The 57671-nt window shown below is 33.9% G+C and carries 53 protein-coding genes, 1 other RNA gene and 1 pseudogene (1 of these 55 running past the window's edge); 27 read left to right on the top strand and 28 right to left on the bottom strand.

Features of this window, described 5'->3' with window-relative positions; all coding sequences use genetic code 11:
* The 5 genes from IRZ78_RS24210 to IRZ78_RS24190 form a co-directional block, all read left to right on the top strand.
* Positions 1–496 carry the 3' portion of an exopolyphosphatase gene (locus IRZ78_RS24210; RefSeq protein WP_194619812.1) on the top strand. 395 nt of this gene lie to the left of the window's left edge, so only the last 496 of its 891 coding nucleotides appear in the window; its start codon lies off the left edge, out of view; its stop codon occupies positions 494–496.
* A 164-nt stretch (positions 497–660) separates the two neighbouring features.
* On the top strand, positions 661–1242 hold the full coding sequence (locus IRZ78_RS24205) for a TMEM175 family protein (protein ID WP_194619810.1): 582 nt from the start codon (positions 661–663) through the stop codon (positions 1240–1242).
* A gap of 17 nt (positions 1243–1259) precedes the next feature.
* Positions 1260–1820, top strand: a complete 561-nt coding sequence (locus IRZ78_RS24200; RefSeq protein WP_194619809.1) for a Crp/Fnr family transcriptional regulator — start codon at positions 1260–1262, stop codon at positions 1818–1820.
* A gap of 59 nt (positions 1821–1879) precedes the next feature.
* Positions 1880–2914 (top strand): saccharopine dehydrogenase, encoded by a 1035-nt coding sequence (locus IRZ78_RS24195; protein ID WP_228520605.1) that lies wholly within the window; start codon positions 1880–1882, stop codon positions 2912–2914.
* A gap of 3 nt (positions 2915–2917) precedes the next feature.
* On the top strand, positions 2918–3496 hold the full coding sequence (locus IRZ78_RS24190; protein WP_194619807.1) for an NAD(P)H-dependent oxidoreductase: 579 nt from the start codon (positions 2918–2920) through the stop codon (positions 3494–3496).
* 228 nt (positions 3497–3724) lie between these two features.
* Here the strand turns inward: IRZ78_RS24190 and IRZ78_RS24185 are convergent.
* From IRZ78_RS24185 to dnaX, 3 genes and pseudogenes are all read right to left on the bottom strand, one after another.
* Positions 3725–4104 (bottom strand): annotated as a pseudogene (locus IRZ78_RS24185) (acetate uptake transporter).
* A 160-nt stretch (positions 4105–4264) separates the two neighbouring features.
* A complete protein-coding gene (locus tag IRZ78_RS24180) occupies positions 4265–4666 on the bottom strand; it encodes a hypothetical protein (RefSeq protein ID WP_065449429.1) in 402 nt (133 codons plus the stop codon).
* A gap of 257 nt (positions 4667–4923) precedes the next feature.
* Positions 4924–6009, bottom strand: coding sequence for a DNA polymerase III subunit gamma/tau (dnaX, locus tag IRZ78_RS24175; RefSeq protein ID WP_194619805.1), 1086 nt, complete (start codon positions 6007–6009; stop codon positions 4924–4926).
* A 369-nt stretch (positions 6010–6378) separates the two neighbouring features.
* On the opposite strand from dnaX, the gene IRZ78_RS26385 reads away from it, so the two are divergent.
* From IRZ78_RS26385 to IRZ78_RS24150, 6 genes are all read left to right on the top strand, one after another.
* Positions 6379–6513: a hypothetical protein gene (locus IRZ78_RS26385; protein ID WP_255474360.1), complete on the top strand. Its 135-nt coding sequence runs from the start codon at positions 6379–6381 to the stop codon at positions 6511–6513.
* Positions 6514–6551: 38 nt separating this feature from the next.
* Positions 6552–6929 (top strand): hypothetical protein, encoded by a 378-nt coding sequence (locus IRZ78_RS24170; protein ID WP_194619803.1) that lies wholly within the window; start codon positions 6552–6554, stop codon positions 6927–6929.
* Between the two features lie 7 nt (positions 6930–6936).
* The gene (locus IRZ78_RS24165; protein WP_194619801.1) at positions 6937–7386 is read left to right on the top strand and encodes a nuclear transport factor 2 family protein; all 450 of its coding nucleotides are present in this window, start codon (positions 6937–6939) and stop codon (positions 7384–7386) included.
* 102 nt (positions 7387–7488) lie between these two features.
* Positions 7489–8181, top strand: a complete 693-nt coding sequence (locus IRZ78_RS24160) for a hypothetical protein (RefSeq protein ID WP_194619799.1) — start codon at positions 7489–7491, stop codon at positions 8179–8181.
* A gap of 198 nt (positions 8182–8379) precedes the next feature.
* On the top strand, positions 8380–8859 hold the full coding sequence (locus IRZ78_RS24155) for a BON domain-containing protein (protein WP_194619797.1): 480 nt from the start codon (positions 8380–8382) through the stop codon (positions 8857–8859).
* Positions 8860–8867: 8 nt separating this feature from the next.
* Positions 8868–9239, top strand: coding sequence for a LysM peptidoglycan-binding domain-containing protein (locus IRZ78_RS24150; protein WP_194619795.1), 372 nt, complete (start codon positions 8868–8870; stop codon positions 9237–9239).
* Between the two features lie 552 nt (positions 9240–9791).
* Here IRZ78_RS24150 and IRZ78_RS24145 read toward each other — a convergent pair.
* Entirely contained in the window at positions 9792–10163 is a 372-nt protein-coding gene (locus tag IRZ78_RS24145; RefSeq protein WP_194619792.1) for a helix-turn-helix domain-containing protein, read from the bottom strand.
* 128 nt (positions 10164–10291) lie between these two features.
* On the opposite strand from IRZ78_RS24145, the gene IRZ78_RS24140 reads away from it, so the two are divergent.
* Positions 10292–11086 carry an SDR family oxidoreductase gene (locus IRZ78_RS24140; protein WP_194619790.1) on the top strand — a complete coding sequence of 265 codons (795 nt, stop codon included), beginning with the start codon at positions 10292–10294 and terminating at the stop codon, positions 11084–11086.
* Between the two features lie 19 nt (positions 11087–11105).
* Positions 11106–11429, top strand: a complete 324-nt coding sequence (locus IRZ78_RS24135; RefSeq protein ID WP_194619788.1) for a nuclear transport factor 2 family protein — start codon at positions 11106–11108, stop codon at positions 11427–11429.
* Positions 11430–11479: 50 nt separating this feature from the next.
* Here IRZ78_RS24135 and IRZ78_RS24130 read toward each other — a convergent pair whose 3' ends face one another.
* A complete protein-coding gene (locus IRZ78_RS24130) occupies positions 11480–11773 on the bottom strand; it encodes a hypothetical protein (protein ID WP_194619786.1) in 294 nt (97 codons plus the stop codon).
* Positions 11774–11896: 123 nt separating this feature from the next.
* On the opposite strand from IRZ78_RS24130, the gene rnpB reads away from it, so the two are divergent.
* From rnpB to IRZ78_RS24115, 3 genes are all read left to right on the top strand, one after another.
* An RNA gene (rnpB, locus tag IRZ78_RS24125) (RNase P RNA component class A) lies at positions 11897–12214 on the top strand.
* Positions 12215–12245: 31 nt separating this feature from the next.
* A complete protein-coding gene (locus tag IRZ78_RS24120; RefSeq protein ID WP_194619784.1) occupies positions 12246–13496 on the top strand; it encodes a cation:dicarboxylase symporter family transporter in 1251 nt (416 codons plus the stop codon).
* Positions 13497–13706: 210 nt separating this feature from the next.
* Positions 13707–14624 carry a 2-dehydropantoate 2-reductase gene (locus IRZ78_RS24115; protein ID WP_194619782.1) on the top strand — a complete coding sequence of 306 codons (918 nt, stop codon included), beginning with the start codon at positions 13707–13709 and terminating at the stop codon, positions 14622–14624.
* A gap of 5 nt (positions 14625–14629) precedes the next feature.
* On the opposite strand, the gene IRZ78_RS24110 is transcribed toward IRZ78_RS24115, so the two are convergent.
* Entirely contained in the window at positions 14630–14824 is a 195-nt protein-coding gene (locus IRZ78_RS24110; protein ID WP_055096600.1) for a hypothetical protein, read from the bottom strand.
* 224 nt (positions 14825–15048) lie between these two features.
* On the opposite strand from IRZ78_RS24110, the gene IRZ78_RS24105 reads away from it, so the two are divergent.
* Positions 15049–15603: a hypothetical protein gene (locus tag IRZ78_RS24105; protein ID WP_194619780.1), complete on the top strand. Its 555-nt coding sequence runs from the start codon at positions 15049–15051 to the stop codon at positions 15601–15603.
* Positions 15604–15636: 33 nt separating this feature from the next.
* Here the strand turns inward: IRZ78_RS24105 and IRZ78_RS24100 are convergent, their stop codons facing one another.
* Positions 15637–16326 carry a response regulator transcription factor gene (locus tag IRZ78_RS24100; RefSeq protein WP_194619778.1) on the bottom strand — a complete coding sequence of 230 codons (690 nt, stop codon included), beginning with the start codon at positions 16324–16326 and terminating at the stop codon, positions 15637–15639.
* Positions 16327–16338: 12 nt separating this feature from the next.
* Complete coding sequence (locus IRZ78_RS24095) at positions 16339–17697, bottom strand: HAMP domain-containing sensor histidine kinase (protein WP_194619776.1); 1359 nt, start codon at positions 17695–17697, stop codon at positions 16339–16341.
* A 375-nt stretch (positions 17698–18072) separates the two neighbouring features.
* On the opposite strand from IRZ78_RS24095, the gene IRZ78_RS24090 reads away from it, so the two are divergent.
* Positions 18073–20187 (top strand): outer membrane beta-barrel family protein, encoded by a 2115-nt coding sequence (locus tag IRZ78_RS24090; RefSeq protein WP_194619773.1) that lies wholly within the window; start codon positions 18073–18075, stop codon positions 20185–20187.
* Between the two features lie 57 nt (positions 20188–20244).
* Here IRZ78_RS24090 and IRZ78_RS24085 read toward each other — a convergent pair whose 3' ends face one another.
* Both IRZ78_RS24085 and IRZ78_RS24080 read right to left on the bottom strand, forming a co-directional pair.
* Complete coding sequence (locus IRZ78_RS24085) at positions 20245–20847, bottom strand: RsmD family RNA methyltransferase (protein WP_194619772.1); 603 nt, start codon at positions 20845–20847, stop codon at positions 20245–20247.
* Complete coding sequence (locus IRZ78_RS24080; RefSeq protein ID WP_194619770.1) at positions 20844–21665, bottom strand: DUF3822 family protein; 822 nt, start codon at positions 21663–21665, stop codon at positions 20844–20846. The genes IRZ78_RS24085 and IRZ78_RS24080 overlap by 4 nt, the downstream gene beginning before the upstream one ends.
* 322 nt (positions 21666–21987) lie before the next feature.
* Between IRZ78_RS24080 and IRZ78_RS24075 the strand changes: the two genes are divergently transcribed.
* Positions 21988–23412: an AAA family ATPase gene (locus IRZ78_RS24075; protein ID WP_194619768.1), complete on the top strand. Its 1425-nt coding sequence runs from the start codon at positions 21988–21990 to the stop codon at positions 23410–23412.
* Positions 23413–23497: 85 nt separating this feature from the next.
* A complete protein-coding gene (gene ygiD, locus IRZ78_RS24070) occupies positions 23498–24328 on the top strand; it encodes a 4,5-DOPA dioxygenase extradiol (protein WP_194619766.1) in 831 nt (276 codons plus the stop codon).
* Between the two features lie 104 nt (positions 24329–24432).
* On the opposite strand, the gene IRZ78_RS24065 is transcribed toward ygiD, so the two are convergent.
* Complete coding sequence (locus IRZ78_RS24065; protein ID WP_194619764.1) at positions 24433–25773, bottom strand: PQQ-binding-like beta-propeller repeat protein; 1341 nt, start codon at positions 25771–25773, stop codon at positions 24433–24435.
* 114 nt (positions 25774–25887) lie between these two features.
* On the opposite strand from IRZ78_RS24065, the gene IRZ78_RS24060 reads away from it, so the two are divergent.
* Both IRZ78_RS24060 and kdsB read left to right on the top strand, forming a co-directional pair.
* Positions 25888–26358: a hypothetical protein gene (locus tag IRZ78_RS24060; protein WP_194619763.1), complete on the top strand. Its 471-nt coding sequence runs from the start codon at positions 25888–25890 to the stop codon at positions 26356–26358.
* 20 nt (positions 26359–26378) lie between these two features.
* A complete protein-coding gene (gene kdsB, locus IRZ78_RS24055; protein ID WP_194619761.1) occupies positions 26379–27110 on the top strand; it encodes a 3-deoxy-manno-octulosonate cytidylyltransferase in 732 nt (243 codons plus the stop codon).
* A gap of 328 nt (positions 27111–27438) precedes the next feature.
* Here the strand turns inward: kdsB and IRZ78_RS24050 are convergent, their stop codons facing one another.
* From IRZ78_RS24050 to IRZ78_RS24020, 7 genes are all read right to left on the bottom strand, one after another.
* A complete protein-coding gene (locus IRZ78_RS24050; protein WP_194619759.1) occupies positions 27439–29853 on the bottom strand; it encodes an alpha-ketoacid dehydrogenase subunit alpha/beta in 2415 nt (804 codons plus the stop codon).
* Positions 29854–30040: 187 nt separating this feature from the next.
* Positions 30041–32791, bottom strand: a complete 2751-nt coding sequence (locus IRZ78_RS24045) for an aminopeptidase (RefSeq protein WP_194619757.1) — start codon at positions 32789–32791, stop codon at positions 30041–30043.
* Positions 32792–33094: 303 nt separating this feature from the next.
* The gene (locus IRZ78_RS24040) at positions 33095–33823 is read right to left on the bottom strand and encodes a TIGR00730 family Rossman fold protein (protein WP_065448388.1); all 729 of its coding nucleotides are present in this window, start codon (positions 33821–33823) and stop codon (positions 33095–33097) included.
* Positions 33824–33849: 26 nt separating this feature from the next.
* Positions 33850–34050 (bottom strand): hypothetical protein, encoded by a 201-nt coding sequence (locus tag IRZ78_RS24035; RefSeq protein ID WP_194619754.1) that lies wholly within the window; start codon positions 34048–34050, stop codon positions 33850–33852.
* Between the two features lie 357 nt (positions 34051–34407).
* Entirely contained in the window at positions 34408–37239 is a 2832-nt protein-coding gene (uvrA, locus tag IRZ78_RS24030) for an excinuclease ABC subunit UvrA (protein WP_194619753.1), read from the bottom strand.
* A 137-nt stretch (positions 37240–37376) separates the two neighbouring features.
* The gene (locus tag IRZ78_RS24025; RefSeq protein WP_173970598.1) at positions 37377–37631 is read right to left on the bottom strand and encodes a hypothetical protein; all 255 of its coding nucleotides are present in this window, start codon (positions 37629–37631) and stop codon (positions 37377–37379) included.
* Between the two features lie 65 nt (positions 37632–37696).
* On the bottom strand, positions 37697–37912 hold the full coding sequence (locus IRZ78_RS24020; RefSeq protein ID WP_194619751.1) for a hypothetical protein: 216 nt from the start codon (positions 37910–37912) through the stop codon (positions 37697–37699).
* A gap of 125 nt (positions 37913–38037) precedes the next feature.
* Between IRZ78_RS24020 and IRZ78_RS24015 the strand changes: the two genes are divergently transcribed.
* The gene (locus tag IRZ78_RS24015) at positions 38038–38964 is read left to right on the top strand and encodes a WYL domain-containing protein (RefSeq protein WP_194619749.1); all 927 of its coding nucleotides are present in this window, start codon (positions 38038–38040) and stop codon (positions 38962–38964) included.
* Between the two features lie 66 nt (positions 38965–39030).
* Here the strand turns inward: IRZ78_RS24015 and IRZ78_RS24010 are convergent, their stop codons facing one another.
* From IRZ78_RS24010 to IRZ78_RS23975, 8 genes are all read right to left on the bottom strand, one after another.
* Positions 39031–40104 carry a GTPase domain-containing protein gene (locus IRZ78_RS24010; protein WP_194619747.1) on the bottom strand — a complete coding sequence of 358 codons (1074 nt, stop codon included), beginning with the start codon at positions 40102–40104 and terminating at the stop codon, positions 39031–39033.
* Positions 40104–41234, bottom strand: a complete 1131-nt coding sequence (locus IRZ78_RS24005; protein ID WP_194619745.1) for a GTPase — start codon at positions 41232–41234, stop codon at positions 40104–40106. Before IRZ78_RS24005 ends, IRZ78_RS24010 begins: the two co-directional genes overlap by 1 nt.
* A gap of 86 nt (positions 41235–41320) precedes the next feature.
* Positions 41321–41572, bottom strand: a complete 252-nt coding sequence (locus IRZ78_RS24000; RefSeq protein WP_194619736.1) for a hypothetical protein — start codon at positions 41570–41572, stop codon at positions 41321–41323.
* 169 nt (positions 41573–41741) lie between these two features.
* On the bottom strand, positions 41742–44738 hold the full coding sequence (locus IRZ78_RS23995; RefSeq protein WP_194619734.1) for a histidine kinase: 2997 nt from the start codon (positions 44736–44738) through the stop codon (positions 41742–41744).
* Positions 44722–45477 carry a LytTR family DNA-binding domain-containing protein gene (locus tag IRZ78_RS23990; protein WP_194619732.1) on the bottom strand — a complete coding sequence of 252 codons (756 nt, stop codon included), beginning with the start codon at positions 45475–45477 and terminating at the stop codon, positions 44722–44724. Before IRZ78_RS23990 ends, IRZ78_RS23995 begins: the two co-directional genes overlap by 17 nt.
* Positions 45478–45548: 71 nt before the next feature.
* Complete coding sequence (locus IRZ78_RS23985; protein WP_194619730.1) at positions 45549–47333, bottom strand: chloride channel protein; 1785 nt, start codon at positions 47331–47333, stop codon at positions 45549–45551.
* Positions 47334–47409: 76 nt separating this feature from the next.
* The gene (gene ggt, locus IRZ78_RS23980) at positions 47410–49092 is read right to left on the bottom strand and encodes a gamma-glutamyltransferase (protein WP_194619728.1); all 1683 of its coding nucleotides are present in this window, start codon (positions 49090–49092) and stop codon (positions 47410–47412) included.
* A gap of 41 nt (positions 49093–49133) precedes the next feature.
* The gene (locus IRZ78_RS23975) at positions 49134–49718 is read right to left on the bottom strand and encodes an acyl carrier protein phosphodiesterase (RefSeq protein WP_194619726.1); all 585 of its coding nucleotides are present in this window, start codon (positions 49716–49718) and stop codon (positions 49134–49136) included.
* Positions 49719–50043: 325 nt separating this feature from the next.
* Between IRZ78_RS23975 and glmM the strand changes: the two genes are divergently transcribed.
* Positions 50044–51432: a phosphoglucosamine mutase gene (gene glmM / locus IRZ78_RS23970; protein WP_194619724.1), complete on the top strand. Its 1389-nt coding sequence runs from the start codon at positions 50044–50046 to the stop codon at positions 51430–51432.
* A 277-nt stretch (positions 51433–51709) separates the two neighbouring features.
* On the opposite strand, the gene IRZ78_RS23965 is transcribed toward glmM, so the two are convergent.
* The gene (locus tag IRZ78_RS23965) at positions 51710–53200 is read right to left on the bottom strand and encodes a glycosyl hydrolase (protein ID WP_194619722.1); all 1491 of its coding nucleotides are present in this window, start codon (positions 53198–53200) and stop codon (positions 51710–51712) included.
* Between the two features lie 221 nt (positions 53201–53421).
* Positions 53422–54294: a lysophospholipid acyltransferase family protein gene (locus IRZ78_RS23960; protein WP_194619713.1), complete on the bottom strand. Its 873-nt coding sequence runs from the start codon at positions 54292–54294 to the stop codon at positions 53422–53424.
* 112 nt (positions 54295–54406) lie between these two features.
* On the opposite strand from IRZ78_RS23960, the gene IRZ78_RS23955 reads away from it, so the two are divergent.
* The 3 genes from IRZ78_RS23955 to IRZ78_RS23945 all read left to right on the top strand — a co-directional run bounded on the left by IRZ78_RS23955 (position 54407) and on the right by IRZ78_RS23945 (position 57195).
* The gene (locus tag IRZ78_RS23955; RefSeq protein ID WP_194619711.1) at positions 54407–55045 is read left to right on the top strand and encodes a rhomboid family intramembrane serine protease; all 639 of its coding nucleotides are present in this window, start codon (positions 54407–54409) and stop codon (positions 55043–55045) included.
* A gap of 52 nt (positions 55046–55097) precedes the next feature.
* Positions 55098–55787: an SIMPL domain-containing protein gene (locus IRZ78_RS23950; protein ID WP_194619709.1), complete on the top strand. Its 690-nt coding sequence runs from the start codon at positions 55098–55100 to the stop codon at positions 55785–55787.
* Positions 55788–55995: 208 nt separating this feature from the next.
* Entirely contained in the window at positions 55996–57195 is a 1200-nt protein-coding gene (locus IRZ78_RS23945; protein ID WP_194619707.1) for an MFS transporter, read from the top strand.
* Positions 57196–57671: the final 476 nt, after the last annotated feature.

The following is a 57671-nucleotide window of genomic DNA, read 5'->3' as shown; positions in this document are numbered from 1 at the left end:
ATTAAAAAATGATGAAACGTATCTTTTTGTAGATGTGGGTGGTGGAAGCACCGAATTTACTTTGTTTTCTGACGGTAAATTAATCAATTCAAGATCTTTTAAAGCTGGAACCGTTCGTTTACTGAATAATATGGTGCACGATGTGGTTTGGGATGAAATCGAAAAATGGATCAAAACTAATACGGCAGATTATGATGAGGTGACTTTAATTGGTTCTGGAGGAAACATCAATAAGCTGTTTAAAATGTCTGGAAAACAACAGGAAAAACCGCTTTCATATATTTACATCAATTCGCAATATGCATTTTTAAATTCATTGACTTACGAACAAAGAATCGCAGAATTAGGATTGAATTCAGATCGTGCCGACGTAATTATTCATGCCACCAGAATTTACCTGAATGCTATGAAATGGAGTGGAGCACGCCAAATTTACGTTCCAAAAATAGGACTTTCAGACGGAATAGTAAAAGCAATGTATTACGGTAAGATTTAGTATTAGATCTTTAGGTAAAAAAATATTTTTGCCACGAATTCCACAAATTTACACGAATTATATTTTTCAATATGAATAAAAAATTAGTGTAAATTTGTGGAATTCGTGGCAACTTTTTTCAGCATATTTCAGGCTGTAAACATAACTCAAAAACATATAAATAAATGAATAAAACAAGACTCGAAGCGTTTAGTGATGGCGTATTAGCTATTATTATCACTATTATGATTTTAGAAATTAAAGTTCCTCAAGGACATGAATTTGCCGATTTAAAAAGACTTATTCCTAAATTCCTAAGTTATATTTTAAGTTTTATTTATGTTGGAATTTATTGGAACAATCACCATTATTTAATTCATGGAATGACCAAAATAAACGGGAAAATCCTTTGGGCAAATTTGCATTTACTATTTTGGTTGTCTTTAATTCCCGTTGCAACAGGCTGGATGGGAGAACATAATTTTGCAAAAGCTTCTATGACTTTGTATGGAGTCGTATTGTTTTTATCGGCAATTGCGTATTTTATTTTACAGCGAATTATAATTGTTAACGAAGGCGAAAATTCAGTACTGGCAAAAGCGATTGGAAAAGATTTAAAAGGGTACACATCAGCTGTTTTATATGTGGTAGGAATAGTCTTTTCGTTTTATAACGAATGGGTTTCAGGTGCTGCGTATTTCGCTGTGGCGATGTTATGGCTTATCCCTGATAAAAGGATTGAAAAAGTCTTTGCTTCTAAAAATTAATCTATTCAGAATTTATAATGAAATCAGTTTTTCAATCTATTCAGGTCTTACCTCAAAATGAATTAGAGCTGCTCGATGATTTAATTACTTATAGAAAACTCAAAAAAGGAGAACTTTTATTGCAAGAAAATCAGGTTAGTAATGAAATCGTTTTTATTAATAAAGGGATTTTACGTTCGTATTTTTTCAATCATCAGGGCGATGAAATCACGAATTGTTTCGCTTTCGAAAATGAATTTATGGCTTCATTCTCGAGTTTTATAACGCAAAATGTAGCCGAAGAAAATATTCAGGCAATAGCCGATACAGAGTTGCAAGTCATAAGCCGTGAAAGTTTAGAAAAGCTTTATGCCTTAGGTATTCATTGGCAGGAAATAGGACGTAAGTTAACTGAAATGGAATATGTAACACTTCAAAAACGAATGATTTCGTTTCAGAAATTATCCGGAACCCAACGTTATGAAGAACTTTATAAAAACCATAAAAAATACCTTCAGCTCATTCCATTGCAATATTTAGCATCCTATTTAGGCGTTACACCAAGACATTTAAGCCGTATTCGAAAGGCAATTTTATAGGACATTTGTCTGGTTATCGAGAGATATCTCATCATTATTTTTGCTGAAAACAATATATAATGATGAGAAAAAATATTTTAGTAATTGGCGGAACCGGCTTAGTAGGTAAAGTTATATTACGAATTCTTGAAGCAAGAAATCCTGACTTTAACCTGTTTGTGGGAAGTCGTCAGTCAGGAAAAACGAACAAAGATTTAATTGTTGATGTTACCAATCCAAAAACCTTTGAATGTATTCTACAGAATAAAATCGACCTGATTGTATTGTGTACAAAAGATAGCAAAAATGAAATTTTGCAGTTTGCCATACAAAACAAATTAGATTATATTGATATTACAAAACCAACACCAGATCTTACTATTGCGTATGATTTAGCCAGGGCAAATAACCAGAAAATAAATAGCCGAATTGTTTTTAGTTCGGGCTGGATGGGCGGTATCGTAGGTAGTCTGGTTGATTTTATAGAGCCGGGCAAACATAAAATTAAGGAAACCAATATTTTTATCTATTATTCTGTAAAAGATTTGGCAGGAAAAAGTTCGGCCAATTTTTTAGCCGAAAACGTATGTAAACCCTTTGTTGTTTATAAAAATAACCAACCGCAACATGTAAAGCATTTTTTAAATTCCGAAAAATTTAATTTCTCGTTTGGAATTGGCAAACGTCAGGTTTATAATCTTGATGTTCCGGATTTGTTTATTTTAAATCAGATAGAAAAAATACCAACTGTTTCGGTTAAGATGACCTACAATTCTAAGTTTGTAACCAGTTTAATGGGATATTTTCAATCGCTTAAGATTTTTAATATCATGTTTTTAAAAGAAAGACAACTGCTTTTTGGTTCAAGCGGAAATGGTGATCAAACCATTTTTGAAGTAATCATAAAAACGAAGGATAAAACAAAAAGAATTAGCTTGCAAAGCATTAAAGGCCAAGCTGAATTAACGGCTTTTTCGACAGTTTTGCATATCGAAAAAATGTTAAGTGACACTTTATCGGGCGGAATTTACTTTAGTCATCAAATACATTCGTCGAAAGAAGTTTATGAGGCTTTAAATACTTACAGTACCATTAATCTTAAAACAAACCAATAGAGCATGAAAAAAATACTGATCATAAACGGACATCCAAATCCGTCAAGCTTTAATTTTGGAATAGCCGAATCTTATCTAAAAGGTGCAATCGCTTCGGGTGCAGAAGTCGAAACCATAACAATTGCTTCATTAAATTTTAATCCAAACCTGCAATTTGGTTATCAAAAACGAACTGAATTAGAACCGGATTTGCTGGATTCGTGGGAGAAAATCAAAAAGGCAGACCATTTGGTTTGGATTCATCCGGTTTGGTGGGGAGGTTTACCGGCAATTACAAAAGGATTTATTGATCGTTTGTTTTTACCCGGAATGGCATATCAATATCGCGAAAACTCAGTTTGGTGGGATAAATTACTAACAGAAAAAACAGCACATATTGTCACCACATTAGATCAGCCAGGCTGGTATTACAGATTATTTTATGGAAGACCAAGTGTGAATCAATTAAAAAAATCTACTTTAGAATTCTGCGGAGTAAAACCGGTAAAAGTAACTTACATCGGAATCATAAAAACAGCTACTGATTTTCAAAGAGAAAAATGGCTGCAAAAAATCTACGATTTCGGATTGAAGAATAAATAAATAAGTTTGCCACGAATTACGCCAGTTGACACTAATTTTTCATTTAAAAAATGTTCAAATTTAATTCTTGCAGATTCGTGCAATTCGTGGCAAAAAATAATATCAATAAGGCAGCACTTTTTCACCCTTTACTTCTTCAAGTAATTCGGCCATAGCCAAATAAAAAGCACTTGCACAACAAATAATACCAATTGCTCCTGCAAAAGTAGCTATTGATTCAATTTGGGTCTATTTTTCGAAAGCAAGCAGAAAAAATAAAACAGTCAATGAAAGAAAAATAAATTGCTGTACTTTGCTTCCTCCCCAGGTTCCATACCAGATAAAAGCAGTAAATATTCCCCAAAGAGCGAGATACCATCCTAAAAAAGATTCATGAGTAGGTCCTGCAACTGTAATATCACTACTTGGCAGCATCCAGATAGCTACCAAAGTGATCCAGAAAAATCCATAAGAAGTAAATGCCGTAGCAGCAAACACATTCCCTCTTTTAAAAGCAATAATTCCGGCAATTACCTGAGCAATTCCTCCGTAAAAATCCCCATTGATATAATTACAGCACTAACAGGGAAAAATCCCATATTGTGGATGTTTAGTAAAATTGTGGTCATTCCAAAGCCTAGAAGACCCAGCGGTGCAGAGTTTGCTAATTGTTTTTCCAATTTTTAAGATTTTACTAAAATTATTAATCTGTTAAAAATACAGAAAAAATACTACAAAATAATTAGATCAAAAAAATATCTAGAAATAGTGATGAAGAGATTTTGAGAATTAAGAAGTTAAATCTAATCCGAATGTAGATCTTAAAAGTTCAAGATTTGGGTTAATTTCTACTAAACGATTGTAGCGATCCTGGTCGTTTAAACTTCTCTTGATTTCAATAGTTTCATTTACATTCACTTCAATCGTAATATCATGATTGTGTAAATGTCCTTTTAAATGTCCTAAAAGACCATGAATCTGACCTTCAAAATCTAATTTAGAACCTTCGTTGGGTAATTCAAAAGTAATAACTGTTCCGTTTAGTTTAGGATCGTTAATTAACAGTAACGATTGCATGATTTTATGCCCTTTGTCACCCAGACGTTGCGCGTATTTATTCCATTGCACTAACATTTCAGTCTCGGTAAATTCTTCCGTAGGCATTACAGAAGTAGGTTTTACGTAGGACATACTGGCTGCTTCCAGCTCTTTTTTCTTGCGAATACTCGATAGAGAAAAAGCAGAAATTTTAGGTTCGTTGCTAACTTCAGGTTTTGGAGTTTCAACTTTAGGAGTTTCAACAGTATTATTTACAGCAACATTGTCATTTTGATTGACATTGCTATTTTGATTCGCATTGTTTTCTTCTCCAGTATTTGCAATTTGGGTTTTTGCAGTTGGAATTTCAGTAATAGAATATCCACTATTTCTGTAATAAGTAGGAGGAATTATGAATTGCTCAACTTTTTTTTTTCTCCATCAAAGCTGATAGAGGCCAATTGCATTAAACATAATTCAACCAAAAGGCGTTGGTTCTGACTCAATTTATATTTTAAATCGCAGTCATTTGCAATATCAATTCCTTTTAGTAAAAAATCCTGCGAACATTTTTGAGCCTGCACACCATACATTTGTTGTGCTTGCTCTCCCACCTCAAGTAAAGCGATTGTAGCAGGAGTTTTGCTTACTAGTAAATCTCTGAAATGCGAAGCAAGACCGGCAATAAAATGATGTCCGTCAAAACCTTTTGCAAGAATATCATTATAAGCTAATAAAAGATCCGGAATCTTATTTTCTAAAAGTAAATCGGTAATGCTAATGTAAGTTTCGTAATCTAAAACGTTAAGGTTTTCGGTTACAGCCTGACGTGTTAAGTTGGTTCCGCAGTACGAAACTACACGGTCAAAAATAGATAAAGCGTCACGCATGGCTCCATCTGCTTTTTGAGCGATAATGTGCAAAGCATCGTCTTCAAAATTGATTCCCTGACTTTTCGCAACTTCAGCCAAATGTTCTTTAGCATCTTTTACCGTAATTCTTTTGAAATCGAATATCTGACAACGAGATAAAATCGTTGGAATAATCTTGTGTTTTTCTGTTGTTGCTAAAATAAAAATAGCATGTTTTGGCGGCTCTTCTAATGTTTTAAGGAATGCATTAAAAGCTGCCGAAGACAACATATGAACCTCGTCAATAATATAAACTTTATATTGACCGGTTTGTGGCGGGATACGAACCTGATCGATTAGGCTACGAATATCATCAACAGAGTTGTTGGAAGCCGCATCCAACTCAAAAACGTTAAAAGCGAAATCTTCGTTAGGATCATCATATCCGGGCTGATTTATTTTTCGAGCCAAAATACGAGCGCAAGTAGTTTTACCAACTCCACGTGGTCCTGTAAATAAAAGGGCCGAAGCAAGGTGATTGCTGTCTATGGCATTCAACAAAGTGTTGGTAATAGCTTTTTGCCCCACAACATCCTTAAAGGTCTGTGGGCGATACTTACGAGCCGATACTACAAATTGTTCCATATTCTTTTTATTCGATAGCAAATATAGGCTGAAATTTACCAAATCACAAATCTGAAAATCATAAATATTTAAGGGAATTTTGATTGTTTTGAATGTGAGTCAATAAGGGATTTGAATTTTTATTTTTTAATATAATAGTGATGAAATAGAACGCTGATAAAACGGATTCGCTAAAGCGAAAATGTGGATTTTTACGGATTTTTTCTTAACATTTGTCTTCCTGAGCGAAGTCGAAGGATCGCAATCATTATCGACAATCAACCTAATAGCCTTGATAAAAAAAGAATTTAATTTTGTAATAAAAAATGTATTATTTTTAATGCGATGCTATTTTACTTTTTCTAAAACTAATCTTTAAAACTAATTAAAATGAACCTGTCAAAATTTTATTTCGTTCTACTTTTCGCTTTTATTTCGAGTTCTATTAATGCTCAAAAGCAAGATGAAAAAGCGGTTGCCATTATCAATAAGGAACTTGAAGCAATGGGGGGAAAGAATTTATAAAAAGTATTAATACACTTTACACAAATTCGGTTACTCAAATGGAGGGACGTACTGCAAATTGGGTGGTCAAAGAAATCAAACCCAATATTGGCAGTTTTGAAATAGTGTATGGACAAAGGGTCGTTTTTAAATCGTGGTACGATGGAAAATTAGGTTATAATTTAAGCAATGGCGAAAAAACGCTGGCAGATCAGGAGAATTTTAAAGACAAATTATTCAAGAAAAATATATTCAACGAATTAGATTACCTGGATTCTACTTTGTACAAATCAACGGTCGTTTACGGAGATTTTAAAACATATGGTAAACTTACTTACTTTACAACGATGAGATTTGGAGTTGATCCCGATTCTCAAATTGCAAAAATTGAAGAACTTTTTTATAACGAAAAAATAAGCGAAAACGATTTTAAATAAAATACCAATGAAAAAACATTTCTTACTATTTACAATTGCATTTTGTTTTGTCCAACTTCAAGCCCAAACAGCGCAAGATACACTTGATATCAAACGTGTTGCTTTGGCTTATATAGAGGCACAACATACGCCGAATCCGAAATTGATGGAAAGTGCTTTGCATCCTCGCTTGGTAAAAAGATCGGTTTTTAGAAGCAAGGCCGCTCAAAAAGATTATATATCAGAATACTTTACAGAGAATATGGTGATTCTTGCAGAAACTTATAATGCAAAAGGTGATAAGTTCCCGAAAAATCCAAGAAAGGAAATTAAGCTTTTGGATATTTCGGCAAGAACAGCATCTGTAAAACTATTAGCCGATGCTTGGATAGATTATATGCACATTGTAAAAACCAATGGAGAATGGAAAATTATAAATGTGCTCTGGCAGTATAATGATGTGACGCAACATGAGTAGTTTTTAATGTGTAAATTGCCTTTATGGATGATGATTGTCTCTAACTTTGTGTTGGAAGAGTCGATTAAATTTTACTAAAATAAATATTAAGAAAAGAAACGAATGAAAAATAATTTCCTGAAATTTTGTTCTCAAATTCCGTGGTTTTTTAATGAAAGTGATGGTATTTCTATTCATGATATAGAAATCACTTTTTCTTATGATTTCACAAAGGTATTTCCAAATTTATACCAACTTTTAAGCAGAGCAGATACCGATTTAATTGAATTGGAGAGAGATAAAGAAATTTCAAAATTTTATTTATTTACATGGAAAAATACTGATGGAGAAACCTCAGGATGGCTTTGTAAAATCGAAGAAGAAATACAATTCGATATTCCGAATGATTTGGAGATTTTAATTAAAAATATAGGAGGTATTCAGGAATCATATTCTGAAATTCTGGATGATGAACAACGTTTTACGGACAATCAAAATTTTCTTTTTATTGCTTCTGAATTTAGAAAGGATATTGGATTATGGAATGAATTTTACCTGGATTTATGTAAAGAAGAAAACAAGATTCCTATTGATACGGCGAATTTGTTAAGAATTGCAGAAGAAGCGAATGGAAACGAAACTTTTTTAGATTTAAATACTAGTGAAGTTTTACTTTTTGCACCTGATCATGATTTCGAATATGTCTCAATCCTTAAAAATCAGCCCGAATATACTTTTTATAAAATAAAAAAAGTCAGTACGATTGTTCATTATACCGAGATTTTAGCAAAACAGTGGATGATCGTCGCACAATAATATTTTTATGAAGTGGTAAATTATGTTTGTAAAAATAAGGTCAAATAATAAAAGTTCTAAATCATAAAATTCAGGACTTTTTTTATTCCCCAATATTAAGAAATGGTAATAATATAAAAATTGTAAGATTATTTTGTAATATATAACTGATTTATTCGTTAACTTTAGATGTTTAATTAACTAAAAAAGATATCTATTATGAAAATTAAATCTATTTTATTAGGAATGGGTCTTGCTGTTTCTTTAGTGGCCTGTGGTCCAAAGGATGCAGATATTCAAAAAGACATTAATGCACAAATTAGCGCTCTTCCGGGTGTTGAAGTTTCTGTAGTAAAAGGTGTGGCTACTATTTCAGGTACTTGTAACGATGAAACAGTAAAACAAAATGCTGAGAATATTGTGAAAGGAGTAAAAGGGGTTAAAACTGTAGTAAACAATTGCGAAATTCCAGCTCCTGAGCCTGTTACAACAACTGCGCCGGTAGAAATTAATGCTGATGGTGTTTTGAATACTTCGGTAAATGAAGTGGTGAAAACTTATAGCGGTGTAACTGCTACTGTTAAGGATGGTGTTGTAACTCTTACAGGAGATATCAAAAGAGATCAATTAGCAAATTTGATCAAAAGTGTGCAGGAACTAAAACCTAAAAAGGTAGAAAATAAGTTAACTATTAAATAAGGTAAGTCATGAGTGTAAAAGATAAATATAAAGAGTTAACAGATTTGGCTACGAATCTAGGAATAGCAAATTTGCAGGTAAGAGAGCAGGAGAATGTATTGTATGTTGATGGTACAGCCAAATCAGCAGAGGATAAAGAAAAACTGTGGAGTGCTTACGGAAAAATAGATCCAGATTTTAGATCAGCCGATGTTGTGATGAATATTGAAGTGGCTGAAGGAACTACAACAGAATATACTGTAAAAGGTGGAGATTCATTGTCTAAAATAGGAAAAGCTCATGGCGTTTCATGGGAAGCAATTTTTGAAGCCAATAAAGATATTATTAAAAATCCTGATCTGATTCAACCGGGTTGGAAACTAAAAATACCAACTGCATAATTTAGTTTTGTGCTGTTATTGAAAGTCCGTCTTATGATGGACTTTTTTTATGTTTATTGTTGAAGTAGCACACGGATGACAAGGATTCGCTATTGCGAAAACGCGAATTTTGAAATTTTTTATTTTATCATTCTTGATGATAATTTCAATAAAACTAAACGATGTGCGCAAAGGTGCAAAAATAGCACGCGGATTACATGGATTAGCTATCGCGAAAATGCGGATTTTTAGTGATTTTTTTGTTTGTGTCTTTGCGAGGAATGAAGCAATCGGAGTATAAATTCGGCATAGAATCTTGCCAATCCTTGTCGAGCTTCTATTGTGTGCTTCGTTCAGGATGACAGGATTGTAGTTAAATTTTGTAGATGAGTTTGTAAAACCTTTGTTGTAAATATTAACTAAAGGATAAATCTTCTTGTAAATACTAAACCCCTAGCTCTATAGAGTTGGGATACCTTTTGTGTCCGTCGCGGGGGATACAAAAGATTGGAACGGATTGCTTCGCCAGTTCGCACTTTTAGGTTCGGGTGCGGGATTAGTTCCTAAAAAATGTTACTCATCACTATCACTTAAAGGTTGTTTTAGAATAGACTTTCTTAAACGGTCTTCGTTTTCATCGCCCCATTTTCCTAAAGCGGAAATTATAGGGATGAGTGTTTTTCCAAAATCAGTTAGGCTGTATTCGACTTTGGGGGGCATTTGTGCGTAGATAATTTTTGAAACTAATTCGTGCTGTTCGAGTTCTTTTAACTGGATATTTAAAACCCTTCTGGAGGCATCGGGAATTTTTCGTTGCAGTTCGCTTGGCCGCTGAAAACCTTCGTTGATGAACCATAACAAACGGATTTTCCATTTGCCATAAAGCACTTCACCAATGAGGTCCAGGCCACAATTTAAGTTCAAAGGGATTTTTCTTTCATACATAAATACAAATTTAACCCAATGTTCTAAACTGCACAATAGGGGAAAAATTTATCCCTATGCAATTCGGTTTTCCGTAATTGTGGGAACCGGTCGCACTACCGAAATTTGCCTTTATAAAATCAAAACAAATGGAAGCACAATTTAATTTTAATAATGAGTTATCAGGCAAAATTGCTTTGGTAACCGGAGGTACAAAAGGAACCGGAAAAGCAATTGCAGAACGATTATTAAATGCAGGAGCAAGGGTTATTATTACGGCAAGAAACAAACCAGAGACGGAGAATAAAGAGTTGCATTTTATTTCGGCAGATTTAAGCACTTCAAATGGAACGGCAAAAGTAATCGAAGAAATAAAATTAAACTTTGGCCAACTGGATATTTTGATTAATAATCTGGGCAGTTCAGAAACTCCCGGGGGCGGTTTTGAGGCTTTGATGGATGAAGACTGGGAGCATACTTTTCAGGCGAATTTATTTGCTCCGGTACGATTAGACAGAGGTTTCTTGCCCGGAATGATTCAGCAAAAGTCTGGCGTAATTATTCATATTGCTTCGATTCAGGGAAAATTGCCTTTGTATGATTCGACTTTGCCTTATGCGGCCGCAAAAGCAGGACTGATTAATTACAGTAAAAGTTTATCGAACGAGGTTTCGCCCAAAGGTGTTCGCGTACTTACGGTTTCCCCGGGCTGGATTATGACAACAGCGGCAAACAGAATGATGGAAAGAATTGCCCAAAGTTCGAATAGTACGATTGAAGAAGCGACTGAAAGTGTGATGAATGCATTGGGCGGAATTCCTTTTGGCCGTCCTGCACAACCTGAAGAAGTAGCTGAATTGATAGGTTTTCTGGTTTCGCCAAGAGCGAATTATCTAACAGGAACTGAATTTGTAATTGATGGCGGAACGATCCCGACGATTTGATAACCCTAAAAAAAGAAAAATGAACTTACCGAATATAATTTCAGATTTAATAGAGGCACAGGCAAAGTTTGACAGTAAAACTTATGCAGAATGTTTTTCAGAAGCAGCCTTGGTATTTGATGAAAATGAAACTCATAAAGGCCGAAATGAGATAGAAAAATGGAATGAAAAAACCAATGCAGTGTATAGAACCCAACTTGAAGCGTTAGAATTTCTGGTTACTGAAACAACAAATATTCTTACCACAAAAGTAAGCGGCACATTTGAAGGAAGCCCGATTGTTTTAAAATATCACTTTGAACTAAAAGGAGGCAAGATTGAAAGTCTAAAAATAACAGGTTAATATTTTATGTCGCTGAGTTTAAAATTACTTTAGACTCAGCGACTTATTATTTACCTTCCTTTAATGCTTAAATCAAATAAAAACTTTGCGGTTTCCTGATCTGAGTCGGCTGAGAAGCCTGATACATAAACGCCTTTTTTGCCTGATGTTGATTTAATTCCGTATACAACTGCCTCATCGCCAGGGTCTGATTCCCCTTCGTATCGATACACATGTACAATTTCAAATTTTTCAGGATTTTTTTTAATCAGGTCCGAGTTTAGATTAAAATCACAAGTAAATCCTTTTTCATGTAATTGATCCAGAGCTTTTGAAACAGTTGCGTAGTGATACATTCTTGTCATGATAATTGATTTTAAAATTATGGATTTTAAAGATAACTATTTTAAAATTAAAATGTTATGATAATAAGGCTAAAATCTAAAATTTAAAATCATTAATGTTAGTAGATAAATCGCTACTTTTGCGCCGCAGACCGCCTTATCGTCGTCTCGATTTATCGGGAGGGAGGAAAGTCCGGACACCACAGAGAAGCATAGCGGGTAACACCCGTCGGTGTTAGAAATAACGCAAGGACAAGTGCAACAGAAAGTATGTACAGGTAATGCTGTAGTGAAACCAGGTAAACTCTATGCGGTGAAATACCAAGTATATCAGCATTTAAGGGCTTCTCGTCCGTTGTTGAAGGGTAGGTAGCTTGAGTTCCGAAGTAATTCGGAATCTAGATAAATGATAAGGCTCTGATTTATCAGGGACAGAATCCGGCTTATAGGTCTGCATTTTTTATATATTTGTGAAACTCTCTAATCTATTTTCATGAATATAACCTCTTCTAAATCTTCTAATAAACCAAGGAAAAGTACTTTTAAGCTTATTATTACCAATCTTACTTTTTGGGTTTTGATTGCCATTATTGCCGGAATTTTACTGGGACATTTTTCGCCTGAAAATGGGGTGAAGATGGAAATTTTAGGCACTAAATTTATTGCACTAATCAAACTTTTTATTGGTCCAATTATATTCCTGACGATTGTTTTGGGAATTTCCGGAATGGGGAATCTGAAAAAAGTAGGCCGAATTGGTGTGAAAGCGCTGGGCTATTTTGAAGTGGTTTCAACAGTGGCGCTGGCCATTGGTGTTGGAGTGGCATATTTTTTTAAACCCGGAAAAATCGATAAATCAGGCCTGACTTTGGGGGATGCGAGCCAATATACAAAAGGTGCAGCTAAAGACTTTTCGTGGCTGGAGTTTTTCTTTTCGAATTTTACCTTACAAGTTTTATTGGCGGCGATAATTTGCGGAATTGCCTTGAACTTTTACAAGAAAAGAGAACAAACAATTCTGGTTCTGGAACGCTTTTCTAAAGTGGTTTTCTTTGGGTTGAAATACGTAATGTATCTTGCCCCGATTGGTGCTTTTGGCGGAATGGCCTACACTATTGGAAAATTTGGATTAGGAACTTTGATTCCGCTTGGAAAACTAATGTTGTGTGTTTACCTCACAATGGCTTTGTTTGTGTTTTTGATTTTAGGAAGCATTCTGAGATATTATAAAATTAGTATACTTTCGATTCTAAAATATATCAAAGAAGAACTTTTACTGGTTTTGGGAACTTCGTCATCTGAGGCTGCTTTGCCCAGTATTATGGTAAAACTCGAACAAATGGGTTGTAGTAAATCTGTTGTAGGATTGGTGATCCCCACTGGTTATTCTTTTAATCTCGACGGGACTTCGATTTATTTATCGATGTCGGTGATATTTTTGGCGCAATTGTATGATGTACATTTGAGTTTTTTTGAAATACTGAGCGTAATTGGTATTCTTATGATTACCTCAAAAGGTGCGGCAGGAGTTACCGGAAGTGGATTTATTGTTTTAGCATCGACTTTGACTGCTTTGCATAAAATTCCGGTCGAAGGTTTGGCTTTTTTACTGGGCGTTGATAAATTTATGAGTGAAGCCCGGGCGATAACCAATTTGATTGGAAATACAGTGGCAACGATTGTAATTTCGAAAAGTGAACACGATTTTACGGAGTTGAATCTGAATCCTGTTATAGAGGAATAATTTTCTTTGCTTTGCGGAGAATGGCACGCGGATGACACAGATTCGCTTTCGCGAAAGCGCGGATTTATGCGGTTTTTTTTTATTGTTTAAATGGTTTTGCCACAAAGACTCAAAGACACTAAGTTTTTGTTTCTTACAGGTGGTAATCATATGGTTTTTTGATTTGTATCTTTGTGACTTAGCGCCTTCGTGGCATTTTATTGAATGACTATGAAAAGAATCGGAATTTTAGGACTCGGTGGAGTAGGTGGTTATTTTGGCGGACTTTTAGCGAGCGCCTTTTATAAGTCTGATGAAATTGAAGTTATTTTTATCGCGCGTGGCCAAACCCAAAAAGCAATCGCTGAAAGCGGATTGAAGATCATTACTGATGATTCAGAAACTGTGGTTTATCCTAAACTGGTTTCGAATAATCCGGATGAAATTGGCATATTGGATTACTTAATTTGTGCTACCAAAACCTATGATATCGAGGAAAGTCTGCTTTCGCTGCAGCAATGTATTTCTAAGGAAACTGTAATTCTTCCGTTGTATAATGGAGTTGATGCGCCGGAACGTATCCTAGAGCTATTTCCTAAAAATGAAGTTTTACAGGGTTGTGTTTATATTATTTCGATGATTTTTTCGCCTGGAACAATTCGTAAAATTGGTTTTTATGAAAAGTTGTTTTTTGGATCAAAAACGGCTTGTGTTTCAAAATTGAACGAATTACAAAGTATCTTTGAGAAAGCTAAAATAGAAAGTTATCTGGTGGAGAATATTGAAGAAACGGTTTGGGAGAAATTCATTTTTATTTCGGCACTGGCCTCTGCAACTTCTTATCTGAACCTGAATATCGGTCAGATTTTAAGCAATCCTGATGCTAAAGCTGTTTATATAGAATTGCTTAAGGAAATTGAATTGGTTGCTAACGCCAAAGGTTTACAACTACCGGATGATATTGTAAACCAGACGATCATAAAACTAGAAAAATCGCCTAAAGAAGCGACTTCGTCTATGCACAGGGATTATTTGGCAGGTAATAAAATAGAAGCAACTTCGCTAACAAAATTTGTGGTAGAAGAAGGTTTGAAATATGGCGTAAAAACTCCTCTGTACGAAAAAATAAGTACTGTTTTATTGTCGTAAAAAAGTTAAGCTTCGTCTTTTGTGGCGCGCACTAAACTAATTCCTGACATAAAAAACACTATACCTAGTATGCCGTAAATAATTAATGATTTAATGTCTCGCGTTTCGCCTGAAGTACCTGCAAATATAACAGCAGTATAAATCAAACCAACAATTCCGAGGATGGTTAATAGTCCTCCGAAAAATCTCTTTAGGTTCATGATGTTTGGTTTTAAATGTTCATTACAAATGTATTACGTAGATGAGGTAAATCGTTATACAATTGATTCTAAAACTTATATCATTTACAGTCTTGATGCTGAATTTAATAACTTTCTTTAGCTTTCATTTATCGATTAATTATAATGTTAGAAAATATTTTGTTTCTTAATTTGTTTGTATGGTTTTAATCATACTTTTGATGCAACCTAATTAAAAACCAAACATGAAAAAAAATTGCCTGTTTTTATTTTTATCTGTTCTTTTTGTTAATGCTCTTCAGGCTCAAAGTGATGCCCCTGTTGCTATTACTGTTGTTAAAAATCAGTTTAAGATCAATATGTTGTTTCCGGGCTTTGTGTATGAGCATGGTTTTGATGCAAAAAATACACTTTATTCTGAGGTAACCTTGGGAGTTGGTTATCGCTATAGCAGTTATTATGGCGAATCAAGCTGGTTTGTTTTTCCTGCGATCAATGAACAGTTTCGTCATTATTATAATTTAGAAAAAAGAGCAACCAAAGCAAAAAGAACCGCTTGTAATTCAGGAAACTTTGTAGCGGGATCTGCTTATTATAATTTTAAGTCATTAAACACCAATGAAAAATACGGAAATTACGATCCTTCCTTTACTATAGCAGCACTTTGGGGGTTTCAACGTACTTACAAAGGAAGATTCAATCTTGAGGTACATTTAGGTCCAGGGATAAATTTTGATAAATACGATACTGAATTTGTACCTGTTAGCAACGTTACTTTAGGCTGGGTTATAGGGAAATAATCAAAATAAATATAATAGAAAAACCTTGATTTGTCAAGGTTTTTCTATTTTAAATTCTAACCCAATATTTCGAGTGCTTTCAATGCTGATTTTTGGATCTGAATTAAAATATTTTCTAAGCCTGCTGATAAAAACATCCATACTTCGTCCTGAGAAATAATCATCTTTTTTCCAGACAGACATTAAAATCTGGTCCCTCTTTAATAACTGATTGTGGTTCAGATATAAGTACTCAATAAGAGAAGCCTCCATTTCTGTGAGCTGCTGGACATGATTTTTATTATTTAAGGTTAATCTTTCGTTATCAAAAATATAAGAACCAATTTCAATTATATTATCTCCGTTCAGACTTCGCTTTTGCTCGATTCTCTTTAGAATGTTATTTAGACGCAGAATGAGTTCGTCGACTTCAAAAGGTTTTATGATGTAATCGTCTGCACCTAATTTTAATCCAATGATTTTGTCTTCCTTTAACTTTCTTGCAGTTAGAAAAATAAATGGAATCTCAGGATTGATCGTAATTATTTTTTCAGCCAATGAAAATCCATCCAGTTTTGGCATCATGACATCAAAAATGCAAATATCAAAAGCCTGGTTTTTAAAATAGTCTAAAGCTATTTCTCCATTTTGTGCCCAGATAACTTCAAATTGATGCAATTCTAAATATTTTTTTAAAATTCCAGCAAAATCAAAATCGTCTTCAGCTAAAAGTAATTTTTTCAAAATAATGTAATATTAAACTTTTAATAAAATAGTAAACTGAGCCCCTTTTCCTAAATCGCTCACAACGCTAACAGAGCCCTGATGCGCTTTTATAATCTGATCGACATAATACAATCCTAAACCTAAGCCTTTTGTATTATGAAGATTTCCCTGTTCTACGCGATAGAATTTTTCAAACAGAAGTGATTGTTTATTCTTTTCGATTCCAATTCCGTCATCTTCAATACTAATAGAAAATTGATTTTGGATCATTCTTGTTTTTATCGTAATCTTATTTGAACCATATTTTACAGCATTTTCCAGGACATTTAACAAAGCGGTTGTCAGATGAAATTTATCTAAAGCTAAAATGGTTTTGTGTGTTTTAAAATCAGTTTGAAGATTGATTTTTGGGAATGTAATTTTAAAATCATGTATAATGGAAAGTAGAAAATCTTCTGTTTCTATTTTTTCTTTTTGCAATTCGATTCCGTTTTCAGCTAAAGAATTTGCCATAACCTGATCGATCAAATTTTGTAAACGATTGTTCTGGCGCGAAATAGTATCGACAATTGCATTAAAATTTTCTTCATTATCCCTGATATCCTTTCGTTCTAATATTTTGGTCGAAATGCCCAAAGTTGTCAAAGGCGTTTTGAGTTCGTGTGTAATATTATTAATAAAATCGGTTTTGATCTCGTTTACTTTTTTCTGTTTGATCAAAGCTCGTATAGCAATGACAAAAAGTGTTATCAGGGTTGCTATAGAAAGAAGAGACAGAATTAAAACGAAAGTCATTCGTCTTAAAATAATCATTTCCCAGTCGAGTACCGAGATGTACATCGAATCTTCGGTTAGTAATTTGTAATCCTGACTGGCATAGGTTCCGTTTGTTGTTCCAACATAATTTCTAACGAGAAATGCATGATTTAATGACGCTAGATTGCCATATAATTTGTTTCGAATAAAAGGTTTTTCAGAGAAAATAGTATCTGCTTTTTTTGCATTTTGGTACAGCACAAATTTATTCAGAACAATAGCAAAATCTATTTTAAGGTTGGGTAAATCTCTTTCGAACTTGCGCTGAATTTTTTGGGTCAATACATCCCGATATTCATTTGTAAGGATATAATTTTTAACATCGCTTTTGGTATTTTTTCCGTGAATATAATTTTCAGATAATTGTTTGTAAAGTGCCTCTTTCTTAGCCACAAGTACCGAATCTATATCGCTATAATTATTAGAGATTTGAGCAATTGCATTCTTGATTTCAGTATGAAACTGCGCCACTTTATAATCATAAGTCGTTTTTACCAAATAGCATTGTACCGTTGATAAAACGATTAAGGCGATGACAGAAAAAGCGATTAATAAATTGATTCTTTGTTTCATTTGATGTTTAAAATTATGGCACGCGAATCGCACGGATTAAACTGGTTTACACAGATTTTATTTTGTTTTTTCACGCAGATTTAAAATGATTTTAGCAGATTAAAATTTAATCTCCCTAATTTGCAAAATCTGCGGGAGACTATAGCTCTTATGACGCTGAGCAAACGGATTTACACAGATATGTTTTATCAAATCGTTAAAAAATAAACCTGAGTGAACCAGTTTAACCCGTAAAACCTGTGGGCTATTCCCATTTCAAAATTAATGCTTTTATGATACAATGAGCACATTAACTCCCCATTAACCTTCAATTAACCTATGGAACGTTTTTTTAGAAGCATTTTTGCAGGATTACAACTTTAAACCCAACCAAAAATGAACCCTTCCTTGCCCTTAAAACTTTTCGTGCTTTTGTTTTTTTTCCTGCTTTCGTTATTTGGATATGCGCAAAATGAAACTCCAAAAGACAGTATTTCGAATAAACTTAATGAAGTTGCCGTCTCTCAAAATAAAAAAACGTTTACCAATACAAACGGAAATATAAAAGTAGATGTTGCCAATTCTATTTATAATTCGATTCCGAATACGGTTGATTTAGTAGCAAAATTGCCAACTGTTCAGCTGAGTTCTGATAAGGAAAGTATTTCGGTTATTGGCCGCGGAAATCCTTTAATCTACATTGATAATCAAAAGGTAGGGATGAACGATCTGAATGCTTTGGCTGTGGCTGATATTAAAACCATTGAAATCATTCAGAATCCATCTTCTAAATACGAGGCCGAAGGTCGTTCTGTAATTTTGATTACCAGAAGATTTAGTAAAAAAGATGGTTTTAGAACAGAGATTTATGAGGTGGCTTCTTTCAAGAAAAAGTACAACAATTATATGGGGTTCAATACCAGTTTTAAAAAGAATAAAATCGAATGGAAAGCCAACTTGAATTACAATCAGCTACAGCCGTGGGAAAATCACAGTATAGATTATCAAATTCCCGATGCTGAAATTGCTTCTAAATATGATGTTAGTGCTTACTCTAAAAAAAGGCAATTTGTTTTTGGAGGCAGTCTGTTTTACAAAATAAACGAAGATGATTATTTTTCGTTTAGTGTAAGTAGTAAACTTCAAAAAGACATTTTTCCCATCAATACTATAACGGATAATAAGAATAAGGACCTGGGAAATCAAGTTGTGACCTATAGTGATAATGATAATAAAAAGAATTTTATAAACTCGTTTCTAAATTATTCTAAAAAGATAAAAACTATCGATACACAGGTTTTTACAGGTTTGCAATATTCTAATTTTGATCAGAAATCCTGGAGTAACGTTGAAAATAATTATAACAATACGCAGTTTGAGAAGGCGCAGCTTCGGGATCAAAAATTTGAAGTAAATGTGTTTTTAGGAAAAATTGATGTTGAGAAGAAGTTTAAAAACGAAATGAAATTTGAAATAGGAGGATTGTATGCTTCTGCAGATTCAAAATCAGACTCGGATATATTTGATTACGGAAATAGCAAAAATCAAATAAGTCATTATGATTTTAAAGAGCAAAATCTGGCGGGCTACAGTCAGCTTTCCGGAAAGATTAAAAAAGTCGATTTCTCGGTTGGCGTTAGAGTCGAGAATACCAATGTAGACGGGAAATTCAAAACCGATCTAACGCCTTTAATCAATAAAAACTATACTATTTTTTTTCCGAAAGTGCAATTTTCAGTCGCCATAGACAGCACCAAAAATATTAGTATCAATTATGCAAAGAGTATTTCGAGACCCAATTATTCGTCTTTAAGTCAGGGAACAACTTATATAAATCCATATTTTTTATATGCTAGAAATATTAATCTGGATCCAACGATTGTCAACGAAATTTCGTCAACATTTCAGTATCACGACAAATCGGTTAAGCTAACCTATTATCAAAATACAGATCCGGTTTATAATAGTTTTTTTTATGATAAAGAATTGAATATCATGACTTTTAAGGACGTGAATTTTGAGAAAGAATCTGCGTTGATTCTCGATTTCGAAGTGCCTTTTACGTATAAATTCTGGACGATAACCAATTCTTTGGTTTTAGTTTCAGAGAAGATAGAAGATGCTTCTGCAGTATTTTTGTCATCAAAACCGTATGCATATTATTATTCAAACAACGAATTTAAATTTCCTAAAGGATATACGGCAGTTTTTAGTTTTAGAGGAGTTACGAAACAAAATAAGGGAGTTTTTGAAAGAAACTCAAGAGGAATTGTCGATATGGCAGTTTCGAAAATTTTTTTTCAAAACTGGAATTGCAGCCTGAATTTTAATAATGTGTTTAAAAAGATCAATGAAGAAGAAATTTTTACAATCAACAAGATCAACTCAAAAGCAATATATTGGATTGATGATCGTGAAATTTCAATTTCGATAAAGTATTCTTTTGGGAAAGGGAAGGAAACTGAATTTAAAGGGAAAGGTATGGAGGAAAACTCAGGCCGCGTGAATTAAAACAAAAGGTCCCCTGAAATTCAAGGGACCTTTTATGTATTAAAAACAAAATGAAAATTAACCTTCGTCGTCTTCTGTAGCTTTATTCAATTTAATGGTTAGTTCTTCCTCATCATCGGTTGAATGTAATTCGAAGAAACTAAAAAACGAACCTCCGTAACTTTTCTGAAAAGAGAAGTTACTTAAGTGTTCCATTTTGGTATATTTAGAATGCTCGATAATCATCATTCCGTCTTCGTTTAATAGTTCTCTTTCGAAAACCGTAAGAACAATTTTTTCAAACGCCGCCTGATCTAATCCGTAGGGAGGATCAGCAAAAATAATATCGTAAGAGGTTTTGCAATTGTCTAAAAATTTATACACATCGCTTTTAGTTGCAGCGATATCAAAATCGTATTCTGATGAAACTTGTTTGATGAATTTTACGCATCCGAAATCACCATCAACAGATGTTATTGGAGCACTTCCGCGTGAAGCAAATTCGTAACTAATGTTTCCTGTTCCGGCAAATAAATCCAAAATCTTTAAGCCTTCAAAACTAAAATGGTTATTCAAAACATTAAATAATGCTTCTTTACTCATGTCAGTGGTAGGTCTTACAGGAAGGTTTTTTGGCGGAAAAATGCGTCGTCCTTTGTATTTTCCTGAAATGATTCTCATGATTGAAATAAGATATAATGTTTTTGATTTTGTGCAGTTGAAAAGCTGTTTTTTTCTTGTAATGTGCTTACATCCAAGAACGAAATATGGCGAACGTACTTGTAAGCAATAGCATAATACGGATCGTTTTGATGTATGGTGCCTAATAATTCAAGCGGGAAACTTTCCGGATTTAAACTCAATTGCTCGGCTGTAAAAAGAATATAATACAGAAAATCTTCCGGAGTCTGATATTCAAACGAATTGAATAATAACAATTTCTGATTTTGAACCACGATAACTTCAAAATGATTGGCATTGAAATTGACCACCATTTTTTTCTGGTCGTTGTTCTTAGAACTTTCAAGAATTTTCTCGACCAAAATACTATTGACATGTTTGTAATCAAACGAACCAACTGTATCAATCAAAAAGTTATTGATATTGATGTAGGGAATATAAACCGAATGCATCTCGTAATTTGAAATTTGATCGAAAGTAAAAAAGTCGGTTTCAAAAACCTTTGTGTTGTATTGTAAATAGCTTCCTAAGAAATTTTCGTCAAACAAAGCGGTGGGTACAAAAGTCGAAAGATTGTTGTTGTGAATAACTAAAATCTCGTCGTAAGTCTCTTTTAGTTCCGGATATTTTTTAAAAGCGGCGCTGTATAATTCCTCAATTTTTGATGGTTTTTGTGTAGCATCAAAATTGATTTCGTTAAAAGCTGTAATTGTATTATTTAGAGTATCAAAACAACAAAATGAAAATCCGTTCAGTGAAACCTGAATAGAAAGCTTTTTGTAATTTTTAGAAGTGATATTAGTATTTTGCAATGACATATTGATTTACAATTCGTTACCTGTTTTACAAGAAAGAATTTTAGGCGATTACAAACTTACAAATTAAAAAGGAACAATTACAAATGCAATTTCGAAAAACAGTTTTAATTGGATTTTAAAGTACGGTTAAATTTTCTTTACCATATAAGGGATTTAAGTTCATAATTAATTAAGGGCAATAGAAGTAAAACTTAAATTCCTTTGCATTACTTATATGGTTTAAAAACGTTACAATTGTTGGAATTGAGATTAAAATTGATTTTTTAAATTGACATTGAAATTGATATTTAAAAGCCCGTACTTTGTAGTTCAATTTTTCCCTATGAATTCATCACTTTTTTACGGCGTTTTACAAAAACGATTTCCTTTTGCGCCCACTTATAAACAGGATATTTTTTTTCAAAAAATCGCTATTTTCCTAACCGATACACATAACGATACAATTTTTGTATTGAAAGGATATGCAGGAACCGGAAAAACAACTGTCATTTCGACAATCGTAAACAATCTGGGAGACATTAATAAAAAGTTTGTTTTGCTGGCGCCAACAGGTCGCGCGGCAAAAGTTATTGCCAATTATTCGAATACGCCTGCATTTACGATTCATAAAAAAATATATTTTCCTAAAAAATCTGCTGGTGGCGGCGTGGCTTTTACCAAGCAGGTAAACAAACATAAAAACACCATTTTTATCGTCGATGAGGCTTCGATGATTTCAGACAGCAATTCTGATTCGAAATTGTACGATAACGGATCGCTTCTGGACGATTTGATTCAATATGTATATTCCGGAACCAATTGTAAAATGATTCTTTTGGGAGATACGGCCCAGTTGCCACCGGTAAATTTAGATATAAGTCCTGCCCTTGATGTACAAACTCTTGCCGTGCATTATGATAAAGAAATTGAACATATCGAACTCGACGAAGTAATGCGTCAGGAAGAAAGTTCTGGGATTCTGTACAATGCAACTGAATTGAGAGAATTACTGAAAGATACTTTTATCACCGAGTTTAAATTTGATGTAAAGAGGTTTAAGGATATTATTCGTCTTACCGATGGGTATGATATTCAAGATGCTATAAACTCGGCGTACAGCAATTACAGCATTGAGGATACGGCTTTTATTGTTCGTTCGAATAAACGGGCGAATCAATACAACGAACAAATAAGAACGAGGATTTTATTTAAGGAAAGCGAACTTTCGGTTGGTGATTTCCTGATGGTGGTAAAGAATAATTATTTCTGGCTCAAAGAAACTGATGAAGCGGGATTTATTGCCAACGGAGATATTATCGAGGTTTTAGAACTCTTCGGAATCAAGGAATTATACGGTTTCAATTTTGCCAAAGTAAAAATCAGAATGGTCGATTATCCGGATCAGAAACCTTTTGAAACGGTATTGTTATTAGATACTATAAAAAGTGAATCGCCATCATTAACCTACGAAGAATCAAATCGTTTGTATGAAGAGGTGATGAAAGATTATGAAAGCGAAACCACAAAATACAAGAAGTTCCAAAAGGTAAAAGAAAACGAATATTTCAATGGCTTACAGGTAAAATTCTCCTACGCCATTACATGTCACAAATCGCAAGGTGGACAATGGAATACTGTTTTTATAGAACAACCTTACCTGGCCAACGGAATTGATCGTGATTACATCAGATGGCTTTACACGGCTATGACGCGTGCCAAAAATAAATTATATTTGATAGGATTTAAAGACGAGAGTTTTGAGGAATAAGCACGAATTTCACGAATTAGCACGAATTTTTTAAGATTTGAATTAGTGTAAATTAGTGAAATTAGTGTTTGAAAATAATTTTACAATGACAACACTAAACGACTTACATTCGATTTCGTCTACGTTTTCGAATACAGATAAAATGCCGGTTTTGTTTTTAGGACACGGCAGTCCAATGAATGCAATCGAAGAAAATCAGTTTGTGGTGGGTTTTCGCAATCTGGCCAAAACATTGCCGCAGCCCAATGCAATCTTATGTATTTCGGCACATTGGTTTACTAACGGAACTAAAGTTACTTCGATGCAGATGCCAAGAACGATTCATGATTTTGGAGGTTTTCCGCAAGCACTTTTTGATGTGCAATATCCAGCGAAAGGAAGCCCTGAACTGGCCGCAGAAACTAAAAAAATATTAGAACCCGTTCATGTGGATTTAGATGAACATTGGGGTTTGGATCACGGTGCGTGGAGTGTAATTAAACATTTATATCCTCAGGCGAATGTTCCGGTGATTCAGTTGAGTATTGATTATACCAAGTCAGGACAATATCATTTTGAGCTGGCTCAGAAACTTCAATCCTTGCGCCATAAAGGCGTTTTGATTATAGGAAGCGGGAATATTGTTCATAATCTGCGTCTGGTTGATTTCAGGAATTTTGATAAAGACAATTACGGTTACGATTGGGCAATTGAAGCGCGAGAAACGATCAATAATTATTTATTAGATGGAAATTTTCAGCCGTTAATAGATTTCGAAAAAATGAACAAAGCGATTCAATTGGCAATTCCAACACCGGATCATTATTTGCCTTTGTTGTATACTTTAGGTTTAAAAGAAAAATCAGAAGAATTGAGTTTATTCAACGATAAGTTATTGGCTGGTTCTCTAAGTATGACGTCAGTCAAAATTATATAAAACACTCAGTGAATCTTTGTGAAAATCTTTGTGTTTCTCTGTGGTAAAATTATAGCACAAAGCTGCACAAAGATTTTCACAAAGGCCACAAAGGAAAAACGTTTTTATTTCTCTTTTTCTAAATTATAAGCATATAGATAACCATCGGCGCTTCCAAAATAAATCGTGTTATTACTGATAAATGGCGAGGAAACAATGGATCCTAATTGATAAAATTTATCCATTACTTTTTTATTGTTATCATAAAAGGATAGATCTTCATTTTGACCTGCATATCCAAAATCTAAAAGATCATTTCTTAGAGTAGAAGAAGCAAAATGTTTGCGATTATCGTTACTTATAAAGTTAGATTTTTTCCCGTTAGAAAGTAAATCCAAGCTAAAGAAATTACCTGTAAAATCTCCAAAATAGATTGTGTTTCCAGCTATTGCCGGAGAGGAATACACATAGCCGTTTACTTTGAATCGGTATTTTTCTTCACCAGTTTTGGCATCTAAAGCCAGTAAAGCATAAGGGTCTGAAGTTCCTACATAAACCGCATTATCTTTTATAACGGCCGAACTCAAGATCCAGGAATTCTCTGCATTATATTTCCAGATTTGTTTTCCGGTTTGGGCATCTAAGGCAAAAAAGAAAGGCTCTCTGGCGCCAAAGTAAACTTTACTGTCTAAGACCGCAACGGATGATTGTATTCCTTTAAAACCCATTTGTGTTCCTGTTGCAAAATGCCAGATTTCTTTTCCGGATTCGATGTTTAAAGCGTATAGTGTAGCGTCCCAACCGCCAATATAAATTTTGCCTTTATCAATTACCGGAGTTCCGTGAATAGGCCCGTTGGTTTTGAATTTCCATTTTAAAGTTCCTGTTTTAGCATCTGCCGAATAAACGTTTGCATCACTGCTTCCGAATAAAACCAGAGAAGTTTTGCCATTCGTATAAACAACAGGCGATGAAAGATAAAAATCCCATAAATCTTCCATGTATTGTGTCTGGGGTTTCATTCCCCACATACCAATTTCGCCGAGCCAGTGTTCTCCGCCAGTTTTAAATTTCCAAAGCAGTTTTGCGTTTTGCGTATTTACAGCGTAATAATTTCCGTCAAAACTCCCGAAATAAATAGTGTTTTCAAAGATACTTGGGCTGCTGTGAATCGCGCCATTGGTTTTGAATTTCCATTTTAAGTTTCCCGATTTTTCTTCAATGGCATATAGAAAACCATCTTCACTGCCTATATAAACAATACCGTTTTTTGCGATTGGGGAGGAAAAAATCTTGCCTTCGGTTTTAAATTTCCATTTTATATTGCTAAGTGGCTGATATCCTTTTCCGTCAAAAATACGATTTGAAAATGCATTTAATGTGGGAGTATTTTTGTTTTGGCTTAAAGCCGAATGAATAAAAAGTAAAAAGAAATAGAGTGGAAGGGAAGCTAAAAATCTTTTCATAGTTTTTTATTTTAAAAATAAATCTTTTCTAAGGTATTAATATTGAATTATTTGAGAAATATGTTAGGAATATATTTTTAATACCTGATTGTGAATAGGTATATTTGTTTGAGCATGGAATTATCAGCTAAAGAAATTAAAACATATCAATCATCTAAAAAAGTTGTTTTGGGTCCGCTAATTATTGGTGGAATATTTGTAGCAATTATTCTATTGATAATGGGGGAAATAGAAATGATTCCTGTTTTGCTTGTAGTGCTGGTATTGATGGGACTTGGGCTTTTGATTGTAAAAGGTTCTCTTAAAATTATAATAGATTCTAAGGAGGAACTTTTGATTTTAGAAAAAACCAGCTGGCTTGGAAAAATTGAATTCAAAGAGGTTTTATTATTGAATGAAAATCAATTTTCGATTATGGAAGACACACTTCCCCGATCTGGAAAATATTATCTTATTTTGATCACAAATAATGAGACTAGAAAGGAAAGAAACTATGTGGCTGAAGGATTTACCCGAGAGACGCTAGAGTTAATAAAAAACGATATTAAAATTATACAGACAAAAAGTTTAGTTTTTGCTGAGTAAAAAAATTAAAAGATTATAAAATGAAAATAATAGCTGTAATTCCGGCGCGATACGCCTCAACTCGTTTTCCCGCTAAATTAATGCAGGATCTGGGAGGGAAAACTGTAATTCTAAGAACTTATGAAGCAACGGTGGCGACAAAGTTGTTTGATGACGTATTTGTAGTAACTGACTCTGATTTGATATTTGACGAGATTGTTTCACATGGTGGTAAAGCAATTATGAGTATCAAAGAACACGAATCAGGTAGCGATCGTATTGCTGAAGCTATATTTAGCCTTGATGTTGACGTTGTAGTAAATGTGCAAGGTGACGAGCCTTTTACAGAAGCAGGTCCTTTAGGACAGGTTTTATCGGTATTTAAAGATGATGAAGATCGTAAAGTTGATTTGGCTTCGCTAATGCGTGAAATTACAGATGAAGATGAGATCAATAACCCAAATAATGTCAAAGTGGTTGTAGATCAGTCACAGTTTGCATTGTATTTTTCCCGTTCTGTAATTCCGTATCCCAGAGATAAGGATGTAGGAGTTCGTTATTTTCAGCATATCGGGATTTATGCTTTTAGAAAGCAGGCTTTGTTAGATTTTTATAGTTTACCAATGAAGTCTTTAGAAGCTTCTGAGAAGTTAGAACAGTTACGTTATTTAGAATTTGGAAAACGTATTAAAATGGTGGAGACGACTCATGTTGGTATTGGGATCGATACAGCGGAGGATTTAGAAAAGGCTCGCGCTATTTTGAAAGTATAGATTGCGTGATGGCGCACGGATGACACGTATTCGTTATAGTTAAACCGCGGATTTATGCGGGCTTTTTATGCCCATTTTTGTTAGACTGAGCGAGGTCGAAGCCCACGTTGCAATTGGCGCGGTTTCTACTTCGTGCAGGATGACAGAAGAGATGTTAATTCTATAATTGTCGTATAGAAACGATTGCTCTGGCGGGAAATAGCTCCTGAAGAAAAATCAAAGTACAAATATGAAATTCTAAATTCCAAGTTTGATACAAATGGCAAAAATGAGGATTTAAAAAAGCTCCAATCATTTGGAGCTTTTTCAAATATGTAAATGTCTAAATTTATTGATATAAACTTGGATATTTAGAAGGATTAACTTCATTCATCATGGTGTATACTTTCTCGAAAATATCTTCGGCAGAAGGTTTAGAGAAATAATCACCATCAGTTCCGTAAGCTGGTCTGTGTGCTTTTGCAGCTAGGGTTTGCGGTTTGCTGTCTAAATGAATGTAAGCATCTTGTTCCTCGAGAATTTGTTGCAGGATGAAAGCTGAAGCTCCACCAGGAACATCTTCGTCGATTACTAAAAGACGGTTTGTTTTGGCGATACTTTTTACAATATCTTTATTGATATCAAAGGGAAGTAGTGACTGAATATCAATAACTTCGCAATCAATACCTAATTCTAATAATTCGTTTGCAGCTTGCTCTACTAATCTTAAAGTAGATCCGTAAGAAACTAAAGTAATATCTGAACCTTCTTTTAGGGTTTCAACTACACCAATTGGGGTTTTGAATTCACCAAAATTCAAAGGTGTTTTTTCTTTTAAGCGATAACCATTCAAACATTCGATTACTAAAGCCGGTTCGTCAGTTTCTAAAAGAGCGTTGTAGAAACCTGCTGCTTGTGTCATGTTTCTTGGTACCAGAACGTGAATACCACGAACGGCATTGATAATCATGCCCATTGGTGAGCCAGAATGCCAGATACCTTCAAGACGGTGCCCGCGGGTTCTGATAATTAATGGTGCTTTTTGTTTACCAACGGTTCTGTATTGTAAGGTCGCCAAATCATCGCTCATGATTTGAATTGCGTATAATAAATAATCTAAATACTGAATTTCGGCAATAGGACGTAAGCCTCTTAAAGCCATACCAATTCCTTGTCCGATAATAGTGGCTTCACGAATACCAACATCGGCAACACGAAGTTCTCCATATTTTTCCTGCATTCCTTCAAGACCTTGGTTTACGTCACCAATATTTCCTACGTCTTCACCAAAAATTAGTGTTTGAGGATATTTGGTAAACAAGGCGTCAAAGTTATCACGAAGAATCATTCGGCCATCCAGGTCGGCTTTTGCATTGTCAGCGTATTGAGGAAGTACTTTTTCTACTGAAAAAACATTTTTATCTGAATCTGAATGCAAATGGCTGCTGAATCTAGGCTGCGTAATTGCGATATAATTGGTGATCCAGTCAGACAATAAAACTTTGCTGTTTGGAATCTCTATGAAACGCAATATTTTTCTGGCGATTACCAGCATTTCCTTTTTTAGAGGGGATTTTATAGCGCTTAACTCTGAAATATATTTTTGAATTTTATCTTTATGGTTGATGCTGGCAGCAGAAATTTGCTCCAATAAAGCCATAAGATTTTTTTGATCTTCGATAATTGGGTTGATGAAAGAATTCCAGGCTTCTTTTTTAGCTTCCAGAACTTCTTTTTTCAATTCGGCATCAATTTCGGCCAGTTCTTCAGGCGATGCAATATTGATGGCAATCATCCATAAACGCATCTGACGAATACAATCGAAATCTCTTTCCCAAGCCAGTCTGTCAGCGTTTTTGTAACGTTCGTGAGAACCCGAAGTCGAGTGACCTTGCGGTTGAGTTAATTCGTTTACGTGTATTAAAACCGGAACGTGTTGCTCGCGGGCAACAGCTGCGGCTCTTTCGTAAGTCGAAACCAACTCTGCATAATCCCAACCTTTTACTCTGAAAATTTCGTACCCATTTGCCTCTTCGTCGCGTTGGTATCCTTTTAGAATTTCAGAGATATTTTCTTTGGTAGTTTGGTGTTTGGCATGAACAGAGATTCCGTATTCATCATCCCAAACGCTCATTACCATTGGTACTTGTAAAACTCCTGCAGCATTTATGGTTTCAAAAAAGAGACCTTCTGAGGTACTTGCGTTTCCTATGGTTCCCCAGGCAATTTCGTTTCCGTTTACAGAGAATTTGTCTTTGGTTTTGATTCCCTCAACGTTTCTGTAAATTTTAGATGCCTGTGCCAATCCCAATAATCTTGGCATTTGTCCGGCTGTAGGCGATATATCTGCGCTTGAATTTTTTTGTTTTGTTAAGTCTCTCCAGGATCCGTCTTCGTTTAAACTGTGCGTTACAAAGTGTCCGCCCATTTGTCTTCCGGCCGACATTGGATCAAAATTTAAATCAGTATGACCGTATAAACCTGCGAAAAATTGTTTTGGAGTCAGTTCTCCAATAGCCATCATAAAAGTCTGGTCGCGATAGTATCCCGAACGGAAATCTCCGTTTTGAAAAGATTTTGCCATAGCAAGCTGTGGTACTTCTTTTCCGTCACCAAATATCCCGAATTTGGCTTTTCCTGTCAATACTTCTTTACGACCTAAAAGGCTACATTCGCGGCTGGTTACTGCTATTCTGTAGTCATTCAATACCTCAGTTTTGAAATCTTCAAATGTTAATGTAGTATTGTTTTTTTCTTTTATCATAATCTTGAGGGGTCATGTTAGACTGCGAAATTACTTAAAAACAATCAATAATCATAATTCTTTAAAATAAATATAATTTAATTATTTGTATTTAAAATCAAAAAACTACGTATATTTTTTAAGTTATTTTTACAATAAAATGTAATTTAATGATAATATCGCATGTTTTTCTTTAAAATTTATTCAATTAAAACCATTTTCTAGTAAAAAGATTGACTAATGTTTTTGGCGATAGTGTGATCACAAATCGTATTTTTTCGTTGTATTTATTTTGAGAAATTTCCCACCCGTTATTCGAATAAACAGGAAAGTAAAGCTCAAAATAATCTGGAACCAGATTTAATCTGATACCACTATCGTAGATAAAATTCTCACTCAGATGCTTGCTTTTCATAAAACCAACATCGCCATAAACCTCAATCCAGTTCCAGATCGAATAACTGGCGTTTAATGTTGTCATCCATTGATTGGCGTAGGCTGGCGCTATTTTTGACTTAAAACCACCTTCGGCCATAACATATTGCTGACTAAAAAATCCGGTACTTTCTGATCGTCCGTAAAAATTATAATCGAACATATAATCGGTTGGACGGTCTAAACCAAAACTAAAATAATCTGAATTTGTTGTGTTGTATAAAAAACTTCCGGCGTACAATCTTAAATTCAGTTTATGGTTATTTTCGAATAGTCGTCGATATTCTACTTCTCCAGCAATTTTGCCGAAGTTTCCGCCAAACTGAACATCGGTCATAAAACTAAAATGATCGATTAATTCGGTTTTAGTATTCGAATAACGCGCATTGAAAACAGAATAATTGGGTTTAGAATTATCGGTTATATACTGACTTGCTTCACGATTTACAATGACTTGTCGAAACATAATAAGTTGTTTTCGATTGTCTCTAAAATTCTCTTCGCGAATTCTAAACTGAACCATAGGATTCAATCTCAAATAAGTGGCATCAGGGGCGTAATGAAAATAATTCTGACTCACAGAATATCTCACATTATAAAGCGTGCTGTTTCTGTAATATTGATTATACACAAAGGCTGACGAACCTGAAATTGTTCCGGCCTTTATAGAATAGGCGGGATTAATATCAAAAGTAAAAGGTTTGTCCAGAATGGTTTTATTATGAAAACGAACCCCCGGTGTAAAACCATCATACAAATTATAAGTAAGAGTAGGGATGTATAAGATCTGGTTGTAATACGGATCTTCTAAGTCTTTGGCAAAATTAAATTTGACAGGACGATTGGTTATAACCAAACTTTTCAGCGATTTCCAGTTGTTTCTCTGGTTGTATTCAGGAACTTCATTATCGTAGTTTAAAACAATTTTGTCGGCATTTTTACGATCTAATTCATAAATAGAATCCGTGTTTTTAGGTTCGATCCATTTTTTAAAAACGACTTCATTTTTCTTAAGTCCGTAAACCGGGATCGGGACGAAATTGTTGGTTTTGTTCTTGATCTGAAACTGAACGCTGTCTTTTGTTCGCGAAACATTCGAAAACTTATAATCGATAATATCTCTCGAATCTATAATAGTATTAAAAAACCAATCGATGTTTTTATGACTGTTTTTAGTCAGGATTTTTTCGAAATTGTAACGATTGGTCTGCTCTGTTTTATTCAGTTTATAAAATTCCTGTACACTTTCAGGAACAATATCTTGATTCAGATAATCATCTAAATAACTCAGGCTTAATCCTGCGCGATATTTACTGGCAATTTGTTCGTTGAATTTTATCAGAGTATTCTTTGGGTCTCCAAGCGGCTGATCAAGATTTTTCCTGGCCATCAGCATATAATAATAACTGTATTGCTCGTTGAAAGTAAGATTGGTAATGTTATAGCTCTTAAAGAGTTTCATTTTAGAAAGTCGCCCAAGCATCTTTTGGTCCAAATGGTTTTCCTCCATGTATTTCATCATGGTATAAATCTGGATTCCATCATAAACCCAATTGTCTTTTCGCGGATCTAGTTTTAAACTATTCTTTAAATAATTATTCAGATAGGTTTTTAAAAAGGTAATTTCAAAGATAAAATCATCAGAAAACGGGCTTATAAATGAGGGTAATTGATTCAATCCATAAAATGGATTACGATCATAATCTACCTGAGAAACAGTGATTTTTTCGTGCGGATATTTCCCTATAAAAGCGCTGGCAAAATTTACAACCCTATTTATAATAATGGCTTTCTGAATTTCGCTTAGTTTTTTATTTTTAAGATTCGTAAGTACTTCCAGAGAACCATTGTCATAGCTTATAAAATTATTTTGCTTTTCGATAAAAAAATTAAAGTCGGTTCTGTTGGCTCCGGTAAAAAAATAAGTAATAAAAGACGAACTCGTTTGTTCTTTCGAAACCAAATTCAGATCTGTAGTAATCGAATACTGATTCGGAATCTTGACGTTGACCTGATAGTTGGTACTCGCGTTGGCAATATCGTCTAAATTGTAATTGTTAGATTTCGTAAAACGATGATTTTCAAATCGCGCCGGGCTTAGGAACCAGTTTTTTAGGTTCATTCCGCCATTTTGATCAAAACCATAACGAGTAAATTTATCACTCGGAATTTTAGCAATGTAAACCAGATGCAAATCTATTTTCTCACCGGGATATAATTTTCGGTTCAGTTTTACAACTACAAAATCAGGATTTTTTTCGGTTCTTTCCCATTCAAGGGCCATATTATCTGAATCGGTCAAATTCAAAATGGTAGTATTTCCTCTTTCTGCAGCTTTCGCTAAATGAAAACCGCGATAAAACTCATCAGAAAATCTTTTGGCCAATGGCGTATTTTTCCCTGAAAATGCATTATTCCAATCGTTTAAAACAATCGAAATCAAAGAATCGTTAGAGGTGTTATAATACGTAATATCCTGTCTTACATTCACTGTTTTAAGCTCGAGATTAACCGCCACCTCCATCTTAGATTGATGTTGCGCGTATTGTTTTATCGAACTAAATAAAACTAAAATAAAAAATAAGATTTTATAATATGGATTCAAGGATGGCTTAAAGATTAAGGGATATACTTAAAGTTACGAGCATAAACAGTTTTTGGTTTTATGTAAAAATAGCATAAAAAAAGCTGTTTTAAAAAACAGCTTTCATTTTTTGTAAGATTTAATGTAATTTAATCATATTGCAGATGTAACTTCATATTATTTTAAGTGTTACAAAACGTTAACTTAAATTACCTTAAATCACTTATATGGTGAAAAAAAATATTAGAAATTAGGACTTAAATCGTATTTCTTATAGAATTTATCTAATACATCAACAACTTCATCTTCAGTGTCAACGATCTTAAATAAGTTCAAATCTTCTGGGCTTACGGTATGCATTTTTTCTACCAAAACTGTTTTTACCCATTCGATCAATCCTGACCAGAATTCAACACCAACTAATATAATTGGAAATTTCCCGATTTTCTTAGTCTGAATCAAAGTAATCGCTTCAAACATTTCGTCAAGAGTTCCAAAACCACCTGGCATTACCACAAAACCTTGCGAATATTTTACGAACATTACTTTTCTCACAAAGAAATAATCGAAATTCAGGTTTTTATCATGGTCGATATACGGGTTGAAATGTTGTTCAAAAGGCAATTCGATGTTTAAACCAACTGAAATTCCGCCTCCTAAATGCGCACCTTTATTACCAGCTTCCATGATTCCGGGACCACCTCCTGTGATTACGCCGTAACCAGCTTTACTGATTTTGTAAGCAATTTTTTCTGCCAATAAATAGTATTTATCGTCCGGTTTTGTTCTCGCCGAACCAAAAATAGATACACACGGACCAATACGTCCCATGCTTTCGTAGCCGTTTACAAACTCGGCCATGATTTTAAAAATCGCCCAGCTGTCATTTGTTCTAATTTCATTCCACGTTTTTTGTTTCAAACGGTCCTGAATTACTTTGTCCTCATCATTATCAAAATCTTCTAATCTCATTTTAGGTATTTTAATTATTTATATTTTTATTTAAGTTGTGTCTTTTTTTTAATTATCATTCTCGGCGTAGTCATATTGTCACACTGAGCGTAGTCGAAGTGAGGAGCTATTTCCTGCGGTCCGCTATATTCCTGATAAACAAAAACTACGGCTAAAAAGCCTTGTTTTTCTAAATCGGGAGATGCCGCTCCCATCATGGCTAGCGCACCAGTTTTCAATTGAAACATTGTTTTTAGCCCATAAAAAATTGCCAAAATCAAAAACTTTGACAAAAAGGGCGTACTAAATTACTGCTTTTTTCGAGAATTGTTACAGAAATCGGGGTTTATTAATTTAAATGTAACATTTCTGTACGAATGTTTTTGGTTGGTTATTCATTATCAATAAGTTGGTAGATTGAATAATGATTTCGATATTTCTCAATATTAAACGGATGATTTTAATTCATTTTACCAATCCGTAACCAGAATCTTGAAGAACGAGGTATCTCCACAAGTAGCTCTACAATTTAGGGAAAAATACTTTGCGTTAGTTTCTTGCGGAGATCCCTCGTTCTTTGAAAAGGTATTAATACGAAAATTGCTCTATTCCAATTCCTTTTTCAAAAACTTCGCCGTATAGCTTTTTTTATTTTTAGCCACTTCTTCCGGAGTTCCTTTGGCGATCAATTGTCCGCCGCCTTTTCCTCCTTCAGGACCAATATCAATGATATAGTCGGCAAGTTTTATAACGTCCATATTATGTTCGATAACCAGAATCGTATTTCCTTTATCGACTAATTTATTGATCACATCCATTAAAACACGAATGTCTTCAAAATGCAATCCTGTTGTAGGTTCATCAAGGATATAAAAAGTATTTCCGGTATCTTTTTTAGACAATTCTCCCGCTAGTTTAATACGCTGGGCTTCACCACCTGAAAGTGTTGTGCTTTGCTGACCAAGCGTAATATATCCTAAACCAACATCCTGAATGGTTTTTACTTTTCTGTAAATCTTTGGAATGTTCTCAAAGAAAGGAACAGCTTCATCAACAGTCATATTTAACACATCCGAAATTGATTTTCCTTTATATCGAATCTCCAGTGTTTCTCTATTAAAACGTTTTCCCTGACAGGTTTCGCATTCTACGTAAACATCCGGTAGAAAGTTCATTTCGATAGTTCTAACTCCTGAACCTTCACAGGTTTCACAACGTCCGCCTTTTACGTTAAAACTAAAACGACCTGCTTTGTAACCACGAATCATACTTTCAGAAGTCATCGTAAATAAGTTTCTGATCTCTGTAAAAACCTCGGTATAAGTTGCAGGATTCGAACGTGGTGTTCGTCCAATCGGACTTTGGTCAATATCAATTACTTTGTCTATATGTTCTAATCCTTCAATTTTTTTGTAAGGCTGTGGTTTTTTTACACCATTAAAATAATAGGCATTCAAAATAGGATAAAGCGTCTCGTTAATCAAGGTCGATTTTCCACTTCCTGAAACGCCTGTAACACAAATCAATTGTCCTAAAGGCAATTCGATTGAAACATTTTTCAAGTTGTTTCCTGTGGCTCCGGTTAATTTTAAGAACTTTCCGTTTCCTTTACGACGTTCTTTCGGAATCTCCAATTTCATTTTACCGTTCAAATATTGAGCGGTAATGGTATTCGATTTCAAAGTTTCTGCAGGAGTTCCAATACTGATGATTTCTCCTCCGTATTTACCTGCTTTTGGGCCAATATCAATTACATAATCAGCGCGTTCGATCATGTCTTTATCGTGTTCTACCACAATAACCGAGTTCCCGATATCACGTAATTGTTCCAGTGAATGAATTAGTTTTTCATTGTCTCTTTGGTGTAAACCAATACTTGGCTCATCGAGAATATATAAAACACCAACCAACTGCGAACCAATTTGTGTGGCTAGACGAATACGCTGTGCTTCACCACCCGAAAGTGATTTTGAACTTCGGCTTAAAGCCAAATAGTTCAAGCCGACGTTCATCAAGAAGTTTAAACGATCTTTGATTTCTTTAACAACTTCTGATGCAATCAAAAGTTGTTTGTCGGATAAATGCTTGTTTAAATCCTGAAACCAGATGGTCAAATCAGAGATGTCCATATCGCACAATTCAACGATATTTTTTCCATTGATTTTAAAGAACAAGGCTTCTTTTTTCAAACGTGAACCATCACAAACCGGACAATTTACTTCGTCCATGAAATCTTTTGCCCAACGTTTTATGGTGGTCGAAGAAGTTTCATCAAACTGATTTTTGATGAAATGTGAGATTCCTTCAAAATCTATTTTATAATCACGTGTTACTCCTAAATCTTTAGAGTTAATAACAAATTTATCTTTTCCCCCATGCAAAATCATGGTGATGGCTTCTTCCGGAATCTTCTCAATCGGGTCCGTTATTTTGAAACTGAATTTTTCTCCAATAACTTCCAGTTGCTTAAAAATCCATGATGATTTGTATTCGCCAAGCGGAGCAAAACCTCCTGCTTTAATCGATAATTTAGGATTTGGAATAATTTTTTTAACATTGATTTCATGAACCGTTCCCAATCCGTTACAATGCGGACAAGCTCCTTTTGGAGAGTTGAACGAAAATAAATTAGGCTCAGGATTTTGATACGAAATTCCGGTTGTAGGACACATCAAGTTTCTACTGAAATAACGTACTTCACTGGTATCCTGATCTAAAATCATGAGTACATTTTCGCCATGATGCATGGCAGTATTGATACTTTCTGATAATCGTTTTTGATTGTCTTCAGTATCTTCAATCAACATTCTGTCAACTACAATCTCGATATCATGGGTTTTATAACGATCGAGTTTCATTCCTGAAACTAAATCCTGCACTTCGCCATTGACACGAACTTTGAGGAATCCTTGTTTGGTGATTTGCTGGAATAATTCGGCATAATGACCTTTTCTGGCTCTAATAATCGGAGCAAGAATATTGATGCGTTTTCCTTTAAAATCCTGAATAATCAAATCTTTGATCTGCTCATCAGAATACGAAACCATTTTCTCACCAGTGTTGTAACTATAAGCGTCAGCACCACGAGCGTAAAGAAGTCGCAGGAAATCGTATATTTCTGTAATCGTCCCGACGGTCGAACGTGGGCTTTTACTGGTTGTTTTTTGTTCAATCGCAATTACGGGCGAAAGTCCATCTATTTTATCAACATCAGGACGTTCTAAACCGCCAAGAAACTGTCTGGCATAGGCCGAAAAAGTTTCTACATAACGACGTTGTCCCTCGGCATAGATAGTATCAAATGCCAAAGAGGATTTTCCCGAACCTGATAAACCGGTAATAACCACCAGTTTTTCACGCGGAATAGAAATGTCTATATTTTTTAGATTATGAACTCTTGCACCAAGAACTTCAATAGTATTGTCTTTTTCTAACATAATTTTGAGCAAAACGCAAAGTTACCACTTTGATTTGTTCTTTTTGTGCTCGATAGCAAAACTTTATGTTACAAATAGTAACAAAATAACGCTAGTGTGAACTAGCGTTATTTGTTTATTATTCCGGATTTTGAATTTTATTCCATTCCCAATCCTAAAGTTTGTAAAATTCCAACAATCCATACTATAGGCTTCCAAAGCACTATAAAACCTATTACTGATAAAATAGAGAAAGCTGACCAGAACCAAAATCCACCGTCATGTGTAAAAATGGGAAACCACTCATTGAGTAACATATAAATTCCAACTGGAATTGCAGCTAAAACAAATAAAATCCAAACGATGCATTTTATAATAAAAACAATAAAATTTAATAATAATTGAAATAACATAATCTTGTAGTTGTTGTGACTTTCGTCAGATTAAAAATCATTTTTTTTAGAAAGGAATAAGTAGATTAACTTTTAGAATCAGATGGAAATTTTTCATCATCTAAAGCGATTAGTAGTCCTGTAACTAATAATGACAGGCCTACACCAATAATGCCTCCTGTTTGTTGGTTCTTGTTTAAATGATTTGCGATTGCAATTCCTGCGGCACTTCCTGAAGTTACGATAGCACTTAAATTAGCAAAGTCCATTTTTGTGTTTTGCTTTTTGAAAAGATTTTTCATGATACTTGTTTTAAATTCGAATACGAAATTATAATCCGAAACTGTCAATTGCTGTCAGTGTAAAATAAAATTAAAAACAATGCAGACTGACAGTGTTTGTCAGCTTGGTTTTTTATTTTTGGAGTATGAAAAATAAAGAAAAGCCGAATTTGAATAACTCTCAAGTTTATCAAACCAAACAATTAGTAGAAATTCTGAAGAAGTCTCCTTTTGAGAGTATGGGAAATTTAATTAATTATATCAGCCCTAACAGAGAGAATAAAATAAGTGAGCGTACTTTTCATAGAATAAAAGCAACTTTAAGAGATGATTATGGTATTATAGTTAAATATTCGAGAGCTAATGAGGGATTTTATTTAGATGAAGAAAAATCGATTAATATTGAATCGTTTTTAAGTCATATGGAAATTCTGGCTACCGGTGAACAGATTTCCCATAATCTAAATGGTAATAATAATTCGTTATCATTTATTGAATTTGAAAATAGATCTGCAATAGAGGTAATTCCTAATTTTAAATCTGTTTTGGATGCAATACAGCAAAATTTTCCCATTAGTTTTATACATAACAGTTTTTATTATTATAAAGAAATAAAAGAGCAGGAATATACTTTAAATCCTTATTATTTAAAACAATATCAAAATCGTTGGTACGTGGTGGGTGAAACTGAAAAGGGCTATCGTACATTTGGTTTAGACAGAATAAAAAATATTGAAACAGGGACTAAAAAATTCAAATCGAAAATAAATGAAGCTAAGGAAAAATTTTCTCATGTTGTAGGTCTTAATACTATGGATCATAAATTACAAACTATAAAACTCTCATTTCACATCTCTCAAAAACTATATGTAGAATCCTTGCCTTTGCACAATTCTCAAAAGCAAATTAATTTAGATAATCATAAATCGTTTGATATTTCATTAAATATTCACCCTAATTTTGAGTTTAACCAGCAAATTTTAAAATATGGCTGCATGGTTAAGGTTTTAGAACCAAAATGGCTGGCGGATAAAATTAAGGAGGAATTGAGAAAGGGGTTTGAGAATTATTAGATTAAAGAAAAGGTTCAACTTATAATTAAGTTGAACCTTTTTTTTAATCTACATGAGAAATCAAAGTTAATAATGATAATATTCTTTTATACGGTTTTCTATTTTTTCTAATAAATCTTTTCTAGAAATCCCTCTATTTCTTATATACGCCATAGCAATAAGACCAACAGGGCCTAATAGAAGGCTGTACAAATATCCTTTAGGTCCCATTGCAAAAAATGAATGCGAATTTATATAGTCTCCTAAATTATCATTTTTGAAATATTTTTTTTCTGAAAAAGTTTTAGTTGTTGTTAATCCATAAAAGATAGACTCAAATTGTTCAGTGTAGAATTGATTAGCGTCTTTTATCAATTGCTGTATTTTTTCATTAGTTTCTCTATCATAGTTTTCAATTAGTACTTGAGTTCTTTCCAAGATAGTTTTTACTGTGCTTTCATTAATATTACCAATCCAGTTGAAAGATATACTGTAGCTGTCTATTATCTTAGAAACTTTTGGCTTCAAAGCCATTAATGACTCAGTAGATCTGTTTCTTATGATTTTGCTTTTAATTAATGCAAAACGACTCTTAAAAGATTTTGTACTATTAAAAATTATGGTTTGAATTAAATTATCATTTCCGTATTTTTCAGAAATCTTTTTATTTGTACCCAAACCAAACTCTTTTCTGACGCTGCAAATTTCAATTACTTGGTCTGTCATGAATTCTTTTTTAACGGCTTCGTAAAAAGATTTATCTTTATCTAAATCTGATTTTGTAATAACAATAATAGGATTTAAATGCTCAGATTTAATTCTTCGAAATATATTCTTTTCAAAATCTTCAATTCTTTTTCCTTCGGCAGAAAGACAAAAAATTACGGTATGAATCCATTCTTTAAAATTTGGTGATTTTTTATCTTCAAGAAAATGATTAAGATCTCTTAACCATAAATCGGTTTTACCTGCTTCAATCCCCCAGGAATCATAAATATTAACTTTTTTGCCATTAATTAAATCACTAAAATAATGAAAACCAGGTTTTGTTACTGGCTTGCCACTACCTGTCTCGGATAAGTCTTTATTAAATAAATAGTTAAGAAGGGAGCTTTTTCCAACGCCCGATTTACCAATTATAGCTAAATTAAATCCTTCCATTATTTACTATATTTCTTTTTAAACTCTTCTCCAAATTGATTTTTAAATAATTCTGAAAAATTAGATAATGAAGAAGCGACTTTTTCTATATCTCCTTTTAAATATTCGATGGTAATTTTTCTTAATAATATGTTTAATGCTGTACCCATTGAAAATGTAATGGTACCTGCGACTAAAGCATTTATGATTCCGCCAACCACAGTTCCAATGCCTGGAATAAACTTAAAGACAGAACCTACTACTGATTTTGCTAAATTGCTAACAACTAATCCAGCGCCAGTAGATGCCATAAAACTGTCAATATTTAGTTCAGATAAATTATATAATTTTATAATTCTCGTGATCATGCCTATCTGACTTGCAATCAATATTGGAGCATCTGAAAATGGTATTGGAGAAAATCCTACAGAAGAATTACCAAGTGTGTGCTGATTAATAATAGATTTTGCTTGATTAAACTTGGCTTCATAATTTAATATTTGTGATGCTGTAAAGGCATATTTAAGTCCTTCTGGTAATTTTTCAATTGACCAATTAATTAAATTTATAGGGCTTAAGCTTTCATCTTCATCTTCAGTTGAACTTACAAAAAACGGAGATTTTTCCTTATTTTTAAAAGCATCATTAAAAGTTAGTTTTGGAAACAATCTTTTTACCATATTGTCCATCGCTTCTTCGTTGGCGATATCTGACTTTGTAAAAACTACTGCTATTGGTAATCCAAAACTTTGCAACTTATTCAAAAGATTAACGTCATAATCTGTAATTCTTTCAGAACTGGCAGATATTAGATGCCAAATAAGATGTATTTGATTTTTTTCTGGACCTTTTTTTCTGTTTTCAACTTCATTAATTATTTTTTCTTCAAAAAATTTATTTTTGTCATCACCTAGTTCAAAACCTTCAGTATCTAATAATACAACATCATTATGATTATAGGTATTTATACCTCTTGTTTCTGGCTTAACATTGCTTACTTTTGAAATTTCCTCTCCAAATATTTTATTAATCAAAGAACTTTTCCCTACACCAGTGCCACCAATAATTAATATATTGGGTTTGTCAATTTCTTTTTCTAATTTTGAATATTCTGAATTGAATTTTTCATTTAATTCTTTTTCTGAAAACATACTATTTTATTTTTAGTTATTATAATTTTCTCCCGACAAATCTACTTTTTCAAACTGCCAATTTCTGTCAGTGATAAATTATTAATTTATAAAGTTGGCGCATGTTTCCCTTTACCACTTCCGTTTGGATGTCTCGAGCAGGAATTTCCAGTTAAACTTGATATTGAAGAAGATGAAGTACCACAGTATTTACAGCTGTATTTTTGTTTTTCAGATCCCTCGTAAAGTTTGTGTTTTCCTTTTCCTGATCCAAGTGGATGACGAGAGCATGAATTTCCGGTTAAACTTGATATACTTGAGCTCTTTGTTCCGCAATACTCGCAATAAAAATTAGGCATAGTAAAAATTTAGTTTTGTTAGTTTTCAAAAATAAATGATCACTCCTTTTCTAATTAATTTACCTTTTAAAAGCCTCTTTATTTGGCATGAAACTATCTTTTTAGTTTATAAACAAAAAAGCACTTACCAATATTTTGATAAGTGCTTTAGAGTTTTAAAGGAAAGAAATTACACTAAAAGTAAAATGGTTACGGTTGTGCCTTTATTTTCGGTAAAATCAATTTTTATAGAATCATTTTTTAGGTCTTGCAATAATGAAAGGCGCTCTTTGGTAAGGTGAATTCCTTTTGATTGATGTAGTTTGCTTTTTTTAGCTGCATTTAAACTCATGCCGTTGTCTATAATTTTACATTCTAAAAGTGTGTTTGAAATCATTTTAAACGAAATTATTAACTTCGGAGAAATACTCGATTCATTGAAAGCATGAACAAAAACATTCTCTACAAAAGGCTGTAAAAGCATTGTTGGAATTTTAGTGAAATAAGTATCTACTTGAGGCGAAATTTGAATTTCAAAATCGATTCTATTGTCAAAACGCATATTTTCGATCGTGATATAGGCTTCAAGATATTCTATTTCCTCCTCTATGGTAATGGTTTGTTTAGAAGAGTTTTCGAGTGTTTTCCGAATTAATTTAGAAAATTCACTAATATAGAGCAGCGAGTTTTCGATGTCGTTACTTATTATAAAATCCTGAATGGCATTCATCGCATTAAAAGTAAAATGCGGATTCATCTGACTCAATAAAGCCTCGAGTTTGGTCTCAGCAATACGACGCTGAATGATGGTTTTTTCGTTTGATTTTCTTTTTATTCTAAGAAAAACATATGCGATTACTGCAGTAAAAACAGTAATGATTAGAATAATGAACCTCCAATTTAACCAAAACGGCGGTTGAATATAAAGTTGTAAAATCGTAAATAATTTTGATTTTCCTGCATTCATATCAAAAACTTCAATTTCTACAATGTAGTTTCCATAAGGTAAATAGGGTAGAAATAAGTTTGTTTTTTCGGTATACGGACTCCAACGATTGTTATTATTTAAGCGATATCTAAATTTTAATTTGTTAGGGAAAGGATGTCCTTTTGGAACAAAATCAATCGAAAATGAATTATGCTTGTAGTCTGAAACAAGTTGCTTTGAGTTGTACCTGAACCATTTATAAGACGAAGATTTTAAAGGAACATTATTTATGGCAATTTTACTGATCCCGATTTCAGAAACTGTTAATTGAGTGGCAATTAAACGGTTGAGATCTAGGGTGTAAAATCCTTTTTGAGTTCCCAACCATAATGTATTGTTGAAGATTTGAGAAGTGGTTATTCTGCAATCCTTTAGACCTTGTTCTTTGTCAATAAGTCGTATAATACCATCTTTATAAATATTGATCCCTTTTTCTGTACCTATCAAAACATAGTCTTTGTAGGATTCAAGAAATAAAATAGTATTCCCAATAATTTGTTTTTTTGAAATTGTTTTAAGGATTTTGAAAGATTTTGAATCATCAATTATAAAAACATCACCAAACTCAGCGGCCAGAATTAATTGTCCTTTGTTATTTTTTGTAATGTGTTTGAATTTTTTTTCTTTCCAGATTCCATCGGCTAAATACGATCGAAAGTGACCATTTTCATAAACATAAATTCCATTAAAAACAGATAAAAGATAGGTTTTATTATTGTTGGTTAAAATTTTTACGATGTATTGTGGCGTGTTTTTATTGAATTTGGAATAATGCGTATTTTCTAAAGTTTTTAGATTTTCGTAAACGCGAACTCCTGCATACGTAATGGTTTCTATTAATTTATTATCATAACCAAAACCAATTTTTAAACTATGTTTAGGCAGGTAATTGACTATTTTATAATTTTTATCAATTTCAAAAATTCCTATGTTGCTATTAATCCATAAAGAGTTTTGGTTTTTTACGATTTCATAAAACTCAATTTCATTTGTTGGAATATTAAAATTCAATTCAAAATCTCTTGATTCTTTTGATTGTTTAGTTAAGATTTCTTTTCCCTTTTTATAGAAAGTCATTTCAATTTTCTTGAAATCCTCAAGTGAAACAGAATTTGTAATTTCTTGTTTTGCATTTAGAACTTTTAATCCTTTGGTATCTAAAATCAATTTATCATGATTGAAATTTTCAAAATCAATAATTGATGTTGATTTGAATGGATTATAATTAATGATTTGATCTAATCTTACCTGATAAATTCCATTGTCGTTCGAACCAACATAAAGGATGTCATTAAATTTATCGTATACTACATTCAGTAGAACTTTAGAATCGATTCCGTATATGTTAGAGACATCTGTCATCTTATCATCTGCAATCGTATAAAGTCCTCCGTCTGGAGTATAAACGCCCCAGGCAGCGGCAAAAATGGTGTTTCTATTATCTTTTACAAATTGCCAGACAAATGATTTTCCAAAATTTACAGATGATTTGTTTCCATTTAAAATTTCATCAAAATCATATTTATTAATATATGTTTCGTTGCCACTGTAAAGTGTAGAACCAAAAAGGCCTAATGAATAGGAGTTCTTATGCAAGACAACCGGAACAATACGCGGAGTCGGAGACGATTCGTCAATTTTAAATAAACCTTCAAACGTAGAAGTAAAATAGACAATATCTTTATAGGTAACAAAGGCTAAGGAAATAAAATCTTCTTTGTACTCAGGAACTTTAGGCGTAATTAGCTTGTTTGTTTTTATGTCAATTATAGAAACACCTTGTTCTGTACCAACATAAATTTTGTTTTTGAACGGAAAAACTTTTCTTGTTTTATTGGATAAAAGTCCATCTTTCATTGTAAAAACAGTAAACTTTTCACCGTCAAATTTACTAATACCACCGCCATAACTGGCAAACCACATATTTCCATCGGTATCTTCTGTAATATCCCAACAGCTATTATGACCCAAACCATTGCTTTCATCAATAGTGGTAAAGATTCCGTTTTCCATTCTTGAAACGCCATTTTCAGTTCCTATCCATATAATGTTTTTAGAATCTAAAAATAAAGAACGTACTGCATTATTAGGTAAGCCATCTGAAGTGGTGAAGTTTCTCGATGGAAAATATTGACCAAAAACAGAAGTTGTAATTAAAATAAAAAAGAGTTGTACAAAAATCTTATTTGGTAATGGCATCAATAAGCTCTTTTTTATTAAATGATTTATCCGAAACGGGAATTTTATCCCCCGAAGTCATTTCGAGAAGAAAGTCATCTGATTTGAAATTTGCCACATATTCCCGGTTTATCAAATAACTTCGCTGTACTTTTAGGAAGTTAGGTGACGAAACCAGTAACTCGCAAGTTTCTTTAAATGATTTTGAAGTATAATGTTGTTTATCTGTGGTGTGAATAAGAGTATACGAACCGTCTGATTTACAAAAAATGATTTTGCTAACCTGTATTACCTCAAAGCCGGTTTTTGTTGGGAAAGCAATTTGCTGTTTTCCTGTAAATTGATTGGCTATGTTTTGAGAAAGTAGTTGATAACGATTTAAAGTATTCTTTTTTTCTAAAACAAAATCAAGTCTGTCAATTGCAGCTTTAAAATCTGCGACATCAATTGGTTTTAATAAATAATCTAAAGCACTGTTACGAATCGCTTCAATAGCATATTCTTTATGAGCTGTTGTAAAGATAACTTCAAATGGAATATTCTCGAAATGAGAAAGCAATTCAAATCCGTTTTCATCCGGCATCTGAATATCCAGAAAAACGAGATTGGGTGCGTGTTTTTTTATTGAAATTAAAGCAGATGAAACAGAATTGCATTGATCAACTATTTCGATTTTATCTTCGTAATAGAAATTACATAGTTTTTTTAAGAAACTGCGTGCATGCGATTCGTCATCAACAATAATTGCTTTAATTTTCATAACAGACTTGGTGGTATTTGGTTGGTTGTTTTTGGAAAGAAAATAGACAGGTACTATTTTTTTAATCAGTTTTATTCAATCGTCATAGAGCGCAATTTAGTTCGGTAAGCCTCAAGTGCAATAGATTTTGAAATGAATCCAAAATATTTTCCATTTCGTAAAACCGGAAGAAAAGCCGATTTTGATAGTTCGAATTTGCTCATCACAATTTCCATGCTGTCAGTAGATGAAATTGTAGCCAAAGGTGTTTTCATAACATCTTTGATTAAAGTATATTTAACTCGATAGTTATTGAAGATAATTTCCCGAATATCATTAAAATGAACCACTCCAACTAAATCTTTTTCATTATCAACAACTGCGAAAACAACCTGATTCGAGTGTGAAATAAGATCCACCAGTTTGCTTAAATTTTCATCTGGATGAACTGTAAGATAATCACATTGAATAATGGTGTCAATATCTAAGGTAGAGAGAATATTTGAGTCTTTATTGCTGGTAAAAGCATGACCTTTTTTGGCCAAACCTTTTACATCAAGAGAATATTTTTCGAAACGTTTAGAAATAGCAAAACTTATCGAGGAAACAATCATAAGGGGAATCATCAGGCTATAACCTCCGGTAATCTCAGCAATTAAGAAAATAGCAGTAAGCGGCGCGTGAAATAATCCGCTCAAAATACCAGCCATTCCCACCATCGTAAAATTACTAATAGGTAATTTTGATAAACCAATAAGACTGATAAATTTGGAGAAAAAGTAACCCAAGTAAGAACCTAAAAATAGGGAAGGAGCAAAATTACCTCCATTCCCACCGCTTCCCAGGGTGAGCCCTGAAGCAAATACTTTTACCATCATCGTGCATCCAACAAAAAGAAGCAACACCCATTGATTATTTCTAAAATCAGCAAACAAAGTATTGTCTAATAGTTTTCCGGGATCACTCTCAGATAAGGTTTTGATGCTTTCGTAACCCTCTCCAAAAAGTGTTGGAAATATAAAAATAAGTAAAGCCAGTAACGAAGAACCAATTAAGGCTTTTCTATAAGGACCCACTTTTAAGTGTGAAAAATAATGTTCGACTCTTTGAAAATTTCGAGCGTAATAAACAGCTATAAAACCTGTCAAAATTCCTAACAAAACATAAAAAGGGATATTATGATAGTTAAAAGCTTCTTGTTTTTTAAACGATAATAAAATAGTTTCATCCAAAACGATAGCAGAAACCAAAGCGCCTGTTGCCGCAGAAATCATAATAGGGGTAAAGGCCGAAATGCTAACATCAACCAATAAAACTTCAATTGCAAAAAGAACCCCCGCAATTGGAGCATTAAAAGCTGCAGAAATTCCCGCAGCAACACCACAGCCAATAAGTAATGTTCTGTCTTTATAAGGTAGTTTATAGTTTTGGGCAAAATTTGATCCAAACGCTGCTCCTGTAATCACAATAGGACTTTCTAAACCGGCAGAACCACCTAAACCAACCGTAAGGGAAGAGGTAACGATTTGGGCATACATTTGCTTTTTGGGAATAATACTGGCTTTTTTTGCAACGGCATATAAAATCTGAGAAGTTCCTTTTTCGATGCTTCCGTTAAGAACTCTTTTTACCACAAAAACAGTCAGCACGATTCCGACAATTGGAAGAATACTGTTGATGAAACTAAGTTTTAAAATACCATTAATATAGGTGGCAAATGAGAAAACGCTATGGGCAAAAGTCTTAAGAACAATTACAGCCAAAGAGCATGAAACACCAATTAAAACACTTGATAAAAAAATAAACTGCTTTGGAGTCATTAACGATTGTCCTAAAGCGATGATGCTTTCTAGTCTTCTAAAATATTTTTTTAGCATTCTGTTTGTAAAAAGTTAGGGAAACTACAAATTTAGCTCATAATGTTTGAATATAAAATAAAAATCAGCAACTAAATTAAAAACCAACTGCTGTATCGTCTCCTCGGGAATCTGCTCCACCTTCCAGACTGTTATTTGGTAGAACTAATATACAGTCTAATTTACCAATTACAGGAGTTGTTTTCTCGTTGATTAAATATCCTTTTGCTTTTAGTTTGTCTATAGTATTTTTATCAAAAGCATTCGGTTCAAAAGTAATTAAGTCCGGCAACCATTGGTGGTGAAAACGCGGAGCATTTACAGCATCCTGCATGCTTAAATTGTATTGGTATACGTTTAAAATCGCTTGTAATACACTTGTAATAATCGTTGATCCTCCCGGAGAACCAACAACCATAAATAATTTTCCGTTTTTCTCGACAATTGTTGGTGTCATGGAGCTAAGCATTCTTTTTTGAGGCGCAATGCTGTTGGCTTCGTTTCCTACCAGACCAAACATATTTGGAGATCCTGGTTTGGCACTAAAATCGTCCATTTCATTATTCAAAAAGAAACCTAATTCATCACAGTAATATTTAGATCCGTAACCATCATTGAGTGTGGTTGTTGCTGCAACAGCATTTCCTTGCTCATCAACAATCGAATAATGAGTAGTTTCGGTGCTTTCGTTAAAACTTACTTTTCCTTCTTTTATTTCTGATGATACACTGGCTTTGTTTGTGTCGAAAGTTGACATTCTGCCTTTTAAATAAGAATCAGATAATAACCCGTTAATGGGAATTTTTACGAAATCCGGATCTCCCAAAAACTGACTTCTATCTGCATAAGCCCTTCTTTCGGCTTCAACAATTACCTGAATCGATTCCTCTGAGTTATGTCCCATTTTAGCCAAATCATAAGGAGCAATCATTTTCATTATTTGCGCCAGACATATTCCACCGCTGCTAGGAGGCGCCATCGAAGTAATTTTTAAATCTTTGTAATTAAATTGTAATGGCTCTCTCCATTTGGCTTCGTATTTCTCCAAATCTTTCAGCGTTATAATTCCGCCTTTTTTCTGAAGATAATTCACCAGGATTTTAGCCGTTTGACCTTTATAAAACTCATTTCTTCCGTTTTTTGCAATTCGTTTTAAAGTATTGGCAAGAGCCGGATATTTTATGGTATCATTTTCTTTAAAGTTACCCGCTAATAAGGTATTAGGGCCATTTATTTTTACAATCGCATCATGATAATCCTGAAGTCTTTTTTCCTGTTTTTTGGTTACCACAACACCTCTTTCTGCCAAAGCGATAACGGGTTTTAGAATTTCTGCCATTGGCAAAGAACCTAGTTTTTTATGAACCGCAAAAACACCGGCGATCGTTCCGGGGACACCAATTGCAAGAGCCGTTTCGGTACTTTTACCTTTTATAACATTTCCGTCTTTGTCCAAAAACATATCTTTTGTTGCTGCCAATGGTGCTTTTTCACGATAATCTAAAGACCCCACTTCGCCATTTGCTTTTCTGTATACCATAAATCCACCGCCGCCAAGATTTCCTGCGTACGGATATGCCACTGCAAGTGCCAATTCGGTAGCCACCATGGCATCGAATGCGTTTCCGCCTTTTTGTATAATTTCAGCGCCCACTTTAGAGGCTTCCTGGCGGGCCGAAACCACCATCGCTTTTGTAGCTACTAATCCGGTTGGTTTTGCAGTTTGCTGGGCAAAACTATATAGGGTGATAAAGCTGAATAAGAATGCTATTTTTTTCATAAAAGAGAATCGTATTTTGTTTTTATAGAATCTGACGGATTCTATAAAGTCAGTAATTTTTGTTTTGAATGTGATTTGATATCTTCAAAAAAGAGTGTGAATTCCTGTTCGAATTCAGAATAAAACTCCACTAGTTCTGCACTTGCAAACTGCATCTTTGATAAATTTTTAGACCTTCGGTCCATTTGAGTCAGGATATGATGAATTCCTTCGACAGTCTGGTAGCTCCAAAGCCAGTTTTCCTGAATCATAGTAGGCATCAGGCGCTGCGTTTTCTCTGTTAAAATAGGATAATTTTCGTGTAACGATCTGTAAAATCTGTTGATGAATTGATCTAACTTTTCATCGGAATATTTTTCCCAGTTTTTGGCTAAAAAATGATCGTAAATAATATCAACAATAACGCCTGCATAATGATGGTATTTTTCATGTAAACGTTTGGTACTTTGTCTGAAAACATCGTGCGAATCTGTATAAGTATCTATGGAGCGGTGTAAAATAATACCTTTTTGAACCTCTTGGGGAAAATGTTCAAATTGTTTTCCGCGAATTCCATCGGCCATAAAATTGCCAATTTTGATTAGATCATTGTCTCCGGACAAATAAATGTGGGCTAGGAAATTCATTTTTTTTAAGTTTCTAAGTTTCTGAGTGGCTAAGAAACTAAGTTATTTTAGTAAAACTATATTTTTCAAGCTACTAAAGTTCTAAGTAGCTAAGTCACTAAGTTTAGTAAAAGTATGAAAAAGTTTTTGATTTCGTTTTAGTGAATGATACAGTTTATCAACTTAGTTTATCCGGTACTTTGAACTTTTTAAAAGATGCTTAAGAATCTCAGGACCTTAGTAACTTAGCTACTCAGTAACTTTTTTTTAAAATTCTTAGCCCCTTAGTATCTTAGAAGCTTAGTAACTTTTCTATATTTGTAACTGGTAACCATAACTCATAAAAATGACTTTAATAAAATCGATATCAGGAATAAGAGGAACAATTGGTGGAAAAGTAGGAGATAACCTGACTCCTGTTGACGCTGTGAAATTCGCATCGGCATATGGTACTTTTCTTAAAAACAATACTTCAAAAGAAAAATTAACGGTTGTAATTGGTCGTGATGCAAGAATTTCCGGCCCAATGATTCACAATCTTGTGGTTAATACTTTAATAGGTTTAGGAATTAATGTAATAGATCTTGGACTTTCAACAACGCCAACAGTAGAAGTGGCTGTTCCATTAGAAAAAGCAGATGGCGGAATTATCCTGACAGCTTCTCATAATCCTAAACAATGGAATGCTTTAAAATTGCTGAATGCAAAAGGAGAATTTTTAAGCGGAGAAGAAGGCGCTAAAATTCTTGAAATTGCCGATGCTGAAGCTTTTGATTTTTCGGATGTCGACAGCTTAGGCGAAATTACCGTAAATGATGCGTATATGGATATTCATATCGACGAGGTTTTGAATTTGCCTTTAGTTGATGTTGAAGCGGTAAAAGCAGCAAAGTTTAAAGTAGTGGTTGATGGTGTAAATTCATCGGGAGGAATTATTATTCCGAAATTATTAGAATTAATGGGCGTTGAAGTAGTAAAATTATACTGCGAACCAAACGGACATTTCCCGCACAATCCGGAACCTTTAAAAGAGCATTTGACGGATATTTCTGAATTGGTAGTAAAAGAAAAAGCTGATTTAGGAGTGGTAGTGGATCCGGACGTAGATCGTTTGGCATTTATTAGCGAAGACGGGGAAATGTTTGGAGAAGAATATACATTAGTGGCTTGCGCGGATTATGTGTTGAGTAAAACTCCGGGAAATACAGTTTCCAATATGTCATCATCACGTGCATTGCGCGACGTAACTATTGCACACGGCGGAAAATACGAAGCCAGTGCAGTTGGAGAAGTAAATGTAGTGGCATTGATGAAAAAAAATAACGCTATTATTGGTGGTGAAGGCAATGGCGGAATTATTTACCCTGAATCTCATTATGGGCGCGATAGTTTGGTGGGCGTGGCATTGTTCCTGACACATTTGGCAAATAAAAAAATATCAGTTTCGGCATTACGCGCCTCATATCCCGAATATTACATGAGCAAAAATAAAATTGAATTGACACCACAAATTGATGTTGATGCGATTCTAGTAGCAATGACTGAAAAATATAAAAACGAAGATATCACAACCATTGATGGTGTGAAAATTGATTTTGCGACAGAATGGGTTCATTTAAGAAAATCAAACACAGAACCAATCATCAGAATTTATACAGAAGCTCCATCTCAGGAAAAAGCAGATGTTCTGGCACTTCGTATTATAGATGAAATAAAAGCAATTGCAGGAATTTAAATTTTTAGCAATTCTTCAATAAAAAAGCCTCTTTCAATTGTGAAAGAGGCTTTTTTATTGAATGCAATCTAGGGTGCAAAGCCTACAATTTTCGCTGTTAGGCACTAAATATTGGTAGAAAACATAAATGGATTAAATTTAGCGTGCCGTAGGTACGCAGTAGTTATCATTTTGTTGCGTGCCTGCGGCACGCCAACGAATTTTGAACCTATAGGGCTACCAATATTGAGTGTCTAATGGCACATTTCAACTCTTGGTTCGTATATTAATTAGAATCTTAGTTCTTGATAATTTTCAATGATTTTTTTACTGAACCATAACTAGCAGTTACAATATAAACTCCCGTTGATAGTAGTTTATCTCCAATTTTAATATCTTCATTGGTAAAATGAGTATCCGAAGAATAGCAAATTTGCCCTCTGATATCTGTAATTTTTAAAACTAAAGGTTCTGTATTTACTGATTTTATATGAAGTACTGACTGACTTTTAATAGGATTTGGATAAACCGTAAAAAAGTCTTGCTCAATTAAAGGGTCATTTACCCCTAAGCTTGCTATTGTAACATCAATATAATTAAAACTCATATTGTTTGATTTGAATTTAATTTTCAGGTAAACTTCTCCTTTTGGCAATGCAATGCCGTTTACAATTTTGTTCGTATAGGTTTGTAAGCCACCGGTCGCCGGAAATGTTTCGTCTGTTTTAACGACAACATCATTTACTAAAATATCAAATTTACCCTGAGCTGTAGATGCCATCCTAAAAGAAAAATTATAAGTTCCGGCATTGTCATTGTTTAGCATAAATTCATTCCAGTCCCCTTGGTCTATAGCACTTACATTTTGTACTGTTCCTGAATCTGTCGTATTTTGCAGGCTCGTTCCTTTTCGACGGTAATGTTTATTGGCGAGTATTCTGCCGGGAACGTTCATTTTTTTAGCAGTATAAGCAGTATTGATATATTCCAGCCCGATAGGTCTTAGAACACCACTTTCGGGAGCTAATAAAGGTCCTTCTGCCATATCTACCCATTCGGCGGGAACTCTTCCGGTAAACCACGAATAGCGATAAATATCCGGATCGTTTTCAAAATTAGTTATGATTTCTTTCATAAACGCAGTTTTTTGTGCTGCCGTCTGAACTACTCTGTTGGCAAATTCAGTTACCCAAACAGGTCTATTGTTTTTTTTTAGAAGTCCGGTTACACCAATTACATCGCCAGAGGTTCTGTCATAAGTATGAAAGGCAATATAATCGACTTTGCAGGTTGGGCATAAAAGAAAAAACTGATCATGCCATGCAGTGGGGCTGCTATAACCTCCATAATTATTGTTCGGGTCATTAAAGGCTGGGGATGCGCTTACTATTTCGAGATTTTTGGCAGCAGCGACTCTCTCAACATTAACCCAATTATTTACAGCGTCCTGCGGAGTTAATCTCGCACCATCATTAAAGTTAGGCTCATTGTAGGCTAATAAGTATTTTGCGCCGGGTTTAATTCTGTTTATAAAAGCCTGTACATCGTCATCATTGATTTTTCCCCATGCCATGGGTACATATTCAACACCAATAGAGGAATAATTGGCATTGGTATCCTTTTCAGGTAAAGAACCCCAGTTGTACCACCACGAAACTCCTGGCTTTAGAGCAAGTAAATCAGCTGTTGAATGGTCTTTGTAAGCTATCCCTCGTTTGGGGCTTTGAGCGAAAATTGTTACTGCAAAAAAACAGGACAGTAAAAATGAAAAACATAATTTTTTTGTCATATTAGGATAATTTAGATTTGGGAAAATATTTATCACTTCAAATGTATATTGTTTCTGTAATTTATTCTTTATATAAGGTGAAGAAAAAATATTACAAAAACCCATCAAGAACCTTCTGGACATAGTAGTATACTGGAGATTCTTGTTTTGATCGTTTTATAAAATAAAAAATCCAAGAAAGTAACGGTTACCTTTTTGGATTTTAATTTTTTGATGAGTAGTTATTCCACCCGATGTTTCCATCTTTTATGTGTCCATAAATAATATTCAGGAGCTTCATAAATTTGTTTTTCTACTTCTCTTAAATACTTTTCTGTTATTTCGAAATTCTCGTAATCATTCGGATTGTCTGCAATTGGAAGAAAAGTAGCTTCATAATAGCCTCTTGCTACCTTTTTTACTTTTACCATTACAACACTTAAATCGTATTTTTTAGCCAGCATTTCGGCTCCGGTGTGCACAGGCGCTTCAATACCCATAAACTTCATTGAATGAAAGATTCGGTCGAGTTTTGGAGACTGATCGCTTGCTAAACCATACAAACTTAGTTTTCCCTCACGCTGATTTTGCGCCATTGTTGGAATTGCTTTTCTGGTTTCGACCATTTCTGTTTTATATCTTGAGCGTATTTTTCGAATCAATTTATCAAAATAAGGATTAGCAAGCCTTTTATAAACCGCAATTCCTTGAAAACCTAATTTAGGGTTAATAGTTAACAGCCATTCGTAGCTGGCATAATGCGAAGCTACCAGAATTATACTCTTCCCTTTTTTTGCATAATCCTGCACTAATTCGATGTTAGTTACCTGGAATCTTTTTTCCATTTCTTCGTGGGAAATGGACATTGTTTTAATCATTTCTAAAAACATGTCACACATGTGATGATAGAATTTCTTTTCAATTTTTTTTCTTTCTGAATCACTCAAATGCGGTAAGGTAAGAGCCAGATTATCTCTCACTACTTTTTTACGATATCCAATAACCCTGTAAACCAAAAAGTACACAAAGTCTGAAAATAAATAAAATAGTCGGAATGGAAGTATAGAGATAAGCCAAAGTAAAGGATAGGCTAATATATAAACGAGAAACTGCATTTAATTTTTTTTTACAAATATAAAATAAAAATGAATAACCACTGATATTTTGCTTCGACACTAACATATGTTTAAGAATGACTATATTTACAATTCACATTAAATGTTTTTTATGAATACCATTTTAGTTGGAATAATAGTGGCCAATGCTTTGATTAGTTATAAAGGATTTAACGATCTTGCTTTTTTTAGAAAATACGAATTTCATGTTGGAAGTATTCGCTCTGGAGAACAAATCAGAATGCTTTCGTCGGGATTTTTGCATGCAGATATCATGCACTTAGCGTTTAATATGCTTACATTATGGTTTTTTGCTCCTGTTGTAATACAATGGATGGGCACTTTTTCTTTTGTTTTAATTTACTTCGGTAGTTTAATATTCGGAAGCTTGCTAACCATGTTATTTCACAAGAATGATTACAGTTATAGAGCTGTTGGTGCTTCGGGGGCGGTAACGGGAGTTTTGTATTCTGCAATATTATTACAACCCGATATGATGTTGGGAATTTTCTTTGTCATACCCATGCCGGCATATTTGTTCGGAATTTTATATTTATTGTATTCAATTTACGGAATGCGCGCCAAAAATGACAATATTGGACACACAGCACATTTTGGAGGTGCTATAGGTGGTTATTTGATTACTTTGATAAAAGAACCTTCATTAATTGTAGATCATAGTTTGATGGTAATTCTATTGGCTATTCCTATTTTGATACTTTTTGTAATGGCAAAATTGGGCAAATTATAATATTGGCACAACTTTTGAAATTCCATTATCAAACAATTTAAATATAACAAAAATGAAGAAAGCACTATTATTTTTAACAATCATGTTTATGACTATGTCTTACGCTCAAGAAATCAAACAAATTCCTCAAATCAATGTAAGTGGGGAAGGAAAAGTAAAAGTAGCACCTGATCAGGTTTGTATTTCAGCAACTGTTGAAACAAAAGGGAATAATGCTAAAGATGTCAAAAAACAAAATGACGAGAAAATCGATGCAGTTTTAAAATTTATAAAAAAAATGAATATTCCTGCAGCAGATTACAAAACCAAACAAGTAGCGCTTAATCCTCAATACGATTACGAGAAAAAGAAAACAAGCTACAATGCTACTCAAACAGTAGAAATCATTCTAAAAGACTTAACAAAATACGATGACTTAATGGATGGTTTAGTTCAACAAGGAATTAACCGTATCGACAGAGTTTCTTTTGAAACTTCTAAATTAGTTCAACTAGAATCAGAAGCTCGTAAATTGGCGATGAAAGAAGCTAAATTAAAAGCAGAAGATTATGTTTCTGTATTAGGACAAAAAGTGGGTAAAGCTTATACTATTTCTGATAATACTCAGGTTTACCGTCCACAACCAATGTATGCTGCTATGAAATCAATGGAAATGGATTCAGCGGGAGCTCCAAACCAAACTTTAGCAATTGGAGAAATTGAAGTTACAGCAAACGTTAGTGTTAGTTTTGTTTTAGAATAACAAAATATATTTCAATTTTGAAAATCCAAATTCCAACTTAAAACTGGGATTTGGATTTTTTTTTACTTGTACTTTTTGAATTTAAGATGATAAACTTAATATTATCGAGGATAGAGAATATTGTAAAGAGCCTGCGGTACTTTTCGTAAAAAAGGCTATTAGTTTTAAACGGGAGTTTTCATTATTTTTGCACTTTTAAAAAATCCTCATGAATTCCCCCGTAAAAGCCCTCCATCCCATTTATAATCTACAATTTGGATTAGTCTGTTTAAGTTCGTTACTTTTTTCTGCTAGTTTTAATATGCTGATTCCTGAATTGCCCGAATATTTGAGCAATATGGGGGGAGCAGAGTATAAAGGGTTAATTATTGCCTTTTTTACCTTAACGGCAGGAATTTCAAGACCTTTTAGTGGTCGGTTGACCGATACTTTAGGAAGAGTACCTGTAATGGCAGTTGGCTCTATTGTTTGTTTTGTCTGCGGTATTTTATATCCGGTTTTAGGGACAGTTTCCGGATTTTTATTCTTGAGATTAATTCACGGATTTTCTACTGGATTCAAACCTACAGCTACTGCGGCTTATGTTGCGGATATTGTGCCAAGAGAACGCTGGGGTGAAGCTTTGGGTTTGCATGGATTGTGCTTTTCTATAGGAATGGCTCTTGGTCCGGCTATTGGAAGCTCGATTAAATTGTATTCATCTATGAACATGCTTTTTTATGCTACTTCTGTTTTTGCTCTTCTGTCTATTGTTATTCTAATGAATATGAAGGAAACGTTAAAACATAAACAGCGTTTTAACCTGCGTATTTTAAAAATTTCGCGAAAAGACATTATAGCTTTAGAGGTTCTTCCTGCAGCTATCGTAACTTTTCTTTCTTATATGGCTTATGGTGTTATCCTGACGTTGATTCCGGATTGGAGCCAGCATTTAGGAATTACCAATAAGGGTCTGTTTTTTATGGTCTTCACCATAACTTCGGTAATGATTCGTTTTGGCGCAGGAAAAGCGTCTGACAAATACGGTCGTCTTCGTTTAATAGGGATCGGACTCTTTTTATTAATTATATCCTTGGTGATTGTTGGATTTTCAACATCGATTGCCGGATTTTTGGCAGGAGCAGCATTATATGGAGTTTCTACGGGAATTGTTTCTCCGGCTTTAAATGCCTGGACGGTTGATATGAGTTTTCCGGAACATCGTGGCAAAGCTATGGCGACGATGTATATTGCCTTGGAAGCAGGAATTGGTCTTGGTGCACTTTTCGCCGGATGGGTATATCAGGATGTGATTGCAAAAATTCCAATGTTGATGTACGCCAGCGCAATAATGGTTTTCTTATCCTTAGGGTATGTTTGGATTCAGTTTAGGAGAGATAAAAAAAGCAATTTTTCACAACAACTGTAAGCTCGTATTTAAATCGTTTACTTATTGGTATTCTTAGGCTAGGAACTAAGTCAAGATTTTGATTATATAACCCGATAGTTTCAAAGACTATCGGGTTTTTTATTTGATGGCTATATATAAGGAGAAGTTTTTGCTATAATATATAAGAGCAATTTTTATTACATAAGATACATAGACTAGCTTTTATTGTAATTTGGAGTTTAAGATTTGAAATTTAAGATTTGAAATTTAATAGAGGTTAGGAGCTATTTCCTGCTATCGATTCCAATCTTTTGTGCTGAACCCCGGCACAAAGGGATTTCCACTACTATCGGGGCTGGGGGAGCAGCTTCCAGCCAACACCTAGCTTTGTGTGTTATATAAGATTCACGATAAACCAGGAAAACCAAGAAAAAACAAATCTCGGCGCCTTAGCGCCTTCGTGGCTCAACCACCCCAACCACCCCAACCACCCAAAACAGGCAAAACTCCAAAGT

This window comes from Flavobacterium sp. CSZ (genome assembly GCF_015350725.1).
In the GTDB taxonomy this organism is placed as follows: domain Bacteria; phylum Bacteroidota; class Bacteroidia; order Flavobacteriales; family Flavobacteriaceae; genus Flavobacterium.
This window is presented reverse-complemented; position numbering and strand designations above follow the sequence as displayed.

Excerpts from the sequence above, each read along its gene's own strand:
- IRZ78_RS23960 (WP_194619713.1), bottom strand. The coding sequence starts at position 54,294 with ATGCAGTTTCTCGTTTATATATTAGCCTATCCTTTACTTTGGCTTATC.
- IRZ78_RS23975 (WP_194619726.1), bottom strand. The coding sequence starts at position 49,718 with ATGAATTTCCTAGCCCACATTTATTTGTCCGGAGACAATGATCTAATC.
- IRZ78_RS24095 (WP_194619776.1), bottom strand. The coding sequence starts at position 17,697 with ATGAAACAAAGAATCAATTTATTAATCGCTTTTTCTGTCATCGCCTTA.
- IRZ78_RS24115 (WP_194619782.1), top strand. The coding sequence starts at position 13,707 with ATGAAAAGAATCGGAATTTTAGGACTCGGTGGAGTAGGTGGTTATTTT.
- IRZ78_RS24075 (WP_194619768.1), top strand. The coding sequence starts at position 21,988 with ATGAATTCATCACTTTTTTACGGCGTTTTACAAAAACGATTTCCTTTT.
- IRZ78_RS24105 (WP_194619780.1), top strand. The coding sequence starts at position 15,049 with ATGAAAAAAAATTGCCTGTTTTTATTTTTATCTGTTCTTTTTGTTAAT.
- IRZ78_RS24130 (WP_194619786.1), bottom strand. The coding sequence starts at position 11,773 with ATGACAAGAATGTATCACTACGCAACTGTTTCAAAAGCTCTGGATCAA.
- IRZ78_RS24025 (WP_173970598.1), bottom strand. The coding sequence starts at position 37,631 with ATGTTATTTCAATTATTATTAAATTTTATTGTTTTTATTATAAAATGC.
- IRZ78_RS24160 (WP_194619799.1), top strand. The coding sequence starts at position 7,489 with ATGAAAAATAATTTCCTGAAATTTTGTTCTCAAATTCCGTGGTTTTTT.
- IRZ78_RS24145 (WP_194619792.1), bottom strand. The coding sequence starts at position 10,163 with ATGTATGAAAGAAAAATCCCTTTGAACTTAAATTGTGGCCTGGACCTC.
- IRZ78_RS24010 (WP_194619747.1), bottom strand. The coding sequence starts at position 40,104 with ATGGAAGGATTTAATTTAGCTATAATTGGTAAATCGGGCGTTGGAAAA.
- IRZ78_RS26385 (WP_255474360.1), top strand. The coding sequence starts at position 6,379 with ATGAACCTGTCAAAATTTTATTTCGTTCTACTTTTCGCTTTTATTTCG.
- IRZ78_RS23985 (WP_194619730.1), bottom strand. The coding sequence starts at position 47,333 with ATGCTAAAAAAATATTTTAGAAGACTAGAAAGCATCATCGCTTTAGGA.
- uvrA (WP_194619753.1), bottom strand. The coding sequence starts at position 37,239 with ATGTTAGAAAAAGACAATACTATTGAAGTTCTTGGTGCAAGAGTTCAT.
- IRZ78_RS23965 (WP_194619722.1), bottom strand. The coding sequence starts at position 53,200 with ATGACAAAAAAATTATGTTTTTCATTTTTACTGTCCTGTTTTTTTGCA.
- IRZ78_RS24020 (WP_194619751.1), bottom strand. The coding sequence starts at position 37,912 with ATGAAAAATCTTTTCAAAAAGCAAAACACAAAAATGGACTTTGCTAAT.
- IRZ78_RS24015 (WP_194619749.1), top strand. The coding sequence starts at position 38,038 with ATGAAAAATAAAGAAAAGCCGAATTTGAATAACTCTCAAGTTTATCAA.
- IRZ78_RS24165 (WP_194619801.1), top strand. The coding sequence starts at position 6,937 with ATGAAAAAACATTTCTTACTATTTACAATTGCATTTTGTTTTGTCCAA.
- IRZ78_RS24090 (WP_194619773.1), top strand. The coding sequence starts at position 18,073 with ATGAACCCTTCCTTGCCCTTAAAACTTTTCGTGCTTTTGTTTTTTTTC.
- glmM (WP_194619724.1), top strand. The coding sequence starts at position 50,044 with ATGACTTTAATAAAATCGATATCAGGAATAAGAGGAACAATTGGTGGA.
- IRZ78_RS24005 (WP_194619745.1), bottom strand. The coding sequence starts at position 41,234 with ATGTTTTCAGAAAAAGAATTAAATGAAAAATTCAATTCAGAATATTCA.
- IRZ78_RS24050 (WP_194619759.1), bottom strand. The coding sequence starts at position 29,853 with ATGATAAAAGAAAAAAACAATACTACATTAACATTTGAAGATTTCAAA.
- dnaX (WP_194619805.1), bottom strand. The coding sequence starts at position 6,009 with ATGGAACAATTTGTAGTATCGGCTCGTAAGTATCGCCCACAGACCTTT.
- IRZ78_RS24000 (WP_194619736.1), bottom strand. The coding sequence starts at position 41,572 with ATGCCTAATTTTTATTGCGAGTATTGCGGAACAAAGAGCTCAAGTATA.
- IRZ78_RS24040 (WP_065448388.1), bottom strand. The coding sequence starts at position 33,823 with ATGAGATTAGAAGATTTTGATAATGATGAGGACAAAGTAATTCAGGAC.
- IRZ78_RS24195 (WP_228520605.1), top strand. The coding sequence starts at position 1,880 with ATGATGAGAAAAAATATTTTAGTAATTGGCGGAACCGGCTTAGTAGGT.
- IRZ78_RS24035 (WP_194619754.1), bottom strand. The coding sequence starts at position 34,050 with ATGTTTCAATTGAAAACTGGTGCGCTAGCCATGATGGGAGCGGCATCT.
- IRZ78_RS24155 (WP_194619797.1), top strand. The coding sequence starts at position 8,380 with ATGAAAATTAAATCTATTTTATTAGGAATGGGTCTTGCTGTTTCTTTA.
- IRZ78_RS24045 (WP_194619757.1), bottom strand. The coding sequence starts at position 32,791 with ATGGAGGTGGCGGTTAATCTCGAGCTTAAAACAGTGAATGTAAGACAG.
- IRZ78_RS23995 (WP_194619734.1), bottom strand. The coding sequence starts at position 44,738 with ATGCCATTACCAAATAAGATTTTTGTACAACTCTTTTTTATTTTAATT.
- IRZ78_RS23945 (WP_194619707.1), top strand. The coding sequence starts at position 55,996 with ATGAATTCCCCCGTAAAAGCCCTCCATCCCATTTATAATCTACAATTT.
- IRZ78_RS24205 (WP_194619810.1), top strand. The coding sequence starts at position 661 with ATGAATAAAACAAGACTCGAAGCGTTTAGTGATGGCGTATTAGCTATT.
- IRZ78_RS24200 (WP_194619809.1), top strand. The coding sequence starts at position 1,260 with ATGAAATCAGTTTTTCAATCTATTCAGGTCTTACCTCAAAATGAATTA.
- IRZ78_RS24135 (WP_194619788.1), top strand. The coding sequence starts at position 11,106 with ATGAACTTACCGAATATAATTTCAGATTTAATAGAGGCACAGGCAAAG.
- IRZ78_RS24085 (WP_194619772.1), bottom strand. The coding sequence starts at position 20,847 with ATGAGAATCATTTCAGGAAAATACAAAGGACGACGCATTTTTCCGCCA.
- IRZ78_RS24080 (WP_194619770.1), bottom strand. The coding sequence starts at position 21,665 with ATGTCATTGCAAAATACTAATATCACTTCTAAAAATTACAAAAAGCTT.
- kdsB (WP_194619761.1), top strand. The coding sequence starts at position 26,379 with ATGAAAATAATAGCTGTAATTCCGGCGCGATACGCCTCAACTCGTTTT.
- ygiD (WP_194619766.1), top strand. The coding sequence starts at position 23,498 with ATGACAACACTAAACGACTTACATTCGATTTCGTCTACGTTTTCGAAT.
- IRZ78_RS24190 (WP_194619807.1), top strand. The coding sequence starts at position 2,918 with ATGAAAAAAATACTGATCATAAACGGACATCCAAATCCGTCAAGCTTT.
- IRZ78_RS24150 (WP_194619795.1), top strand. The coding sequence starts at position 8,868 with ATGAGTGTAAAAGATAAATATAAAGAGTTAACAGATTTGGCTACGAAT.
- IRZ78_RS24110 (WP_055096600.1), bottom strand. The coding sequence starts at position 14,824 with ATGAACCTAAAGAGATTTTTCGGAGGACTATTAACCATCCTCGGAATT.
- IRZ78_RS24170 (WP_194619803.1), top strand. The coding sequence starts at position 6,552 with ATGGAGGGACGTACTGCAAATTGGGTGGTCAAAGAAATCAAACCCAAT.
- IRZ78_RS24060 (WP_194619763.1), top strand. The coding sequence starts at position 25,888 with ATGGAATTATCAGCTAAAGAAATTAAAACATATCAATCATCTAAAAAA.
- IRZ78_RS24120 (WP_194619784.1), top strand. The coding sequence starts at position 12,246 with ATGAATATAACCTCTTCTAAATCTTCTAATAAACCAAGGAAAAGTACT.
- IRZ78_RS24065 (WP_194619764.1), bottom strand. The coding sequence starts at position 25,773 with ATGAAAAGATTTTTAGCTTCCCTTCCACTCTATTTCTTTTTACTTTTT.
- IRZ78_RS24140 (WP_194619790.1), top strand. The coding sequence starts at position 10,292 with ATGGAAGCACAATTTAATTTTAATAATGAGTTATCAGGCAAAATTGCT.
- IRZ78_RS23990 (WP_194619732.1), bottom strand. The coding sequence starts at position 45,477 with ATGAAAATTAAAGCAATTATTGTTGATGACGAATCGCATGCACGCAGT.
- IRZ78_RS24180 (WP_065449429.1), bottom strand. The coding sequence starts at position 4,666 with ATGTCCTACGTAAAACCTACTTCTGTAATGCCTACGGAAGAATTTACC.
- IRZ78_RS23950 (WP_194619709.1), top strand. The coding sequence starts at position 55,098 with ATGAAGAAAGCACTATTATTTTTAACAATCATGTTTATGACTATGTCT.
- ggt (WP_194619728.1), bottom strand. The coding sequence starts at position 49,092 with ATGAAAAAAATAGCATTCTTATTCAGCTTTATCACCCTATATAGTTTT.
- IRZ78_RS23955 (WP_194619711.1), top strand. The coding sequence starts at position 54,407 with ATGAATACCATTTTAGTTGGAATAATAGTGGCCAATGCTTTGATTAGT.